General features: G+C 60.1%; 53 protein-coding genes (2 of these 53 only partly in view). 37 read left to right on the forward strand and 16 right to left on the reverse strand.

Features of this window, described 5'->3' with window-relative positions; genetic code table 11:
- The 5 genes from ftsY to Q0931_RS00860 form a co-directional block, all read left to right on the forward strand.
- A protein-coding gene (ftsY, locus tag Q0931_RS00840) for a signal recognition particle-docking protein FtsY (protein WP_299256294.1) crosses the window boundary here: on the forward strand, positions 1-1,101 show its 3' portion. 459 nt of this gene lie to the left of the window's left edge; 1,101 of the gene's 1,560 nt are visible here — the last part of the coding sequence; its start codon lies off the left edge, out of view; the stop codon is at positions 1,099-1,101.
- Between the two features lie 12 nt (positions 1,102-1,113).
- Complete coding sequence (gene ftsE / locus Q0931_RS00845) at positions 1,114-1,782, forward strand: cell division ATP-binding protein FtsE (protein WP_299257228.1); 669 nt, start codon at positions 1,114-1,116, stop codon at positions 1,780-1,782.
- Positions 1,779-2,804, forward strand: coding sequence for a permease-like cell division protein FtsX (gene ftsX / locus Q0931_RS00850; protein WP_299256296.1), 1,026 nt, complete (start codon positions 1,779-1,781; stop codon positions 2,802-2,804). The genes ftsE and ftsX overlap by 4 nt, the downstream gene beginning before the upstream one ends.
- A gap of 112 nt (positions 2,805-2,916) precedes the next feature.
- On the forward strand, positions 2,917-3,789 hold the full coding sequence (gene rpoH, locus Q0931_RS00855) for an RNA polymerase sigma factor RpoH (RefSeq protein WP_299256298.1): 873 nt from the start codon (positions 2,917-2,919) through the stop codon (positions 3,787-3,789).
- Positions 3,790-4,010: 221 nt separating this feature from the next.
- Complete coding sequence (locus Q0931_RS00860) at positions 4,011-5,444, forward strand: EAL domain-containing protein (RefSeq protein WP_299256300.1); 1,434 nt, start codon at positions 4,011-4,013, stop codon at positions 5,442-5,444.
- Here the strand turns inward: Q0931_RS00860 and slmA are convergent.
- From slmA to Q0931_RS00885, 5 genes are all read right to left on the reverse strand, one after another.
- Positions 5,416-6,045 carry a nucleoid occlusion factor SlmA gene (slmA, locus tag Q0931_RS00865; RefSeq protein ID WP_299256302.1) on the reverse strand — a complete coding sequence of 210 codons (630 nt, stop codon included), beginning with the start codon at positions 6,043-6,045 and terminating at the stop codon, positions 5,416-5,418. The genes Q0931_RS00860 and slmA overlap by 29 nt on opposite strands.
- A gap of 85 nt (positions 6,046-6,130) precedes the next feature.
- Positions 6,131-7,045 carry an acetylglutamate kinase gene (gene argB, locus Q0931_RS00870; RefSeq protein WP_299256304.1) on the reverse strand — a complete coding sequence of 305 codons (915 nt, stop codon included), beginning with the start codon at positions 7,043-7,045 and terminating at the stop codon, positions 6,131-6,133.
- Positions 7,046-7,185: 140 nt separating this feature from the next.
- Positions 7,186-8,568 (reverse strand): phosphomannomutase/phosphoglucomutase, encoded by a 1,383-nt coding sequence (locus tag Q0931_RS00875; RefSeq protein WP_299256306.1) that lies wholly within the window; start codon positions 8,566-8,568, stop codon positions 7,186-7,188.
- A gap of 29 nt (positions 8,569-8,597) precedes the next feature.
- Entirely contained in the window at positions 8,598-9,083 is a 486-nt protein-coding gene (dut, locus tag Q0931_RS00880; RefSeq protein WP_299256308.1) for a dUTP diphosphatase, read from the reverse strand.
- Positions 9,080-10,441, reverse strand: coding sequence for a bifunctional phosphopantothenoylcysteine decarboxylase/phosphopantothenate synthase (locus Q0931_RS00885; protein ID WP_299256310.1), 1,362 nt, complete (start codon positions 10,439-10,441; stop codon positions 9,080-9,082). The genes dut and Q0931_RS00885 overlap by 4 nt, the downstream gene beginning before the upstream one ends.
- Before the next feature lie 121 nt (positions 10,442-10,562).
- Between Q0931_RS00885 and Q0931_RS00890 the strand changes: the two genes are divergently transcribed.
- Positions 10,563-11,432: a 5'-nucleotidase, lipoprotein e(P4) family gene (locus Q0931_RS00890; protein WP_299256312.1), complete on the forward strand. Its 870-nt coding sequence runs from the start codon at positions 10,563-10,565 to the stop codon at positions 11,430-11,432.
- 56 nt (positions 11,433-11,488) lie between these two features.
- On the opposite strand, the gene Q0931_RS00895 is transcribed toward Q0931_RS00890, so the two are convergent.
- Positions 11,489-12,502, reverse strand: coding sequence for an NAD(P)-dependent alcohol dehydrogenase (locus Q0931_RS00895; protein WP_299256314.1), 1,014 nt, complete (start codon positions 12,500-12,502; stop codon positions 11,489-11,491).
- Positions 12,503-12,660: 158 nt separating this feature from the next.
- On the opposite strand from Q0931_RS00895, the gene radC reads away from it, so the two are divergent.
- The 7 genes from radC (at position 12,661) to trpS (ending at position 17,734) form a co-directional block, all read left to right on the forward strand.
- Positions 12,661-13,335, forward strand: a complete 675-nt coding sequence (gene radC, locus Q0931_RS00900; protein ID WP_299256316.1) for a DNA repair protein RadC — start codon at positions 12,661-12,663, stop codon at positions 13,333-13,335.
- A gap of 202 nt (positions 13,336-13,537) precedes the next feature.
- Complete coding sequence (gene rpmB, locus Q0931_RS00905) at positions 13,538-13,774, forward strand: 50S ribosomal protein L28 (protein WP_086620665.1); 237 nt, start codon at positions 13,538-13,540, stop codon at positions 13,772-13,774.
- 60 nt (positions 13,775-13,834) lie between these two features.
- Entirely contained in the window at positions 13,835-13,990 is a 156-nt protein-coding gene (rpmG, locus tag Q0931_RS00910) for a 50S ribosomal protein L33 (protein ID WP_086620664.1), read from the forward strand.
- Between the two features lie 158 nt (positions 13,991-14,148).
- A complete protein-coding gene (gene mutM, locus Q0931_RS00915; RefSeq protein WP_299256321.1) occupies positions 14,149-14,964 on the forward strand; it encodes a bifunctional DNA-formamidopyrimidine glycosylase/DNA-(apurinic or apyrimidinic site) lyase in 816 nt (271 codons plus the stop codon).
- A gap of 102 nt (positions 14,965-15,066) precedes the next feature.
- Positions 15,067-16,257, forward strand: coding sequence for a class I SAM-dependent rRNA methyltransferase (locus tag Q0931_RS00920; RefSeq protein ID WP_299256335.1), 1,191 nt, complete (start codon positions 15,067-15,069; stop codon positions 16,255-16,257).
- Between the two features lie 4 nt (positions 16,258-16,261).
- Positions 16,262-16,609, forward strand: a complete 348-nt coding sequence (locus Q0931_RS00925) for a DUF2007 domain-containing protein (RefSeq protein ID WP_299256337.1) — start codon at positions 16,262-16,264, stop codon at positions 16,607-16,609.
- Positions 16,610-16,720: 111 nt separating this feature from the next.
- Positions 16,721-17,734: a tryptophan--tRNA ligase gene (trpS, locus tag Q0931_RS00930; RefSeq protein WP_299256339.1), complete on the forward strand. Its 1,014-nt coding sequence runs from the start codon at positions 16,721-16,723 to the stop codon at positions 17,732-17,734.
- A 143-nt stretch (positions 17,735-17,877) separates the two neighbouring features.
- Here trpS and Q0931_RS00935 read toward each other — a convergent pair whose 3' ends face one another.
- A complete protein-coding gene (locus tag Q0931_RS00935) occupies positions 17,878-19,902 on the reverse strand; it encodes an alpha/beta fold hydrolase (RefSeq protein WP_299256341.1) in 2,025 nt (674 codons plus the stop codon).
- Positions 19,903-20,099: 197 nt separating this feature from the next.
- Here Q0931_RS00935 and Q0931_RS00940 point away from each other — a divergent pair, with 197 nt between their 5' ends.
- Entirely contained in the window at positions 20,100-21,323 is a 1,224-nt protein-coding gene (locus Q0931_RS00940) for a YeeE/YedE family protein (protein WP_299256343.1), read from the forward strand.
- A gap of 164 nt (positions 21,324-21,487) precedes the next feature.
- On the forward strand, positions 21,488-22,132 hold the full coding sequence (locus tag Q0931_RS00945) for a hypothetical protein (RefSeq protein ID WP_299256345.1): 645 nt from the start codon (positions 21,488-21,490) through the stop codon (positions 22,130-22,132).
- Between the two features lie 88 nt (positions 22,133-22,220).
- Here the strand turns inward: Q0931_RS00945 and acnA are convergent, their stop codons facing one another.
- The gene (acnA, locus tag Q0931_RS00950) at positions 22,221-24,959 is read right to left on the reverse strand and encodes an aconitate hydratase AcnA (RefSeq protein WP_299256347.1); all 2,739 of its coding nucleotides are present in this window, start codon (positions 24,957-24,959) and stop codon (positions 22,221-22,223) included.
- A gap of 253 nt (positions 24,960-25,212) precedes the next feature.
- Between acnA and Q0931_RS00955 the strand changes: the two genes are divergently transcribed.
- Positions 25,213-25,419 (forward strand): CPXCG motif-containing cysteine-rich protein, encoded by a 207-nt coding sequence (locus tag Q0931_RS00955; protein ID WP_299256349.1) that lies wholly within the window; start codon positions 25,213-25,215, stop codon positions 25,417-25,419.
- A 167-nt stretch (positions 25,420-25,586) separates the two neighbouring features.
- Complete coding sequence (gene trxB, locus Q0931_RS00960; protein WP_299256351.1) at positions 25,587-26,564, forward strand: thioredoxin-disulfide reductase; 978 nt, start codon at positions 25,587-25,589, stop codon at positions 26,562-26,564.
- Between the two features lie 170 nt (positions 26,565-26,734).
- Here the strand turns inward: trxB and Q0931_RS00965 are convergent, their stop codons facing one another.
- Positions 26,735-26,971 (reverse strand): SlyX family protein, encoded by a 237-nt coding sequence (locus tag Q0931_RS00965; protein WP_299256353.1) that lies wholly within the window; start codon positions 26,969-26,971, stop codon positions 26,735-26,737.
- Between the two features lie 176 nt (positions 26,972-27,147).
- Here Q0931_RS00965 and Q0931_RS00970 point away from each other — a divergent pair, with 176 nt between their 5' ends.
- On the forward strand, positions 27,148-27,603 hold the full coding sequence (locus Q0931_RS00970; protein ID WP_299256355.1) for a cold-shock protein: 456 nt from the start codon (positions 27,148-27,150) through the stop codon (positions 27,601-27,603).
- A gap of 118 nt (positions 27,604-27,721) precedes the next feature.
- On the opposite strand, the gene Q0931_RS00975 is transcribed toward Q0931_RS00970, so the two are convergent.
- From Q0931_RS00975 to map, 6 genes are all read right to left on the reverse strand, one after another.
- Complete coding sequence (locus Q0931_RS00975) at positions 27,722-28,126, reverse strand: hypothetical protein (RefSeq protein ID WP_299257230.1); 405 nt, start codon at positions 28,124-28,126, stop codon at positions 27,722-27,724.
- A 4-nt stretch (positions 28,127-28,130) separates the two neighbouring features.
- Positions 28,131-29,303, reverse strand: a complete 1,173-nt coding sequence (gene dapE / locus Q0931_RS00980) for a succinyl-diaminopimelate desuccinylase (RefSeq protein WP_299256357.1) — start codon at positions 29,301-29,303, stop codon at positions 28,131-28,133.
- Between the two features lie 64 nt (positions 29,304-29,367).
- Positions 29,368-30,393, reverse strand: coding sequence for a 2,3,4,5-tetrahydropyridine-2,6-dicarboxylate N-succinyltransferase (gene dapD, locus Q0931_RS00985; protein WP_299256359.1), 1,026 nt, complete (start codon positions 30,391-30,393; stop codon positions 29,368-29,370).
- 30 nt (positions 30,394-30,423) lie between these two features.
- Complete coding sequence (locus Q0931_RS00990) at positions 30,424-30,768, reverse strand: ArsC/Spx/MgsR family protein (RefSeq protein WP_299256361.1); 345 nt, start codon at positions 30,766-30,768, stop codon at positions 30,424-30,426.
- A gap of 111 nt (positions 30,769-30,879) precedes the next feature.
- Complete coding sequence (locus tag Q0931_RS00995; RefSeq protein ID WP_299256363.1) at positions 30,880-33,579, reverse strand: [protein-PII] uridylyltransferase; 2,700 nt, start codon at positions 33,577-33,579, stop codon at positions 30,880-30,882.
- Between the two features lie 86 nt (positions 33,580-33,665).
- Positions 33,666-34,454, reverse strand: coding sequence for a type I methionyl aminopeptidase (gene map, locus Q0931_RS01000; RefSeq protein ID WP_299256365.1), 789 nt, complete (start codon positions 34,452-34,454; stop codon positions 33,666-33,668).
- 303 nt (positions 34,455-34,757) lie between these two features.
- On the opposite strand from map, the gene rpsB reads away from it, so the two are divergent.
- From rpsB to tilS, 18 genes are all read left to right on the forward strand, one after another.
- Complete coding sequence (gene rpsB / locus Q0931_RS01005) at positions 34,758-35,492, forward strand: 30S ribosomal protein S2 (RefSeq protein WP_086620646.1); 735 nt, start codon at positions 34,758-34,760, stop codon at positions 35,490-35,492.
- 211 nt (positions 35,493-35,703) lie between these two features.
- Positions 35,704-36,573 carry a translation elongation factor Ts gene (gene tsf / locus Q0931_RS01010; protein ID WP_299256367.1) on the forward strand — a complete coding sequence of 290 codons (870 nt, stop codon included), beginning with the start codon at positions 35,704-35,706 and terminating at the stop codon, positions 36,571-36,573.
- Between the two features lie 164 nt (positions 36,574-36,737).
- A complete protein-coding gene (gene pyrH, locus Q0931_RS01015; RefSeq protein WP_108842996.1) occupies positions 36,738-37,490 on the forward strand; it encodes a UMP kinase in 753 nt (250 codons plus the stop codon).
- A gap of 16 nt (positions 37,491-37,506) precedes the next feature.
- Positions 37,507-38,064: a ribosome recycling factor gene (gene frr / locus Q0931_RS01020; protein WP_299256370.1), complete on the forward strand. Its 558-nt coding sequence runs from the start codon at positions 37,507-37,509 to the stop codon at positions 38,062-38,064.
- Positions 38,065-38,127: 63 nt separating this feature from the next.
- Positions 38,128-38,871 carry a polyprenyl diphosphate synthase gene (gene uppS, locus Q0931_RS01025; RefSeq protein ID WP_299256372.1) on the forward strand — a complete coding sequence of 248 codons (744 nt, stop codon included), beginning with the start codon at positions 38,128-38,130 and terminating at the stop codon, positions 38,869-38,871.
- The gene (locus Q0931_RS01030) at positions 38,864-39,661 is read left to right on the forward strand and encodes a phosphatidate cytidylyltransferase (protein WP_299256374.1); all 798 of its coding nucleotides are present in this window, start codon (positions 38,864-38,866) and stop codon (positions 39,659-39,661) included. Before uppS ends, Q0931_RS01030 begins: the two co-directional genes overlap by 8 nt.
- A 108-nt stretch (positions 39,662-39,769) precedes the next feature.
- Positions 39,770-40,960, forward strand: a complete 1,191-nt coding sequence (gene ispC / locus Q0931_RS01035; RefSeq protein ID WP_299256376.1) for a 1-deoxy-D-xylulose-5-phosphate reductoisomerase — start codon at positions 39,770-39,772, stop codon at positions 40,958-40,960.
- Between the two features lie 2 nt (positions 40,961-40,962).
- Positions 40,963-42,312: a sigma E protease regulator RseP gene (gene rseP / locus Q0931_RS01040; protein ID WP_299256378.1), complete on the forward strand. Its 1,350-nt coding sequence runs from the start codon at positions 40,963-40,965 to the stop codon at positions 42,310-42,312.
- A 310-nt stretch (positions 42,313-42,622) separates the two neighbouring features.
- Positions 42,623-44,956 (forward strand): outer membrane protein assembly factor BamA, encoded by a 2,334-nt coding sequence (gene bamA, locus Q0931_RS01045; RefSeq protein WP_299256382.1) that lies wholly within the window; start codon positions 42,623-42,625, stop codon positions 44,954-44,956.
- A gap of 46 nt (positions 44,957-45,002) precedes the next feature.
- Positions 45,003-45,509: an OmpH family outer membrane protein gene (locus tag Q0931_RS01050; RefSeq protein WP_299256384.1), complete on the forward strand. Its 507-nt coding sequence runs from the start codon at positions 45,003-45,005 to the stop codon at positions 45,507-45,509.
- Positions 45,510-45,531: 22 nt separating this feature from the next.
- Entirely contained in the window at positions 45,532-46,572 is a 1,041-nt protein-coding gene (lpxD, locus tag Q0931_RS01055; RefSeq protein ID WP_299256386.1) for a UDP-3-O-(3-hydroxymyristoyl)glucosamine N-acyltransferase, read from the forward strand.
- Between the two features lie 136 nt (positions 46,573-46,708).
- On the forward strand, positions 46,709-47,152 hold the full coding sequence (gene fabZ, locus Q0931_RS01060; protein WP_086623243.1) for a 3-hydroxyacyl-ACP dehydratase FabZ: 444 nt from the start codon (positions 46,709-46,711) through the stop codon (positions 47,150-47,152).
- Positions 47,149-47,919 carry an acyl-ACP--UDP-N-acetylglucosamine O-acyltransferase gene (gene lpxA / locus Q0931_RS01065; RefSeq protein WP_299256391.1) on the forward strand — a complete coding sequence of 257 codons (771 nt, stop codon included), beginning with the start codon at positions 47,149-47,151 and terminating at the stop codon, positions 47,917-47,919. The genes fabZ and lpxA overlap by 4 nt, the downstream gene beginning before the upstream one ends.
- Positions 47,920-47,950: 31 nt before the next feature.
- Entirely contained in the window at positions 47,951-49,096 is a 1,146-nt protein-coding gene (lpxB, locus tag Q0931_RS01070) for a lipid-A-disaccharide synthase (RefSeq protein WP_299256393.1), read from the forward strand.
- Positions 49,097-49,114: 18 nt separating this feature from the next.
- Entirely contained in the window at positions 49,115-49,747 is a 633-nt protein-coding gene (rnhB, locus tag Q0931_RS01075) for a ribonuclease HII (protein WP_299256395.1), read from the forward strand.
- Positions 49,748-49,890: 143 nt separating this feature from the next.
- Positions 49,891-53,400 carry a DNA polymerase III subunit alpha gene (gene dnaE, locus Q0931_RS01080; RefSeq protein ID WP_299256397.1) on the forward strand — a complete coding sequence of 1,170 codons (3,510 nt, stop codon included), beginning with the start codon at positions 49,891-49,893 and terminating at the stop codon, positions 53,398-53,400.
- 199 nt (positions 53,401-53,599) lie between these two features.
- A complete protein-coding gene (gene accA / locus Q0931_RS01085; RefSeq protein ID WP_299257231.1) occupies positions 53,600-54,553 on the forward strand; it encodes an acetyl-CoA carboxylase carboxyl transferase subunit alpha in 954 nt (317 codons plus the stop codon).
- Between the two features lie 91 nt (positions 54,554-54,644).
- Positions 54,645-55,970 (forward strand): tRNA lysidine(34) synthetase TilS, encoded by a 1,326-nt coding sequence (gene tilS, locus Q0931_RS01090; RefSeq protein WP_299256399.1) that lies wholly within the window; start codon positions 54,645-54,647, stop codon positions 55,968-55,970.
- Here tilS and Q0931_RS01095 read toward each other — a convergent pair.
- Entirely contained in the window at positions 55,944-57,467 is a 1,524-nt protein-coding gene (locus Q0931_RS01095) for a Ppx/GppA phosphatase family protein (protein ID WP_299256401.1), read from the reverse strand. The genes tilS and Q0931_RS01095 overlap by 27 nt on opposite strands.
- A 168-nt stretch (positions 57,468-57,635) precedes the next feature.
- Between Q0931_RS01095 and Q0931_RS01100 the strand changes: the two genes are divergently transcribed.
- Positions 57,636-57,671, forward strand: partial view of a thioredoxin domain-containing protein gene (locus tag Q0931_RS01100; protein WP_299256403.1) — the 5' end (the start) only. It continues 288 nt past the right edge of the window; the window shows 36 of its 324 coding nt (coding positions 1-36); the start codon lies at positions 57,636-57,638; its stop codon lies off the right edge, out of view.

The following is a 57,671-nucleotide window of genomic DNA, read 5'->3' on the forward strand; positions in this document are numbered from 1 at the left end:
CCGTCCGAAATCACGGAGACTCCGGAAGAGATAGCGCCCGGCACCGCTTCGGAAGTCACGACGCCTGCACGTAACCGCGGTCGCGACAAGCCGCGCCGGGCCCGATATGACACGGCCATTGAAGTTGGCCCTGAAACCGCTGATGAGCAAAGTGATATCGCCGGCGCCAAAAAGGGCTGGTTTTCACGCATGCGTCAGGGGCTTGGCAAGACACGCTCCAACCTGACCGACGGTCTGGCAACACTGCTGCTGGGTCACAAGGAAATTGACGATGATCTGCTGGAAGAACTCGAAACGCAGCTTCTGATGGCTGACGTGGGCGTTGCGGCGACCAGTGACATCATGGCAAGCCTGGAAGAGCGTATCTCCCGGCGTGAGCTCAAAAATGTCGATGCACTCTACAAGGCGCTGCAGGAAGAGCTGTCCCGGATGCTCGAGCCGGTGGCCAAACCGCTGCGCCTGCCGCCGAAGGGGGAAGGGCCGTTCGTGATTCTGATGGTGGGCGTCAACGGCGTGGGCAAGACCACGACCATCGGCAAGCTGACCCAGCGTTTTCAGCGCCAGGGCCGTAGCGTCATGCTGGCCGCCGGGGATACCTTCCGCGCGGCCGCCGTTGAGCAGCTACAGGTCTGGGGCGAGCGTAACGATGTGCCGGTGATTGCCCAGCACACCGGTGCCGACAGTGCCTCCGTCATTTATGACGCGGTATCGGCGGCGAAGGCGCGCGGGATTGACGTGCTGATTGCCGATACGGCCGGCCGGTTGCACAACAAGGGCCATCTCATGGATGAGCTCAGCAAGGTACAGCGTGTCATGGCCAGGCTGGACGCCCAGGCTCCGCACGAGGTCATGCTGGTCCTCGATGCCGGTACGGGCCAGAACGCGATCTCTCAGGCCGAAACCTTCAATCAGGCGGTGCCCGTCACCGGCATCACCCTGACCAAGCTGGACGGTACGGCCAAGGGCGGCATCATCTTTGCCATTGCCAAGCAGCTGGGAACCCCCATTCGCTACATCGGCGTGGGAGAGACGCTGGATGATTTGCGACCCTTCGAGGCTGAAGACTTCGTGGGGGCTCTCTTTGACCGGGACGGCAGCTGATTTCTCATGGCCATGATCGAGTTTGCGCATGTCGGCAAGCGCTATGGCGGTCGTTTCGAGGCGCTGGCCGATCTCAATTTCACCGTGCAGCGCGGTGAAATGGTGTTTCTTACCGGGCACTCCGGTGCCGGGAAAAGTTCGGTCCTGCGCCTTCTCATGGCGTTGGAGCGGCCTTCCCGGGGCCGCATTGTCGTGGCCGGTCATGACATCACCAGCCTTCATGTCTCGCAGATTCCGTTTTATCGGCGCCAGATCGGGGTGGTCTATCAAAACCACCAGCTGCTTTTTGATCGCAGCGTGTTCGATAACGTGGCCCTGCCGTTGATCATCCAGGGCGCCACGCCTCAGGATGCCCGGCGCCGGGTGCATGCCGCGCTCGACAAGATCGGTCTTTTGCATCGCGAAAAGGCGCTGCCCATCGAGCTTTCCGGCGGTGAACAGCAGCGCGTCGGCATTGCCCGCGCGGTCGTGAACAAGCCGGCCATGCTGCTGGCAGACGAGCCGACCGGTAACCTGGACCCGCAGCTGTCGGCCGATATCATGCGTCTTTTCGAGGACTTCAATCGCATCGGGACAACCGTACTGCTGGCCAGTCACGATCTGGCACTGATCGCCCGGCTCAGGCATCGGGTGCTCAAGCTGCGCGATGGCCGACTGGTCGGTGATGAGGAGGCTGCATGAGCCAGAAACCACGTCGCCGCTCAACCAACGACAAGACGTCCCGTCGCCCTGCACCCGACACCGAGAAGTCCCGTCGCGGAGCACGTTCCCACCAGATCACCTTTGAAAGCCGCTCACGCGCCTGGCGTCGCCATCATGAGCAGATGGCCGTGGACAGCCTTCACCGTCTGCGCTGTCGGCCGCTGTCGAGTCTCATGACCATGATGGCGATTGCCATCGCGATGGTATTGCCGGCAAGCCTCTGGCTGGCGCTGGGCAGTGCTCAGCTTCTGGACAGCAATCTGGATGACAGCGCCCGCATGACGCTCTACCTGAACCCGGCGCTGTCGGAATCCCAAGCCATGGACATTACCGATCAGGTGCGCGGCGAAAGCGACATCGCGTCCACCGAGCTGATCACGGCCGCCGCCGGCCTTGAAAGCTTTCAGCAGCGCCTGGGCATGAATGATGCCCTGGCCATGATGGATGATAATCCTCTGCCGGCGACCATACTGGTACAGCCGCGCTCGCGCGACCCGAAGGCGGCGCAGGAACTGGCCGAACGGCTTGGCAAAATCGATGGCGTGACCGATGCGCGTCTGGACATGGCCTGGCTTGAGCGACTGCGTCAGCTCAGTGAGCTGGGACGTCGTGTCGTGCTGGCCTTTGGCGTGCTGTTCGCTCTTGGCGTACTGCTGGTGGTAGGCAATACCATTCGGCTGGCGGTCGAAAGCCGTCGTCAGGAGATCGAGGTAGTGACCCTGATTGGTGCCACGCATGCTTTCGTACGACGCCCGTTTCTTTACGTTGGCGTCTGGTACGGACTCGGTGGCGGCATTCTGGCGCTGATCCTGCTGACGCTGGGGAGAGAATGGCTCTCGGCCCCCATCGATATGCTGGCCTCCGGATTCGGCAGTCACTTTACCCTGCCGGGTATCGGGCCTGGTGGATCGGTTTTGTTGCTGATCTGTAGTACCATGCTGGGACTTATAGGCGCATGGCTTGCCGTCAGTCGCCATCTGGCAGACATCAGCCCGCGTTGAAATGATGAACACACATGGCCGATAAAGCCGTGACGCGGGAAACAAAGCACCATTACCATGGTCTATAATGGTAGATAATTACCAGCCAGGGACCAGGGGAGACCGTTTAAACATGAGTACCAGTCTTCAGCCTATCGGTCATCTTTCGCCGGGCAATGACCTGAACGGCTATATTCAGGCAGTCAATCGTATTCCCATACTGACCGTGGACGAGGAAAGAGATCTTGCCACGCGTCTGCACACCGACAGTGACATTGAAGCCGCCCGTCGCCTTGTCATGTCGCATCTGAGATTTGTGGTGCATATCGCTCGCAGCTATTCCGGCTACGGCCTGCCACAGGCAGACCTGATCCAAGAAGGCAACGTGGGTCTGATGAAGGCCGTCAAGCGTTTTGATCCAGCTCAGGGCGTGCGTCTTGTCTCCTTTGCCGTGCACTGGATCAAGGCCGAGATTCACGAGTTCGTGCTGCGCAACTGGCGCATCGTCAAGGTGGCCACCACCAAGGCGCAGCGAAAGCTGTTTTTCAATCTGCGTAGTGCCAAGAAGCGCCTGTCCTGGCTGAACAATGACGAAGTGGATGCCATTGCTCACGATCTGGACGTCAAGCCGGAAGCCGTGCGTGAGATGGAAGGGCGTCTGTCGGCATTTGATGCCGGTTTCGATCCGGCGCCCGGCAGTGAGGATGACGAGCAGAGCTATCAGTCGCCGTCGCAGTATCTGGAAGATGGCCGCTCTGACCCGGCGCTGTCGCTGGAAGAGTCCGACTGGCAGGATCGCTCCTCGCAGCAGCTGCGTGAGGCACTGGCAAGGCTGGACGATCGCTCACGCGACATCCTGCAGCGCCGCTGGCTGGCCGAGCAGAAATCCACCCTGCACGAACTGGCGGACACCTATGGGGTTTCTGCCGAGCGCATTCGCCAGCTTGAAAAGAACGCCATGAAAAAACTTAAGCAGGCGATTGGCGAATCTGCTGAAGTGGCCTGATCATGTCGTTGTAGATCTCATACTAAAGATTGTTTTTGGCGCAAAAGTTGACCCCGGGCTCCCAAGGCCCGGGGTTTTGCTTTACGGTCATGCTTCATGAAAAAAAATGATGTTTCATATTCTCAATGACTTGTTGTGATGATCATCAAATGATTTTCTGTTGCTGCCTTGAGCGCTGATTGATGTCTATCCCTGCATTTTCCCGTAAAACAAAAAATACAATGCCGCCGCGAGTGCCTCCGATACTGGTGACGCTCTATCGTTTGCTGTTTGCCCTGTCGCTGGCAGCGATCTGTTGGCTCTGGTGGCAGGGATATATGGACGTCGGCACGCTGGCCATGGGCCTGCTGCTGTGGCTTTACTGTCTCAAGCAGGGGAAGAGGCTCGTATTAAAAGGTTGTCACCAGTTTCGCCTGAAACGGGGTACCCCTGCTGATGTCGATCAAACTGTCAGTGAGCTCCAGGGCGTTGTGTACTGTTATTGCCACGATGAGCAACAGTATCGCTATCTGAATAATGCTGCGACGCCGATGCCGGGGCCATGGCATCAAAGCTGTCTACTGCCCGGCTGCGCCTTTGACGCCTTGGTCCATCCCGATGATCGAGCGTCGCTGAAAAGCGCTCGCCATCTTTCTCTGCGCCGGGGATATTTCGAGCATACCTATCGTCTGATTCATGGCGCGTCCGAGCAACGGGTATTGGATCGAGGCGTTATCCTGCGCCGTGACGGAAGAGTCGAGTGTCACGGTCTTTTGGTGGACATCAGTCAGCTCGAAGAGATCAATGCGCCGCTGGAGGAGGAAGGGAAATACCCCCGGGCCGGGGTTGCCACGCCTTCTCGGAGCGATGCCGGCGCCTGTCTTGCGCTGTCTGCCGCCGAGAAAACGCCAGGTGTGACGCCTGCCTCGCTGCGCCAGGCCATGACGGATGAGCAGCTGCGGCTGGTGTATCAGCCTCAGGTTGATGGTCGCGACCAGCGTGTTGTCGGTTTCGAAGTTCTGCTGAGATGGCATCATCCCGAGCATGGCGATATCCCCCCCTCGATCTTTATTCCCATGGCCGAATCGATGGGCATCATGCCGGCGCTGGGTAACTGGATCATTGACAGGGTATGTCGGCAGATCAGCGGCTGGCGGGCGCAGGGTTATCAGGTACCGGTCGTGGGCATCAACGTATCCGTTTTGCAGCTTGATCGAGCCCTGCTGACCCACGTCGCGCAGGTGCTGGCCGCCCATCAACTGGAGGGCGGCTGTCTGGAGTTCGAGATCACCGAAAGCCGCATGATGCAAAATTTTGACGAGTGCGTGCATGTCATTTCAAAACTGCGACAGCAGGGCATCGGAATTGCACTGGACGATTTCGGGACCGGCTATTCATCACTGGACAAGCTGGCGCTGCTGCCGCTGGATCGTCTCAAACTGGACAAGAGTTTTGTGACGGCGCTCACCGACGCCAGCCACGGATACCACATGATCGAGGCCATCGTGCGGCTGGCGCACTTGTTGCGCCTGACGGTTGTGGCAGAAGGTGTCGAGACGCGCCGTCAGCAGCATCTGCTCAACGAGCTGGGATGCGAGATTCTGCAGGGCTATCTGTTTGGTGCCGGGGTCGAGGCCGACACGGCAATCAGATACCTGAAGAGAGGTCCGGATTGACGGAGTCGGCTTCAGAGGCCAGGTGGGCACTCAAAAGCTGCCACTGCTCCTCCCAGTGGTGCTGTGGTGCCCGCCGAAATCCGCTTCTGACGTACTGATTGATACGCCCTTCGGCAACGGCCATGAGAAGATTGGCCAGCGCCGATACCCCGATGGTCGGGCGATACCCCTGTTCGATTTCACCGGTTCGAAGGACCTGCTTGAGCTGCGTTTCAAGGCGCTCGAAAAGCTGAGCCATGCGTGTCTGCAGGCGCTCGTGTTCACCGCTGAGCGCCTCGCCGGTCATGAGACGACAAAGCCCCGGATTTTTATCGGCAAAAATCAGCAGCAAAGTCACAATACGCTGACAGCGGTCACTGACCTCGCCGGGTTCGCTGACGATCAGCGTGACGCGCTCGAAAAGCGTCTGCTCGATATATTCGATCAGCGCCTCATACATGCGCGTTTTGCTGGGAAAGTGACGATAAAGCGCGGCTTCTGAAACGCCTACCTCGCGTGCCAGCGCCGCGGTCGTGATGCGTTGACCACGCCCCTGTTCCAGCATGCGCGCCAGCGCCTGCAGAATCTGATCGCGTCGTGAAAGTTTTTGTTCCCTGGTCATGGCCATCTTTTTTATCTGCCAGCAAGGGTGCCCGGGACGGCCTCTGGCACCCGTGAATGAGGTCATACCCGTAGTGCGCGCGGCATCAGGGCGATGGCGTGCTCGCCTGATCGGTAATCAGCGTACCCACACCCGAGCGTGTAAAGATCTCCAGAAGGATGGCGTGCTCCACGCGGCCATCCACGATGACCGAGCTGTTGACGCCATTTTTGACGGCCTCAAGCGCGCAGCGAATCTTGGGCAGCATGCCGCCGTAAATGACGCCGTCCTCGATGAGCTGATCGACCTGCTCGGTGGTGAGACCTGTCATGACCTCACCCTGCTGATTCATGAGCCCGGCCACGTTGGTCAAAAGCATGAGTTTCTCGGCGCCCAGCGCTTCGGCCACCCGTCCGGCCACCAGATCGGCGTTGATGTTGTAGGAGTGTCCCTGAGCATCGACGCCGATGGGCGCCAGCACCGGAATATAGTCGGCTTCCGATAGCATCTCGATCAGGTCGGTCGAGATATGCTCGACCTCTCCGACATGGCCGATATCGATGATCTCGGATGCCGTCATGTCGGCGCGCTTGCGCTGCACGGAAAGCTTGCGAGCGCGAATCTGGGCATTGTCCTTGCCGGTCAGGCCGATCGCCTTGCCACCGGCGCCGTTGATCAGGTTGACGATGCTCTTGTTGACGAGCCCGCCCAGCACCATTTCCACCACGTCCATGGTCTCTGAATCGGTCACCCGCATGCCGTCCACAAAGCGGGATTCGATATTGAGACGCTCCAGCAGCTGACCGATCTGCGGGCCGCCGCCGTGCACCACGATCGGGTTGAGCCCCACTTCCTTGAGCAGCACCACGTCACGGGCGAAGGAGTGGATCAGGTTATCCTCGGTCATGGCGTTGCCGCCGTACTTGATCACCACGGTCTTGCCTGAAAAGCGCTGGATATAAGGCAGCGCCTCGGACAGGATCTCAACGACCTGACGCGGATTGTATTCGCTGTCATGCATGTTGCAAAACGCTCCTGTAGAAAGGGATAAAGGGCCGGGGCAGAGTCAGGGCCTCATGCGTCATGAAGGCTGTATCGATGGTTCTGTGCCGATAATGCCGGGCCGGCGATACGTTCACGGGCCCGGACTGACCCGGTACTCTAGAAGGTCGGCGTAATATCGGGGGCAACGGCCAGCAGTGCCTGACGAAAACGGTCCTGAATGCGTTCAAGAGCTTCAATGGACTTGCCTTCAAAGCGAAACACCAGCATGGGCGTAGTGTTGGAGGCACGGCACAGCCCCCAACCGTCCGGGTAGTCCACGCGAATGCCATCCAGCGTGGTTCGGGTCGCCTGCTCGCCAAAATCGGTATCCCTGATAAAGCGCTCGACAATATCGAACTTGTTGTCATCGGTGACGGGCACGTTGATTTCGGCGGTGCTGGCATCCTGAGGGAACCGGTTGAAATACCGGTCGGCATCGTCAGGCTGGCGCGACAGAATCTCCAGCAGGCGGGCGGCCGCGTAAATTCCGTCATCAAAACCGTACCAGCGCTCCTGAAAGAAGATATGGCCGCTCATCTCGCCGGCCAGTGCCGCACCGGTTTCCTTCATGCGCGCCTTGATCAATGAGTGGCCGGTGTACCACATCTCGGGCATGCCACCGGCGTCCTCGATGATCGGGATCAGGTTGCCGGTGCTCTTGATGTCGAAAATGATGCGGGCGCCGGGCTGGCGCTCGAGGAGATCGCAGGCAAAGGCCATCAGGAGTCGGTCGGGGTAGATGATCTCACCAGAGGGGGTGACCACGCCCACCCGGTCGCCATCGCCGTCGAAGGCCAGTCCGATGTCGGCACCGGTTTCCCTGACCTTCGCAATCAGATCCTTGAGGTTTTCAAACTTGCCGGGATCCGGGTGATGGTTGGGGAATCGCCCATCGATCTCTTCGAAAAGCGGGGTCACCCTGGCGCCCAGACGGCGAATCAGCGCCGGTCCCAGCTCGCCGGTCACGCCATTGCCGCAGTCGACCACGGCGTGCAGCGGCCGCTCAAGCGTGATGTCGCCCACAATGCGGGCCAGATAGGTCTCGCGAATATCATGCTCTCGGCAGCGGCCTTCGCCAGTGCTGAGATCATGTTGCTCGATGCGCCGGTACAGAGCGGTGATGTCATCGCGTGACAGGGCATGTCCGCCCAGCACGATCTTGAAACCGTTGTAGTTCGAGGGGTTGTGACTGCCGGTCACGGCCACCCCGGAGGTAATGCCCTCCAGCACATGGGTGGCAAAATAGAGCACCGGCGTGGGCACCATGCCGATGTCGACCACGTCACAGCCGGCGGCACAGAGCCCTTCGATCAGGGCCGTTGCCAGCATCGGGCCTGAAAGCCTGCCATCGCGACCGACGGCCACACCCTTTTCCCCGCGGGCGAGCGCTTCACTGCCGATGGCCTGACCGATCAGGCGCGCGGTATCAAAGGTGAGCTGTTCATCGACCACGCCACGAATGTCGTAGGCTCGAAAAATGGCGGCACTTACCTGTGTCATGAAAGGATTTCCTGTTGTATCAGCCCGCGTCAGTGCCGTCCCGAGTGGCCGAAACCGCCGGCGCCACGAATATCGGTGTGATCGTCATCCACCGTGAAGTCGTCTACCACTTCCAGCTCGGCCTGGATCACCGGCACCAGCACGTACTGTGCGATGCGCTCGAACGGCTCGAGCGTGACGTGTTCCTGCCCCCGGTTCCAGACCGAGATCATCAGCTCGCCCTGATAGTCGGCATCGATCAGGCCGACCAGATTGCCCAGCACGATGCCGCGCTTGTGGCCCAATCCCGAGCGCGGCAGGATCATCCCCGCCCAGGCCGGGTTGGCAATGTGAACGGCCAGCCCCGTGCGGACCAGCTCGCAGTCACCGGGGGCCAGTGTCAGCGGCGCGTCCAGCAGCGCGCGCAGGTCCATGCCGGCGCTGCCGCGGGTGGCGTAATGGGGCAGGGGGTATTCACGTACCCGGTCATCAAGAATTCTGACCTGCAGGCGCGGCCGGTCGGAAAAGGCAGTCATGAGCAGACAGGGCTCCGCGTTGTGTGATGCGCCCAATACAGGGGCAGCATGTAATCAAGAATGGCGTGCGCCAGATCCTGCTTGGCACGCGGTGACAGCGTATGCGACGTGACCGGGCTCTCCGGCTGGTCAGGTTCGAGATGATACAGCACGGCGGCATTGTCATCGGCACCAAATCCCAGTCCCGGTGCGGCCACATCATTGGCCACGATCAGATCCAGGCGCTTGCGCACAAGCTTGTCATGGGCATGGCGCGCCAGCTCCCGGGTTTCGGCAGCAAAGCCGACGCTAAAGGGCGGGCATTCCCGGTCGGTGACGCTGGCGATGATATCCGGGTTTTCGATCAGGTTCAGCGTCAGGGCGGCGCTGCCGGAAACCTTCTTGAGCTTGTGCTCGGCAATGTCGGCCAGCCGGTAATCGGCGACGGCCGCACAGCCAATGAAAATATCGCAGTCCGGCAGAGCGTCGTTCACGGCCTCCAGCATCTCGACGGCGCTGATGACATTGATGCGGGTCATGCGTTCAGGGGTGGCAAGTGATACCGGCCCGGCAATCAGGGTCACGCGGGCGCCCATGTCACGTGCGGCGACGGCCAGCGCAAACCCCATCTTTCCCGAGCTGTGATTGGAGAGATAGCGCACCGGGTCAATCGCCTCACGGGTGGGACCGGCGGTGATCACGACATGGCGTCCGGCGAAGGCGCCGCTATCGGCGTCATTGTCGGCCAGCCTAAAGGCATCAGCTTTTGGGGCCTGATCATCATGCTCGGGGGAGGCATCCAGCGGCAGTGCACCCGGCGAAGACGCCGTGCCGGACAGCGCCTCTTCCAGTGCGGCGACAATGGCTTCCGGCTCCAGCATGCGCCCGCCGCCGACATCGCCGCAGGCCTGCTCGCCGGCATCGGGGCCAAGCTGCTGCCAGCCCACCTCTACGAGCGTAGCGGCATTGCGCTGGCTGGCAGGGTGCGACCACATGGCCTGATTCATGGCGGGTGCCAGCAGACAGCGTGCCCGGGTGGCCAGACATACGGTGGTCAGCAGGTCATCGGCCATGCCGGCGGCCAGTCGGGCCATCAGATCGGCCGTGGCGGGAGCAATCAGAACGATATCGGCCCATTTGGCCAGCTCGATATGACCCATGCCCGCTTCGGCCCGAGGATCGAGCAATGAGGTGCGCACCTCTTCGCCGGTCAGGGCCTGCAGGGTCAACGGCGTAATAAAGGCCTGGGCGCCTTCGGTCATGACCACACGGACCTCGGCGCCGGCCTTTTTCAAAAGCCGCGCCAGTACCGCGCTCTTGTAGGCCGCGATGCCGGCACTAATGCCTAAAACGATGCGTTGACCAGCCAGTCGTGACATGCAGGGCTCCATGGGCATAACGGTCATCAATGGGATGCTACCTTACCACTGCGTGTCTGACGTGCGTAGCATCATGCCGGTCAGAAACAACCACAACGATATGACGCAAAAGGATACCGCCATGCTTCCGGAAACCCCGCACGCGCTGTCTTTCCTGTCCCGGCCCCGGCTGGCCCCGGCGTTCTCTGCGCTGATCATCGGCATCGCCCTGAACGGCTGTGCCGGTCAACAACCGCCGACGTCTGCAACCTACAGCAATGCCGACCTCAACGAACAGCTGGTCATGGCCACGGCCTGGATGCAGAGCGCGGCCGAATACCGCGCGCTCTCCTTTCAGGCGTTCAACGTGGCCCGTCTGCGCCTGGATCAGGCACTGGAGGCTCAAAAACCGGAGGATCGACCGCTGGCGGTCATCGTTGACTGTGATGAGGCGGTCATTGATAACACGCCTTTCGAGGCCTGGCTGATCGGGCGCAATGAGCAGTACTCCAGCGCGAACTGGAATGCCTGGGTCGAAGACGCTCAGGCGCGCGCGTTGCCCGGCGCACAGGCGTTTCTGAATTACGCCCGCTCACGCGGAGTCGAGGTGTTTTATGTCACCAACCGCGATGAGCGCAGTCTGGCCGCTACCATGAAAAACCTGAAGCAGCTCGACTTTCCGTGGGTCGATGAGCAGCACATGATGCTGCGCACCGATGCCAGCGACAAGCAGCCGCGCCGGGAGGCGGTCATGGCCACCCACGACGTGGCACTGCTGGTGGGTGATAATCTGGCCGATTTTGACAGCCGCTACGACGCCGACGACGTGGCCACGCGCAATGCACGGGTCATTCAGGATTGGGCGCAGTTTGGCGAGCGCTATATCGTGTTGCCCAACCCGACCTACGGGAGCTGGGAGGCCGCACTCTATAAGGGAGATTTCTCGCTGTCACCACAGGAAAAAAATCAAAGGCGTCGGGAAGCGCTGCGCGTCTGGTCAGGGCCGGAATGACCGGCTTCACAAGGAGGAAGAGCCGGGCGATGACGCCCGGCATGGCACCTGTCGTCTTAATCGATGGTGATCACGACCTTGCCCAGATGCTGCTGGCTTTCGAGGTGTTCAAAGGCGGCACGGGTATCGTCAAAGGTAAAGGTGCGATCGATGACCGGCTTGATTTGGTGCTGGGTAATGGCGCGGTTCATCTGCTCGAACATCTCGCGTGAACCCACGAATATCCCTCGCATCAATACACTTTTGCGCATGATATCGGTCGGGTTGATCTCGCCACCGGTCAGCACGCCAATCAGGTTGACCTGCCCGCCAAGGCGGGCAGATTCAATCGAGCGCGGCAGGGTGCCGGCACCGCCGACCTCCACCACGTGATCCACGCCACGTCCATCGGTCAGTCGTTGAACTTCCTGCTGCCATTCAGGCGTCTGGCGATAGTTGATGGTGGCGTCAGCGCCGAGTTCGTGCGCGCGGGCGAGCTTGTCGTCGCTGGAGGACGTCTGAATGGCCCGGGCGCCGGCGGCGCGGGCGAACTGAAGCCCAAACATGGAGACGCCGCCGGTACCCAGCAGCAGCACGCTGTCGCCGGTTTTGAGCGGCGACTTGCCGGCATAGAGCGCATTCCAGGCCGTGACGGCGGCGCAGGGCAGGGTGGCACCTTCCTCAAAAGAGAGATGCTCGGGCAAATTGACCAGTCCCTGCTGATCGAACAGGACATATTCACTGAGGACGCCATCCACGGCGCCGCCCAGCGCCGAGCCCGGATGGCTGTCATTGACCTCGCCCCCCAGCCAGCTCTGCATGAAGATGCCGGCGACGCGGTCACCGACGCCAAAACGGGTCACGTCCTCGCCGATCTCGACCACCTCACCGGCCCCGTCGGAGAGTGGTACGCGATCGGTCGCAACGCCACCGCGGCCATACTTGCCCGTCACGATCATCAGGTCACGATAGTTCAGGGATGCGGCGCGCATCCGCACCAGCACCTGACCACGCGCCGGGCGGGGCGTGTCGCGCTCGGTAAGGGTCAGGTCGCTGATGGCACCGGTCTGGGGCAGGGTATAAAGACGCATCGTAATTCTCCTGTGGTTACCTGCATGTCATGGGAAGCGTAGTAGCCACGGCAGCTGGCGTGTATCGAAAATGACCTGGCAACGGCCTACCTGACTGACTTCAGTTTGATGAGAAGGTGCCGTTAACCCTTCATCAGACAATGCTGTTGGAGAGTGGTGTGGGTATCAGTCACTGGCCGGAAGGAGAACGGCCGCGGGAAAAACTGATCAATCTGGGGGCTCAGGCGCTATCGGATGCCGAGCTGCTGGCGATCTTTTTGCGGGTGGGCGTCAAGGGACGCTCGGCGGTGGATCTGGCGCGCGATCTTTTAAGCGAATTCGACGGGCTGCGTCCGCTGCTGGATGCCAGTCGTGAAACGTTTTGCCGGGCCCATGGGCTGGGAGATGCCAAGTACGTGCAGCTGCAGGCGGCGCTTGAACTGTCGCGTCGTCATCTGGAAACCCTGTTGATGCGTGGGGATGCGCTCAATTCGCCGCATATGGTGCGCCGCTTTTTGAGCGCGCATCTGCGCGATCTGGGTCATGAAGTGTTTGCCGCGCTTTTTCTGGACAGTCAGCACCGGGTGCTGCGTTTTGAAAAGCTCTTTACCGGCACGCTGGACGCCGCCGCTGTCTATCCGCGTGAGGTGGCGCGGCGGGCGCTGGCGCTCAATGCCGGGGCCGTGATTTTTGCCCACAATCACCCCTCCGGTGTGGCCGAGCCCAGTGATGCCGATCGTCGCATCACCACGCGGCTGGTCGAGGCGCTGGGGCTTTTTGATATTCGGGTGCTGGATCATTTCGTGGTCGGTGACGGTGAGGTCACCTCCTTTGCCGAACGAGGCTTGCTTTAAGGCTAATACCGGCGCACAGGCAATTATATCAAGGCGTACTTGCCGAGCAGGGGGCGCTCTGGTATAAAGTACGCCCTTTGACTTTCTGCGGGTTATGAACAGGGGGCAGGGAGGCGTATCGCCCGCCACTTCTCACCGGTTTGCCCGAATACTTAATAGACACTCATGTGCGGCCCGTTCGGGCTCACGGCTGGAGGCTTCCATGTCACAAGTCTGTCAGGTTACCGGCAAGCGTCCGGTGACTGGTAACAACGTTTCCCACTCTCAGCGCAAGACGCGTCGTCGTTTCGTCCCCAACCTGCATACGCATCGTTTCTGGGTCGAGTCCGAAAAGCGCTTTGTCCGTCTGCGTCTGTCCTCCAAGGGCATGCGCATCATCGACAAGAAAGGCATCGAAGTGGTCCTCAAGGATCTGCGTGCCAATGGTCTGAGCGTCTGAGACGACGGTTCGTGATTACACCTCAAGCGCCCGGCGCGCTTGACTGCGGAGAGCAATAACATGCGTGACAAGATCAAGCTGGTTTCAAGCGCGGGTACCGGTCATTTCTATACGACCGACAAGAACAAGCGCAATACGCCTGACAAGCTGGAATTCAAGAAGTACGACCCGGTCGTACGCAAGCATGTCATGTATCGTGAAGCCAAGATCAAATAATTGATGGCGCTTTGCGTGCCGCCCGTCAGGGTGGCCTGAAAGGACCCGGTCATGGCCGGGTCTTTTCGTATCTGGTCCTTTTGTATCTGATGCTCGGCCGGCAGGCCCTCATCCGCTGCGCTGCCGTCCTTCCTTCAACGCTGTCACATTAGAACCTCATGCCCGAGCTGCCTGAAGTCGAAACGACCCGTCGCGGTATTGCGCCGTGGGTGGCGGGTTTCGAGATCAATGAAGTCATCGTTCGTCACCATCGTCTGCGCATTCCCGTGCCGGAAGGGCTGGCCGAGCGTCTGACCGGTGAGCGTATCGGTGAGATCACCAGGCGCGCCAAGTATCTGCTGCTGCCGGTCGCTGGTGGGCATCTGCTCTGGCATCTGGGCATGTCCGGCAGTCTGCGTCTGGTCGAGATCGGTACCGAGCCGCGCAAGCATGACCACATTGATCTGGTCATGAGCTCAAATCTGGTGCTGCGCTATCACGACCCGCGTCGCTTCGGGCTGGTGGATTTCATCGAGGGCGACCCCATGAGCGATCGGCGACTGGTGGCCCTTGGGCCCGAGCCGCTGGGTGATGACTTTAACGGCGGACATCTCCATCAGCGCTCGCGTGGCAAGCGCCTTGCGGTCAAGAACTTCATCATGGACAGCGCCGTGGTCGTCGGCGTGGGCAACATTTACGCGGCCGAGGCGCTGTTCATGGCGGGTATTGATCCGCGCATCGAAGCGGGCAAGGTGTCGCGCGCGCGCTATCAGCGGCTGGCGGAGGCCATCAGGGCCGTGCTGGCCGCGTCAATCGAACAGGGCGGCACCACGCTGCGTGACTTTGTCAGCGGGCGCGGCGAACCGGGTTATTTCGTACAGCGCCTGAACGTCTACGGTCGTGGTGGCGAGCCGTGCCGCGTCTGCGGTAGCGAGCTTCGCTCGATGACCATCGGCCAGCGCGCCAGCGTGTTCTGCCCGCACTGTCAGCGTTAGGCGCCGTCATGACCATACGACACACTGCCGTGGCGGTGCCCAGCTGATAGAATGGCGGGTAATACGCTTGTGCCCCTTTTATTACCAATTCCGGAAGCTGTCGTGACCCAACGTCTTCGTCTCAAGAAAAACGCCGATCGTCGGCTCAAGGCGGGCCACCTGTGGCTCTACTCCAACGAGATCGACATCGCTGAAACGCCGCTCAAGGGCTTTGAGCCTGGCGCTCAGGCCATCGTCGAGGCGGCCAACGGGCGCGCCATGGCCGTGGCCTATGTCAATCCCAATGCACTGCTGTGCGCCCGCATCGTCTCGCGGGATACCGAGGTGATGCTCAGCCGCTCCCTGCTGGTGCACCGCTTCAAGCAGGCGCTGGCGCTGCGCGAGCGTCTCTTTGCGCGCCCGTTCTATCGTCTGGTGCACGGTGAGGGTGATCTTTTGCCCGGGCTGGTGGTGGACCGCTTTGATGATGTGGTGGTGGTTCAGCTTAATACGCTCGGCATGGAGAAGGTGCGTGACGAGATTATCGATGCGCTCAACAAGGTGCTGTCGCCACGCGTGATCGTGCTGCGCGGCGACACCGCCGGACGGCGTCTGGAGCAGCTCGACGAACATGTCGAGATCGTCCAGGGAGAGCTGGATGGCCCCGTGGCGCTGGAAGAAAACGGCGTGCGTTTTGAAACCGATGTCGTGGGTGGGCAGAAGACCGGCTGGTTCTTTGATCACCGCGATAACCGTGCCTGGCTCAACACTCAGGTGGCCGGCAAGCGGGTGCTGGACGTGTTCAGCTATATCGGCGGATGGGGTGTACAGGCGGCGGTCTCCGGTGCCTCGGAAGTGGTCTGTGTCGATGCCTCCGCCCCGGCGCTTGAGCGCGTCACGAGCAATGCTGCGCTTAACGGGGTAGAAGATCGCGTCTCCACGCTCCAGGGCGATGCCTTTGAAGTGTTGGCCCAGCTCAAGGCAGCCGATGAGCAGTTTGACGTGATCGTGCTCGACCCGCCGGCGTTCATTCGCAAGCGCAAGGACATCAATGTCGGCGAGCGGGCCTATGGCAAGCTCAATCGGGAAGCGATCCGTCTGCTGGGCCGCGATGGGCTTTTGATGTCGGCCTCCTGCTCGATGCATCTGGCCAGCGACCGACTCATTGACGTCGTGCGCGGTTCGGCCCGTCATCAGGACCGTCATGCCCAGCTGATCTATCAGGGTCATCAGGGCGGTGATCATCCCATCCATCCGTCCATTCCGGAAACGGCCTATCTCAAGGCGATGGGTGTGCGTATCTTCCGCGACTGAGCCCATGATACCGCGCCGGGTTCGCGTCTTTTCGCACCCCAACAGCCTGATGGTGGGGCATGTGCGCAACCTGCTCGAAGGGGCCGGTATCCCGTGCGATCTGCGCAACTGGATGCTGGCCGGCGGCATGGGGGATCTGGCCCCCATCGACTGCGAGCCCGAGCTCTGGGTCACGCCGGAAGACGAGCCGCGCGCCCGGGAAGTGATCGAGCAGTGGCGTCAGAGCGCTGATGCGAGGTCTTCGCCCGGTGCGCGGCTATTGCGGGGCTGGCGCTGTCAGCACTGTGGCGAGTGGCATGATGCGCACTTCGATACCTGCTGGCAGTGCGGGTTTGAACGGCCTGATCCATAGCGCCCGCGGGCGCGCCTGTCGCCCGGCCGTTCCGTGCGCGTTACACTGTGGGTACTTTCACGCGATGACTTCATCCGCGCCGTTTTCCATCACCGAGCAGACGTTGCGTTCATGACCAGCACACGAGTACTGACCGGCATTACCACGACCGGTACCCCCCATCTGGGCAATTACGTCGGTGCCATTCGCCCCGCCATTGCCGCAAGTCAGGACGAGAGCGTTCAGTCCTACTATTTTCTGGCCGATCTGCACGCGCTGATCAAGGCCAGTGATCCCAAACGGGTGCAGCAGTCGCGCCTGGAGATTGCGGCCACCTGGCTGGCGCTGGGCCTGGATACAGACAACGCGATCTTTTATCGCCAGTCGGACATCCGCGAGACGACCGAGCTTGCCTGGATGCTCTCCTGCGTCTGTGCCAAGGGGCTGATGAATCGCGCGCACGCCTACAAGGCTGCCGTGACGGATAACGAAGAGAACGGCAGTCCCGACCCGGACCGTGGCATTACCATGGGGCTTTTCAGCTATCCGGTGCTGATGGCCGCCGACATTCTGCTGTTCAATGCCAATCGCGTGCCGGTCGGTCGCGATCAGGTCCAGCACATCGAGATGGCACGCGACATGGCCGGGCGTTTCAATCATGTCTACAAGGGCAACTACTTCACGTTGCCCGAAGCGGTGGTGGATGAGCGGGTACAGACGCTTAATGGTCTGGACGGGCGCAAGATGTCCAAGAGCTATGACAACACCATCCCGCTGTTCTCTTCCGAGAAAAAGCTTCTGAAACTGATTCGCAAGATCAAGACCAACTCGCTGGAACCGGGTGAGCCCAAGGATCCCGAGACCTGCACGCTCTTTCAGATCTACTCGGCCTTTGCCACCGAGAGCGAAGAGCAGGCCATGCGGACACGCTACGCTGAAGGGATCGGCTGGGGCGATGCCAAAAATGCCGTATTTGAACATCTCAATGCCCAGCTTGAAGGCCCGCGGGGAGAGTATGAGCGGCTTCTGCAGGATCCGGCACATATTGAATCGGTACTGCAAAAGGGCGCCGAGCGCGCCCGCGGCGAGGCCAATACGCTGCTGGAGCGTCTGCGCCCGGTCGTGGGTCTGGGTCGATTCGTCTGATCCACCCCTGTTGCTGCTGATACGCTGACCGCCAATGATGCTCCATTGGCAGAGACAAAAAAGGGCCGCCTTCTCATGAAGGCGGCCCTTTTTCATTCCAGACGTGTTCATTCCAGACGTGTTCATTCCAGACGTGAGATGAATCAGTCCTTCGTATTGAGTGCAGCCTCAAGCCCGGGCGTGTACTCGGCGCCATGTGGCACGGTCACGGTAGAGGGTTCGAGAGCATCATTGATCGGCTCGAACCGCCCCCCCAGGGCTTCGGCCAGAAAGGCCTCGGTGATGGCGTTGAAGGCAATGTTGTTGGCCGGACGGGCAAAGCCGTGGCCCTCATCGGGGAAGAGCACGTAAGTCACCGGAATCGACTTCTCGCGCATGGCGTCGACGATCTGATCACTTTCGGCCTGCTTGACGCGCGGGTCGTTGGCGCCCTGACCGATCAGCAGCGGGCGCTGAATTCGATCGGCGTGGGTCAGCGGCGAGCGCGCCTTCAGCCATTCACGGCCTTCCTCGGTATTGGGGTCGGCCATGCGGCGATACATCTGCTGGCGTCCGGCTTCCCAGTAGGGCGGAATGCTTTCCAGCAGGGTGGTCAGGTTCGACGGCCCGACAATGTCGACACCACAGGCGAAGACCTCGGGGGTCATGGTCAGCCCGGCAAGCGTGGCATAGCCGCCGTAGGAACCGCCCATGATCGCGACCCTGTCCCGATCGGCAATGCCCTGATCCACTGCCCAGTTCACGGCATCGATCAGGTCATCATGCATGGTGGTGCCCCACTCGCCGTCACCGGCCGCAGTGAAGGACTTGCCAAACCCGGTCGAGCCGCGATAGTTGACGGAGAGTACCGCGTAGCCGCGGTTGGCCAGCCACTGGTGGTAGCTGTTGCTACCGTAGCTGTCACGCGCCCAGGGGCCGCCATGCACCAGCAGCACCATCGGTAGCGGGGCATCCGGCGTTTTGAAGCCATCGGCGTCGCTGCCGGCAGGCAGGGTCAGATAGGACACCAGCGTCAGACCATCGCGTGAGGTGAGCGCCAGCGGCGTCATGCCGGCCAGCGGGGCGCCTTCCAGCTCCGGGCGGCTGACAAACAGCGAGGTCAGTGTGCCGGCGTCGCGATCAAAGAGCCAGGTCTCGGCCGGGGCCGTCACCGGATCATTCACCACGATCCAGCGCCGGTCATCATCGGTGCGCGAGGTGACGTTGACGTCGCCCTTGAGCCGTTCATCGAGAAAGGCCAGCGCCTCGCCGATGGCCGGATCGATGGCCGTCCACTCGGTACGAAGGTAGTCCACCGCCCAGGCCTGGATCTCATGGTTGTCCCGATCGGCCATGACGCCGGTAATGTCGGCTTTCGGCGATTGGGCGATGACGCGCGTCTCACCGCTTTCCCAGTCCTGTGCGGTGAGCGCGGCCGTATCGCGTCCGCGGCTGTCGATCCAGTACATGGTGCGACCGTCACGGGTAAAGCCGGCCGGTCCGGTGTTGGCGCTGTCTTCAAAGCTGATGGAGGTGAACGGATCGCTCTCGACCGTCAGGTCGTTAACGCGGAAATAGTCTTCTCCGCCGTCGGCGCGGGGCTTCCCGGCCAGGCGAATCTCGAGATTCTCATCGAGCAGAAAACCGCCGTAGCCCTCGTTTTGCAGCACCAGCGACAGCTCACCGCTGTCGAGATCGAGCTTGTAGACGTCATGCCAGCGCGGGTCACGGTCGTTGATCCCGACCATGATGGCGTCCCTGATATGGCGGCTCACGCCCAGCACCTGCACCCGTACGCCTTCCTGCGGCGTGAGAGTGCGCTGCTCGCCACTGGCCACGCTTACGCCATAAAGGCGAAAGTTTTCATCGCCGCCCTGGTCGTTGACGTACAAAAGCTGCCGGCTGTCCGGTGACCAGAAGTAGCTGCGAATCGGACGGGTGTCTTCCTGTGTCAGAGCGCGCGCCTCACCGGGCCGGTCGGCAGGGGACACCCACAGGTTCAGCACGTCATTGTGAGGGGCGATCCAGGACAGCCACTGTCCGTCGGGGCTCAGGCGTGCCTGGACACGACTGGGATTGCCAAACAGGCGTTGACGTTCGATAAGCGCCACATTTTCCAAGGGGCCGGTGCCTGCCGAGGGGGTCTGGCTGGCCGGCACGGCCGCCAGCGCTACATTGATCCAGCGCATCATGAACTCCTTTGCCGATAGCCGGTGACCGTATCTGGATACGGTGTCATTTTGATTTCGACAGCATAACGCACGTGGGTCTCCCGGACCTGATCAATCCGTTAGCCAGCTTTTATTTCAGCCGCTGTTCTTATGACGATAGAATATGGATAACGGTTTTTTTATTTCTGGAGAAAAGGTATGGCGGGGGTCACGTTATGGCGCAGGTAACGACAGCAGCGTACGCTCAACAGAAGCCGCTGCATCAATCCCCGATCGTCTGGGGCTCGGCAGCACTTTTACTGATCGCGACACTGGTGGTGGGCAGTAGCATCAGCGCAACGCAAGGGGCGCTGATGCTGGTAGGGGGGGCGCTGGGGCTGGTGCTCTATCACGCTGCCTTTGGTTTTACCTCGGCCTGGCGCGTGTTCATCATTGATCGTCGGGGGCGTGGACTGCGGGCGCAGATGGTACTGCTGGCGGTGGCGGTGGTGCTGTTCTTTCCGGCCCTGTCGGCCGGTACGCTGTTTGACCATCCTGTGCGGGGCTTTGTCTCCCCCATCGGGGTGTCGGTGATGGTGGGCGCCTTCATGTTTGGCATCGGCATGCAGCTGGGTGGCGGCTGCGCTTCGGGGACGCTGTTCACGGCCGGCGGTGGTAATGCCCGCATGGTCGTGACGCTGCTCTTTTTTATTGTCGGCTCGGTGCTGGCCACCATCAACTTTGACTGGTGGGCGTCGCTGCCGGCATTTCAGCCGACCTCGCTGGTCGAGCTGGGAGCGGGGCCCGGTATTGCCATTAGTCTGGTGCTCTTTGCGATCATTGCCGCCCTGACCGTGCTGCTGGAGCGGCGTCGGCACGGCGGCCTGGAAGCGGCTGCCGTGCCGGCCGAGCGCCGCGGTACATCGCGCTGGCTACGCGGGCCCTGGCCGCTGCTGTTTGGTGCCGTCGCGCTGGCCCTGCTCAATTTTGCAACGCTGGCGCTGGCCGGGCGTCCATGGGGGATCACGTCGGCCTTTGCGCTCTGGGGGGCCAAGGGTCTGCAGATACTGGGCGGTGATCCCGGGCAGTGGGCCTACTGGCAGCAGCCCGGTAATGCTCAGGCGCTGAGCCAGAGCATCTGGCATGACGTGACCAGCGTCATGAACATCGGCATTATCCTGGGCGCCATGCTGGCGGCGGCGCTGGCCGGCAGGTTTCGGCCCAGCCTCAGGATTCCGGCGCGCTCGCTAGCGGCCTGCGTCATCGGTGGTGTGCTGTTGGGTTATGGCGCGCGCATCGCCTTTGGCTGCAACATCGGCGCCTATTTCAGCGGCATCGCCTCGGGGAGCCTGCACGGCTGGGTATGGATGGTCTTTGCCTTTGCCGGCAACCTGGTCGGCGTGAAGCTGCGGCCCTTCTTTTTCAGCCAGCCTGCGCGTCCGGCCGTCAGCGGCTGCTGATACGGCTTTATCCATCTGAGGAAGATAGCGGCGGTGCCCGACGGCATCTCCGCTATCCTTCGGTAACCTGTTGGCTCATGCCACATTGGCGTAAAATTTTAATTCTTTGTTAACGATAAAAGGTATAATGATTCGTTAACACGCTCATGATTTACGGAAATGGCATGTCAGGCTCAATCTCTTCGACGCCCGCTGAGCGGCGTCAGGCTCTCAACAGCATCTATCGCTATGTTGCCTACCTCTTCTTTATTGCCTTGATCTGTCAGTGCATGTATTGGGATGCACTGCCCAGAGACCTTGAGAACCAGTTTACCGAATCCTCCTTTGCCGAAATTTCCCAGACCTTCATGCTGCTGGCCAGTCTGATATTTCTGTGGAAGATTCGTGCGATGGGCGTTTATCGCCACGGTGTGGTGTTGATGTTCGCCTTTTTGCTGGCCTCACTGATCCGTGAGCAGGATTTCATGCTGAACCGCGTATTTGATGATCTCTGGCAGTGGCTGGTAGCGCTGGTTCTGGTGCCCGCGGTCGTGTTTCTGGTGCGTTATCGCCTGCGGGTACTGGATGAGTGCTGCCGCTACATGCAGCAGATGTCCTTTGGTCTTTTCCTGAGCGGTTTTATCACGGTCTATGTTTTTTCCCGCCTGATGGGACGAGGCGTTTTCTGGGAAGCCGTTTTGAAGATGCAGTACATCTACGAGATCAAGTCCACGGTGGAAGAGGGCATCGAGACGCTGGGCTATGCCCTGATGCTGCTGGCCATTGTGGAGCTGTGGCTCTGGGCGCGTCGACAGATTCAAGCGGCCTGACGGGTCATCAAGAAAAGGCAGTCTGACAGATCAGCGATCAAAAAAAGGCCCCATCCATGGATGGGGCCTTTTGTATGGCAGGTACTGCTTATTTCGGCAGCATGCTGCGCAGCACGTAGTGGAGGATGCCGCCGTGACGGTAGTACTCCAGCTCGTTGATGGTATCGATGCGGCAAAGCGCGTCCAGCTCTTTGGTATTGCCATCGGCGAAGGTGATGGAAACCTTCACGCTGGCACCCGGGTTCAGATCGCCAAGACCGGAAATGCTGATGGTTTCGTCACCGGTCATGCCCAGAGAGTTGCGATCTTCACCTTCCGGGAACTGCAACGGCAAAACGCCCATGCCGATCAGATTGGAGCGGTGAATACGCTCGTAGGATTCGGCGATGACGGCGCGAACGCCCAGCAGGCGTGTGCCCTTGGCGGCCCAGTCACGCGACGAGCCGGTGCCGTATTCCTTGCCGGCAATCACGACCAGCGGCGTGCCTTCTTCGGCGTACTTCATGGCGGCATCATAGATGGCCATCTGTTCGCCGGTGGGCACATAGCGGGTGAAGCCACCCTCAACGCCGTCGAGCATCTCGTTGCGGATACGCACGTTGGCAAAGGTACCGCGCATCATGACTTCGTGGTTGCCACGACGCGAACCGTAGGAGTTGAAGTCCTTGACCTCGACACCGTGCTCCTGAAGATAGCGACCTGCCGGGCTATCGGGCTTGATGGAACCGGCCGGAGAGATATGGTCGGTCGTGACCGAGTCACCCAGCTTGGCCAGAACGCTGGCGTTCCTGACGTCCTGAATCGGTTCCGGCTCGCGGCCCATGCCTTCAAAAAACGGCGGATGCTGGATGTAGGTGGAGTCCTTCGACCATTCGTAGACTTCACCCGGGGTGATGTCGATGGACTGCCAGGCTTCATCGCCGTCAAAGACCTCGGCGTATTCCTTGCGATACATGTCGCTGCGAACACGCTCGACGGCCTCGGCGATCTCCTTCTGGGACGGCCAGATATCCTTGAGGTAGACCGGATTGCCGTCGCGGTCGTTGCCCAGCGACTCCTTCGAAATATCCAGGCGCACATTGCCGGCCAGCGCGTAGGCCACGACCAGGGGCGGTGACGCCAGCCAGTTGGTCTTGACCAGCGGGTGAATGCGGCCTTCGAAGTTACGGTTACCGGAGAGGACCGAGGCGACCGTCAGATTGTCATCCTGGATGGCCTGGTCGATCTGCTCGGGCAGCGGGCCGGAGTTGCCAATGCAGGTGGTGCAGCCATAGCCAACCAGGTTGAAGCCCAGCGCATTGAGCGGCTCCTGGAAGCCGGCGGTGGCGAGATAGTCAGTGACGACCTTGGAACCGGGGGCCAGCGAGGTCTTGACCCAGGGCTTGCTGGTCAACCCCTTCTCGACGGCCTTCTTGGCGACCAGACCGGCGGCCATCAACACGCTCGGATTGGAGGTGTTGGTGCATGATGTGATGGCAGCAATGACGACCGCGCCATCCTGCAGGCGGAAATTATGCCCGCGATGTTCGATGTTGGGATCTTCGCTGAAGCTATTGTCGACAAAGGGTGCGGTGTTACCACCTTCGCTCTGCCAGCGACCTTTTTCCTGAGCCGGCGCATCCTTTGACTGATCGGCCAGCAGCTTCTCGAAGGTAGCGCTCATGTCGGTCAGGGCAACGCGATCCTGCGGACGCTTGGGGCCGGCCAGACTTGCCTCGACGGTATCCATGTCCAGTGACAGAGTGTCAGTGAAGATCGGCTCGTGGCCGGGCTCGCGCCACATGCCCTGTTCCTGGGCATAGGCCTTGACCAGCTCGATCTGCTCCTGACTGCGCCCGGTGAGCTTCATGTAGTTCAGGGTTTCATCATCGATCGGGAAGAAACCACAGGTCGCACCGTATTCAGGCGCCATGTTGGCAATGGTGGCGCGATCAGCCAGCGGCAGATCCTTGAGGCCATCACCATAGAACTCGACAAACTTGCCGACCACACCCATCTTGCGCAGCATCTGGGTGACGGTCAGGACCAGATCGGTCGCCGTGATACCTTCCCTGAGCTTGCCTTCCAGCTTGAAGCCAATGACTTCGGGAATCAGCATGGATACCGGCTGACCCAGCATGGCCGCTTCGGCTTCAATACCGCCAACGCCCCAGCCCAGCACGCCCAGACCGTTGATCATGGTGGTGTGGGAATCGGTGCCCACCAGGGTATCGGGGAAGGCGAAGGTCTTGCCGTCTTCTTCCTTGGTCCAGACCGACTTGCCCAGGTACTCGAGGTTGACCTGATGGCAGATGCCGGTGCCCGGCGGAACCACACTGAAGTTATCAAAGGCCTGTTGACCCCAGCGCAGAAATTCATAGCGCTCGTGGTTACGCTGCATCTCGATCTTGACGTTGTCTTCAAACGCTTCCGGGTTACCGTAATCGTCCACCATGACCGAGTGGTCGATGACCAGATCCACCGGCGAGAGAGGATTGATGCGAGAAGGCTTTTCACCCAGCTTGGCGACTGCGTCGCGCATGGCGGCAAGGTCGACCACGCCGGGAACACCGGTGAAGTCCTGCATCAGAACGCGAGCGGGGCGATAGCCGATCTCACGCGTGGAGCGACCTTCCTTCTGCCAGTCTACCAGGGCCTGAATGTCGTCTTCAGTGGCGGTTACGCCGTCCTGAAAGCGCAACTGATTTTCAAGCAGCACCTTTAGGGTAAAGGGCAAACGCGTAAAATCACCGTACTGCTCGGCCGCCTTTTTGAGACTATAGTAGTGGTAGGTGGTGTTACCGACCTTCAGCTCGCTAAGCGTGCCTTTGGTGTTATCAGGGCTCATGAGGCCTCCTCATCATCGGATTCCGGACCCGCACCATGCGGCTTGATAACCTCCGTCAGGAGAGGCGATAACGCATGGCCGGTACGCCGCATCAGGGAACATTTTTCAGTGTGAGTTGTTTCCTGATGAGTATAGTAAGCATACCCGCAATATGACCTTGTGTCGGTCTGCCTACATTGTCGACAAACTTCGTGGCGCTAGCATAACAGTTTACCGCCTGTTTCGTTCAAGTATTTCAAGGCGAAAGCCCCCTATGCACGACCAAAGGCTAATATCATGGCAGGCGCATTGTCCCTACTGCGACGCCATGAACGATATCGATATTGACACCAGTCAGGGCTCCCACGTGACCTGGGTTGACTGTCAGTGGTGCTGTGCCCCGATTGTCGTTACGGTAACAATATCCCTTTTCGATGACAGCCTGGAGTCGGTCACGCTCGGGCGTGACGACGATGCCTGAGCCGGTGGCAGGCAATGAGTGTCATGGCCATCGCTGATTGGCTGCAGGCTGCACGCCCTCTCACAATAAGACATGTCCATCATGTCTGCCCGGACACTGAAGCAGGCCGTGTGCAGTGTTACACTGGGCGCCATCCAATTTCCGTCGATTTCTGTTGAGGTTATGTCATGAGTGATGCCAGCCATCATCCGCTGATTATTCTGGGCTCGGGCCCGGCCGGCTATTCCGCCGCGGTCTATGCAGCTCGCGCCAATCTGTCTCCGATGCTGCTGACCGGCATGGAAATGGGCGGTCAGTTGACCACGACCACGGATGTCGACAATTGGCCGGGTGATGACAGCGGCGTACAGGGTCCCGAGCTCATGGAGCGCATGCGTCGTCATGCCGAGCGTTTTGACACCGATATTCGCATCGATCACATCAATGAGGTCACGCTGACCGAGCGTCCCTTTCGACTCAAGGGAGATCAGGGCAGCTATACCTGTGACGCGCTGATTGTGGCCACTGGCGCCACCGCCCTCTATCTCGGTCTTGAATCCGAGGAGCGGTTCAAGGGGCAGGGTGTTTCTGCCTGCGCCACCTGCGACGGCTTTTTCTATCGCAACAAGGATGTGGTCGTTGTAGGCGGTGGCAACACGGCCGTGGAGGAGGCGCTTTATCTTTCCAACATCGCCTCGAAAGTAACGCTGGTCCATCGTCGCGACAGTCTGCGCGCCGAGAAAATCCTGCAGCAGAAACTGTTCGACAAGGTCGACAATGGCAACATGGCGATCGAATGGAACACCATGGTCGATGAGGTGCTTGGTGATGGCTCCGGGGTCACGGGGGTCAGGCTCAAATCCATGACGGATGGCAGCACGCGCGAGCTTGAGGCGCCGGGCCTGTTCGTGGCCATCGGTCATCGCCCCAACACTGATCTGTTCAAGGGCCAGCTGGACATGAAGGATGGCTACATCACCGTCAAGTCAGGCCTTGAGGGCAACGCCACGGCCACCAGCATTCCAGGCGTCTTTGCCGCGGGTGATGTGGCCGATCAGATCTATCGTCAGGCGATCACCTCGGCCGGCAGTGGCTGCATGGCAGCGCTTGATGCCGAACGTTATCTGGATGGTCTGGATCCGAGTGTGCCGCATTCGGGCTGGTAAAAAGGATGGTTTTTGATCGTTGGCGATCATGATGCAAAAAGAGGGAAGGCCCTGAGCCTTCCCTCTTTTTTGTCGCCGGCACCGTAATCGCTTTTCACCGTCGAGCCCTGCTCGATAGAGCCGCACCAGGGTTCGACTCAAAGCGTCCGGGTTCACCTGGAATCTGAGCTTCAATAGTGCGGCGGTCGCTCCTGGGCGCTGTCGGACTGTATGGATTCAAGGCTTTCACGCTGCTCTCCCAGACGCTGGGCCATGAGATTGCAAAGACGTTCCAGCCTTTCAATAGTGGCATTTTGCTTGATCAGCGCCTCATCCAGGCGCTCCAGCCAGTCCTCCTGCCAGGCCAGACGGCTCTCCATATCGTTAGCGCGCTCTATCACCTGCTTAAGCGTAGTGTCAATGTGCATGTTAGAATCAGCTTGTTGCGGAGGTGTGTTCATGTCGTTGATCTCCGTACGTTAAACATCCGGCCGAATGGCCGGTGGCTGGGTTTCCATCCCGTGGGCAAGGGCGTCATGGGGATAGGCGGGATGGGAGCAGTCCGAGTAAACAATCCGATAAACGTTTGAAGCAGAGTATCGTCATGAGTTCAAAAACCATCTGGCGCTGTACCGTTATCAGCCTGCTGCTGGCGCTTTTAACGCCGGTTCTCGCAGGTTTTCTTGTCTATCTTGCAAGCCCTGTCGTTATCGACAACATGGCCGTTGACCCCGGTCTTGTCGTCGTCTGGGCGCTGTCTGCCGTGGCATCGTTTGTGGCGCTCGAGATCGCAACGCTTGCCATGCATGTGCTGACGCCAACTTTGTCCAATGTGGTGGAAGTCGAGAAGGATGATCGCGAGATCGGAGTGGTGAAGTGGTTCAATGTCAACAAGGGCTACGGCTTTATCACCCGTGACGGGGGCGAGGATGTCTTCGTCCATTTTCGTGCCATTCGTGGCAAGGGACACCGTACGCTCGCCGAGGGCCAACGGGTACGTTATTACTCCATCCAGAATGAGCGTGGTCTGCAGGCCGAGGATGTGACGGTCATTACCTGACGGATCGTCTTTTCAAACATCCTTGTGTGGTGTGCCAAAAAACATGGTGTACCACGAAAACGCCCCGCCACGCGGGGCGTTTTTGATGAGGTCAGAGACGGATCATGTCATGGCCGTCCTATTTTCTGCCCTCCTGGGCACCGGCATCAGGCCAGTGGATCACGCCTTCGCTGCCATCGGCGAGTACCTGAAAAAAGCGGTCAGGGTCATCGCCGGGCTGCCATCCACCCAGCGAGCAGCGCACTTCACACGCCAGCGCCTGACTCGCGGCGCGAGCGCAGTCGGCATCCCTGGGCCAGGGGGTGATTTCGCTGTCAAACCAGAGGCTGGCCAGTCGGTCGGCGGCATGCTCGACGAGCAGGACAGGCAGGCGCTGGCCCTTGTAAATCGGCGCTGCCCGCCACTGCTGTTTGCCGGCGCGCTCAAGGGTGACGCTGGTCTCCAGCGCCGTGGAAAGCCATTGCGAGATACGCCCGGCATCATTGCAGGCAAGGTAAACCTCGATGTCTGGATAGTGCTCCATGGGATTATCGCAGCAGCCGGTCAAGGGTGGATTCAAGGGCCTGACTCATCAGATCAAGGTCCGTGGCAAGGATGCGTTCATCGCGCTGATGAATGGTGGCGTTGCGCGGACCGAACTCGATGGTTTGTGGCCCCAGTGTCGCAATAAAACGGGCATCAGAGGTGCCTCCGCCGGTAGAAAGCCGGGGAGACGATCCGGTAATGTCAAAAAGAGCAGCGCTGACGGCTTCGGTCAGTGCTCCCGGCACCGTCATGAAGGGCTCTCCGGAGAGCTGCCAGTCAATATGCCAGTCAAGCTCGTAGGTATCGAGCAGTGCCTCGATGCGTGTCTTGAGTGCCGGTGCCGTGACCTCGGTGGAAAAGCGCAGATTAAAGGTCACCTCCAGCTCGCCGGGGATGACATTGTTGGCACCGGTGCCGCCATGAATATTGGAAATCTGAAAGCTTGTCGGCGGGAAAAATTCATTGCCGCTGTCCCAGTGCTGCGCCACCAGGGCATCCAGCGCCGGCATGGCCTGATGGATGGGATTGCGTGCCAGCTGTGGATAGGCGACGTGGCCCTGAACGCCGTGAATGCGCAGCACCCCGTTGAGCGAACCACGCCGTCCGTTTTTGATCACATCGCCAAAGTGCGCCTCGGAGGAGGGCTCCCCGACGATGCAGTAATCAATGCGCTCGTGGCGCGCGCGCAGAATGTCCACCACGGCGCGGGTGCCGTCCCTGGCCGGGCCTTCTTCATCGCTGGTCAGCAAAAAGGCAATCCGCCCGCGGTGATCGGGGTGGGCGGTCACAAAGCGCTCGACGGCGGTCACCATCGCGGCCAGCGATCCTTTCATATCGGCCGCACCGCGTCCGCGAAGATAGCCGTGCTCATCGATGCAGGGGGAAAAGGGCGGTGTCTGCCACAGATGTTCAGGGCCTGTCGGGACGACATCGGTGTGGCCTGCCAGCACCAGCGTGGGTCCGGTTTGACCGCGCACGGCCCAGAGATTGCGCACCTCGCCCTGATCCATCCACTCCAGATGAAAGCCCAGCTGTGCCAGACGCTCACCGATCAGTGGCTGGCAGCCGGCGTCTTCGGGCGTGACCGAGGCTCTTGAGAGCAGCTCAAGCGCCAGTGACAGTGTCTCGCTTGGCGCCTGACGGGTCGCTGCAGTGTTGTCGAAAACCTTGTGCATGACTCTCTTCATTCAACGGGCGCCAGCGTAGGCGCCCGGATGTGTGGACAGCGCTGGCATCGCTTTAGTTATGCGCGTGCAGTGCGTCGTTGAGCGCGATGGCGCTCTTGTTGGTACGACACTCGAGTCGGCCTGTCTGAGAGTTGCGCAGAAACAGCAGATCGTTCTGTCCGGCCAGATGGCGTGCCGCGACAGTGTCTACCAGTTCTCCCTGGTCGTCGAGAACCGCTACCTTGGCGCCGGCAGTGATGTAGAGGCCGGCTTCAACGGTGCAGCGATCGCCCAGCGGAATGCCAATGCCGGCATTGGCACCGATCAGGCAGTTCTCTCCGGTGCCGATGACAATGTTGCCACCGCCGGACAGGGTGCCCATCGTCGAGGCACCACCGCCCAGATCAGAGCCACTGCCCAGCATGACGCCGGCCGAAATGCGACCTTCCACCATGCCCGGGCCTTCGGTGCCGGCATTGAAGTTGCAAAAGCCTTCATGCATGACGGTGGTGCCTTCGCCCAGATAGGCGCCCAGACGTACACGTGCCGTGTCGGCGATGCGCACGCCCTTTGGTACCACGTAGTCGGTCATTTTCGGGAACTTGTCGACACAATCGACGGACAGGGCGCGGCCTTCAAGACGCGCCTTCAGGCGGCGGTCACTGAGTTCCTCGATGTCGATGGCGCCTTCGCTGCTCCAGGCGATGTTCTTCAAAAGACCGAACATGCCATCCAGTTTGAGACCGTGAGGCTTCACCAGTCGGTGCGACAGCAGGTGCAGCTTGAGATACACCTCGGGCACGCTTTCCGGCGCGCGATCCTCTTCAAGAAACACGGCCACCAGCGGGCGCTGGCTGTCCGCCATGGCGCGGGCGATGTCGGCCTGTTCGTCATTGCCGGCATGCGTCAGGGCCTCGGCCAGACTTTCACAGTGCTCGGGCAGAAAGCTTACAACCACGTTGCCTTCGGGAGCACCGAGCGTGCTGCGCACGGTGTCGATGAGCTTGCGTTCGGGGGCATGAAGCGGGGCGGGGTAATAGACTTCGAGCCAGTCGCCCTGACGGTTCTGGGTGCCGATACCCAGTGCAAAACTCAGCATGAAAAACTCCTTGAATCAAAAGGGAATGGGTCAGGCGGGCCAGTCGTCGACGGCCTTGCCCACCAGCACCTCGGTTCCGGTGTCGAGCACCGGCCGCTGTATCAGACTCGGGTGGGCCTTGATCAGTGCCATGGCGCGCGCCTGATCCAGATCGCTGCGCTCGGCATCCTCCAGGCCACGCCAGGTGGTGCTGCGCCGGTTAAGCAGCGTGGACCAGTCAACAAAGGCCAGAAAATGCTGAAGGGTTTCCTCCAGCCCGCCCTGGTCGGCCAGACGACGCAGGTCAATCATCTCGACGTCCTGATCACCTGCCTCGAGCCGGCGGCGGACGCGACGGCAACGGTCGCAGTTGGAAAGGCCGTAAAGCTTCAGCATGGGGTGTCTCTCGTGACGCATTGGGCGGCGATTATAGGCGCCCTGCATGGCGAGGCTCAAATCGGGAAAGACGCTGTGACCGGCAGGCCGGGACTATCCGACAGACAGGGACTATCCCTTTGTGGCAATGCCGGCCTCGGCGTCGAGCACGCGGCGAAGACAATCGCTCAGCGCTTTTTGCTGCGCCGGGTCGGTCAGCGGTGCGCCGTTCGTATCGGTAATAAAGAACACGTCCTCGACCCGCTCGCCCAGGGTGGCGATCTTGGCCCCGGACAGGACGATGTCAAAACTCATGAAAATCTGCCCGACATGGGCCAGAAGTCCCGGTCGATCGGCGGCGATCAGCTCCAGCACCGTGCGCTGATTGGCCTCATCCTGCTCAATGAGTACTCGGGTGGGGACGCGAAAATGCTTGAGCTGGCGCGAGGTGTGACGCTTGACGATGCGCGGATAGTCGTCCGGGTCGTCGAGCTCCTCGATCAGGTGCACCTGAATTTCCCGAAGCCGAACGGGATCGCGAATCGCCTGGCCGTCACCGTCAAGCAGGATGAAGGTGTTGAGCGTCCAGCCATTGCTTGAGGTAGCAATGCGCGCATCATGGATGGACAGGCCCAGCTGATCGATGGCCGCGGCGGTGGCGGCAAACAGGTTGTTGACCGAGCGGGTGTGAATAAAGACCTTGGTGCCGCCATCGGTCATGTCTTCGGTCGGCGCGCTGATCAAAATCAGCGGCATGACCTCCACGCCGGCCTGCAGGATGCCCTGGGTATGCCAGACGATCTCGCTGGCACTGTATTGCAGGAAGTAATCATCACCCAGCGTCTCCCACAGGGCGTCGACGGCCTGGCACTCGCCGCCCATACACTGGGTCAGGGCGCGGGCTTCTTCGCGTGTCTCCTCGATCCATTCCTGACGGTCCAGCGGGTTTTCAAGCCCACGACGCAGTACGCGACGCGTTTCGCCATGCAGCTGTCTGAGCAGTGCCGCGCGCCAGCTGTTCCAGAGCGTAGGGTTGGTGGCGTTGATGTCAGCCACGGTCAGCAGGTAGAGGTAGTCGAGATGCACCTCATCGTGAACGATGGCGGCAAATTCACGGATGACTTCCGGGTCGCTGATATCGCGCTTCTGCGCGGTCGTGGACATCAGAAGGTGGTGCTCGATCAACCAGCTGACCAGATGCGTGTCGCGCCGGGGCACACCGTGGCGGCTGCAAAACCCCTGCACGTCCCGGGCGCCCAGTCGGGAGTGATCACCGCCGCGGCCCTTGGCAATGTCGTGGTAAAGCCCCGCGATCCACAAAAGCTCAAGCTTGGGCACGCGCGCCACGAGCGCGGCACACAGCGGGTAGTCCTCGCGTCCTTCGGGCGTTCGAAAGCGCTGAATGACGTCCAGTACGCGCAGGGTATGGGCATCCACCGTGTAGATATGGAAAAGGTCATGCTGCATCAGGCCGATGATGTGGCCAAAGCGGGGCAGATACTTGCCCAGAATGCCATAGCGCGCCATGCGACCCAGCTCGCGGGCCACCATGCCGCCACCGCGTAACAGTTCCAGAAACAGGCTGCGATTGCGCAGGTCGGCCCGAAAACCGTTGTCGATCAGGTGGCGATGATCCCGAATGGCGCGAATGGTGGCAGCACGCACGCCTTCAATATCGGGGTGCTGTGCCAGCAGTACGAACATTTCGATCAGGGCGGAAGGGCGACGCTTGAACACATGCGGCCCGCGAATGCGCAGATGCCGTCCGTCCAGTTCGAAGCGGTTATTGAGAGGAACGACCTCCGGCTGCTGATCGTGCTGAAGGGTATTTTCCTCGAAGTTCTGAATCAGCATGTCGTTGAGCTCGACCAGCGCGGTCACCACGCGATAGTAACGGCGCATGAACTCTTCTACCCCCAGCCGCTCCGGTGTGTCCTGGTAACCGAACAGGGTGGCGATGGTGCGCTGATGATCGAACAGGAGCCGATCCTCGGCGCGTTCGCTGATCATGTGCAGGGCGTAGCGCACCTGCCATAAAAAGGCCCGGCTCTGACTGGCAATGCGCATGTCGGCATCTGTCATGAAGCCGCGCTGCATCAACACTTCGATGATGTTGGTGCCGAAATGACGTTTGGCGATCCAGGTCACCGTCTGAATGTCGCGAAGACCGCCCGGCGAGCTTTTGATATTGGGCTCGAGATGATGCTCGGAGTTGTTGAAGCGCTGATGACGCGCCTTTTGTTCGACAAGCTTGGCCTGAAAAAAGGCTTCGCTGTTCCATGTATCCAGCTGGTCCAGGCGCTTGCGCATCTGCGCCAGAAGCGCCTCGGCGCCGGCCACTCGCCGTGTTTCCAGCAGATTGGTAATGACGGTAACGTCGTCGCGTGCCTCGCGCTCGCAGTCCGTGAGAGAGCGCACGCTATGGCCGATATCAAGACCGATGTCCCAGAGCATCGTGATAAAGCGGGTCAGGGATTCCCGATAAGGCGTGTCGTCATCGCCTTCCAGCAGGATCATCAGGTCAATGTCGGAGTGCGGATGCAGCTCCCCGCGGCCGTAGCCGCCCACGGCAATCAGGGCGATGCCGTCATCACACCAGTCAAGGCGCGACCATAAAAGCGCCAGCAGTTGATCGATGCACCAGGCCCTGCCAAACACCAGGTCACGAATGTCTGCCCCATTTTTGAACCGCTCGTCCAGACGACTGCGGATTTCGGCCAGTACTTCCCGAATGGCGCCAATGGGGGAGGCGTCCCGGTCAAGACGCGCTTTCAGGGCGTCAATGTCGATCAGGGTGGTGTCCGGCGTGAACCGGTAATGGTGCAGCAGCATGGGCGGTTACCGTAGTAGGCAGTGAGCGGCAGCGTCCGCCACGGGCCTGCCACCGGCAGGCCGAAGAGGGCATGAGGGGGATCGGATCAGTCTGTCAGAAACCCGAGGTCCTCGTCATGGCGTGCCGTGGTGGCTTCCACGCCATCTGCTGTGATGATCAGGGTATGCTCCCACTGGGCGGAGAGGCTCTTGTCGCGGGTAACAGCGGTCCAGCCATCCCTGAGCACCCGGGTCTGCCAGTCGCCGGCATTGATCATTGGCTCGACGGTCAGGCACATGCCTTCCTTGAGCTCGGCGTCATTATGTTCGTTATAGCCGTCGTAGTGCAGCACCTGCGGGTCTTCATGAAAGCTGCGTCCGATGCCGTGACCGCAGAAGTCGCGAACCACGCTATAGCCGTTTTCCGTGGCGTGCGCCTCGATGACGCGTCCGATGTCGGACAGCCAGACACCCGGGCGCATGATCTTCATGGCCTCATAAAGGCACTCCTGCGCCACGCGGGACAGTCGTTCACCCTTGATGTTGTCACCGACGACAAACATGCGGCTGGTGTCGCCGTAATAGCCATCCTTGATGATGGTGACATCAATATTGAAGATGTCGCCCTTTTTAAGCTTCTTGCCGAAGTCGGGGATGCCGTGGCACACCACATGATTGAGCGAGATGCAGGTGGCGTGCTGGTAGCCGTGGTACCCGATGGTGGCCGAGATCGAGTCGATCTCGTTTTCAATGTAGTGATGGCACAGGCGGTCGATTTCGCCGGTGGAGATGCCCGGACGAATGTGGGCCTCGATCATCTCCAGCACGCTGGCGGCCAGTCGGCCTGCGATGCGCAGCTTGTCGATATCTTCGGCATTATGGATGGGGATGTTCATGGCGACTCGTGGTAAACGAAATGGGAAGCCGTGCGAGGACGCAGGGTCGATATTCCCCCCGAAAGCGGGGCAGTGACAGTAAGGTTCGGCTTCATCCTGGCAGCATTATATGGTATAAAGCCGCGCGTTTTCCTGCAATCCATGTCCGGGTATGACAAACTTGTATCGTGGACGGGCGATCATGGAAAGCGTCTGAACCATTACCACAGAGACCACACATGTACCGACACATGGTCCCGGGTGCCGTGAAAACGGTCGGACCCATGGGGTGCGTGGAGGCTTAACCCGATACTCAGGAGAGTCATCATGTCAGTCAATATGCGTGACCTGCTCAAGGCAGGTGCCCACTTCGGTCACCAGACCCGTTACTGGAACCCGAAGATGAGCAAGTACATCTTCGGCGCTCGTAACAAGATTCACATCATCAACCTCGAACATACGCTGCCGGCGCTGAATGAAGCCGTCTCCGTGGTTGAGCGTCTGTCTGCCAACAACAACAAGATCATGTTTGTTGGTACCAAGCGCGCTGCGGCCAAGATCATCGCCGAGGAAGCGACTCGCGTAGGCCAGCCCTTCGTGAACCATCGCTGGCTGGGCGGGATGCTGACGAACTTCAAGACCATTCGTCAGTCCATCAAGCGCCTGCGCGAACTCGAAGCCATGCATGAAGACGGCACCTTCGAGAAGCTGACCAAGAAGGAAGTCCTGATGGCCACGCGCGAGCAGGAAAAGCTCGAGCGCTCCATTGGTGGTATCAAGGACATGGGCGGCCTGCCGGACGTCATGTTCGTGGTTGACGTCGATCACGAGCGTATCGCGATCAACGAAGCCAACAAGCTGGGCATTCCGGTCATCGGCGTTGTGGATTCCAACTCTGATCCGGACGGTGTTGACTACATCATCCCCGGCAACGACGACTCCATCCGTGCCATCCAGATCTACGTTCAGGCGATTGCCAATGCCTGTGCCAAGTCGAAGGAAGGCAGCGGCGACGAGTTTGTTGAAGTCGACGAAGCCGCTGAAGCAGCTTCCGAGTAATGTCACCCGCATCGGCGCGAGTCTGCTGCCGGTGTCTGTGAATGACAGTGTACAAAGGGGGCTTACGGGCCCCTTTTTTTGAGACGGTAAACCGCGTCGACCGCAGTGTCCGACCCTTTGTCTCGAGACTGTCCTTTCGTAATGCTACCGATTTTTCTTCCTGTTCCGGTGTCTCCGGAACCGAATACATGATTCAACAGAGGTTCATGACATGGCAGCTATCAGCGCATCTCTGGTCAAGGAACTACGCGAGCGCACCGGGCTTGGCATGATGGAGTGCAAAAAGGCACTCTCTGAAGCCGATGGCAATATCGAAACCGCCATTGAAAACCTGCGCAAGAATGCAGGTCTGAAGTCCGCCAAGAAGGCCGGCCGTGTGGCCGCCGAAGGCGCCGTGCTGACCCGCGTCGCCGAGACTGGCACTACCGCCGTGATGCTCGAAGTCAACTCCGAGACCGACTTCGTATCGCGTGATGACAACTTCAAGAACTTTGCCAATGAAGTGGTCAACAAGGTGCTGGATACTCGCAGCGAGGACATCGCGGTCGTGATGGAAGGCGAGCTTGAAGATGCCCGCGCCCAGCTGGTTCAGAAAATCGGCGAAAACATCACGGTGCGTCGTGCAGCCGTCATCGATGCGCCCGAAGGCGGCAGCGTTGGCGCCTACGTGCACGGTGATCGTATCGGTGCTGTTGTGGTGCTCAAGGGCGGCAATCAGGACGTCGCACGCGATATCGCCATGCACGTGGCTGCGATCAATCCGTCGGTTTCGCATCCCGAGAACATGCCCCAGGCAGAGCTCGACAGCGAGAAGGCGATTATCCTTGCGCAGCCCGACATGGCAGGCAAGCCTGCCGAAATCGCCGAGAAAATGGTTCAGGGCCGTCTGAAGAAGTATCTTGCCGAGAACAGTCTGATCAATCAGCCTTTCGTCAAGGATCAGAATGTGACCGTGGCCGAATACGCCAAGCAGTCGGGCGCTGAAGTTGTTAGCTTTGTGCGCTTTGAAGTTGGCGAAGGCATCGAGAAGGAAGAAGTCGACTTCGCCAGGGAAGTCATGGAGCAGGCACGCCGCAGCTGATCGGGCATGTCGCTTTTTGTCTGCGGCCGTTGTTATCGGTCGCAGGTGTTTTGAAGGCGTGCGTTCGCGCACGCCTTCGCGTATCTGCTCAGGCATGGCATCTTCTGCCATGACCGGCAATACACATCACGTTTTCTCCCCTCGGGCCATCAGGAGGATGTCACATGCCCCCAAATACTGAACGTAGCGCCAAGTACAAGCGTATTCTGCTCAAGCTCTCGGGTGAGGCGCTGACGGGCGAACAGGACTTCGGTATTGATCCAAAGGTACTGGATCGAATGGCGCTGGAAATCGGCCAACTGGTGGGCATTGGTGTCCAGGTGGGTATCGTGGTCGGCGGTGGTAACCTGTTTCGTGGCGCGGCGCTTCATGCCGCCGGCATGGACAGGGTCACCGGTGATCACATGGGCATGCTGGCCACGGTCATGAATGCCCTGGCCATGCGTGATGCGCTGGAGCGCGCCAACATCCGCTCGCGCGTCATGTCTGCCATTCCCATGAGCGGTGTGGTCGAACACTATGATCGCCGCACGGCCATACGCTACCTGACCTCCGGTGATGTCGTGATTTTCTCGGCAGGCACCGGCAACCCCTTCTTCACCACCGATAGTGCTGCCTGCCTGCGCGGTATCGAGATCGATGCCAACGTGGTCATCAAGGCCACGAAGGTTGATGGTGTCTACGACAAGGACCCCGTCAAGCATCCCGATGCCGCCAAATATGATCGACTCAGCTACGATGATGTACTCGACCAGAAACTCGGCGTCATGGATTTGACCGCCATCTGTCTGGTACGTGACCATGACATGCCGGTTCGCGTCTTCGACATGACGCGCCACGGCGCGTTGTTGAATCTTGTCATGGGTGGTCGTGAAGGCACTATCGTCGATAACGGCCCGGTGGAACAAAAAGGCTGAGTAGAGGATTTATAAAGTGATCAACGAGATCCAGAAAGACGCCGAAAGCCGTATGCAGAAAAGTGTTGAATCGCTGCAGTCGGCCTTTGGCAAGATCCGCACCGGTCGTGCACACCCCAGTATTCTCGATGCCGTGCGTGTCGAGTATTACGGTGCTGAAATGCCGCTGTCTCAGGTGGCCAATGTCAACGTCGAAGATGCTCGGACACTGTCAGTGGTCCCCTGGGAACGAACCATGGTGCCCAAGGTGGAAAAGGCCATCATGACGGCGGATCTTGGTCTGAACCCATCCACGGCAGGGACGGTCATTCGTGTGCCGATGCCCGCGCTGACGGAAGAAACCCGCAAGGGGTATACGAAGCAGGCACGGACTGAAGCCGAGCATGCGCGTGTTGCCGTGCGCAATATTCGTCGTGACGCCAATGGTGATCTGAAATCCCTTCTCAAGCAGAAGGAGATTTCGGAAGATGAAGAGCGTCAGGGACAGGACGGTATTCAGAAGCTGACCGATCGTTTTATTGCCGAGATCGACAAGTCGCTTGAGCAAAAGGAAAGCGATCTGATGCAGGTCTGAGGTTCTGGCCCGAAACCATCCGATTCAGGGCACGGCGTGCTGCCGTGCCTGCAGTGAGAAGTCATGACGCCTGACAAGTTTTCAAACATGCCCCGGCATGTGGCTATCATCATGGACGGCAACAACCGCTGGGCCAAGTCTCGTGGGCTGTCTGGCGTGCGCGGTCACCATGCCGGAGTAGAGTCGGTCAGGGCCGTGATCAAGCGCGCGGCCGAACATCACCTTGAAGCCATTACCCTGTTTGCCTTTTCCAGTGAGAACTGGAAGCGTCCGGCGCAGGAGGTCAGTGCCCTGATGGAGCTTTTCATCATGGCGCTCAAGCGTGAGGTCTCCCGACTGCATAAAAACGGTATCCGCCTATGCATCGTCGGTGACCGCTCGAAGCTATCTTCCTCCCTGAATCGTGCCATTGATCGAGCCGAGCATCTGACCCGCCATAACCAGGGACTGAAACTGATCGTGGCCGTCAACTATGGTGGTCGCTGGGATATCGCCAGTGCCGCACAGCGTCTCGCGCGCCAGGTTGAGGATGGTCAGTTGTCGGCCAATGACATTGACGAAGCGCTTTTTGAGCGTGAAATGTCAGCGACAGGGATCCCGGAAGTGGATCTTTGCATTCGTACCAGTGGCGAGCAGCGCATCAGTAACTTTATTCTCTGGCAAATGGCCTACGCAGAATTCTACTTTTCACCACTATACTGGCCTGACTTCGATGGCGATGCCTTCGATGAAGCATTGAGTGTTTATTCTGGTCGCAAGCGCCGTTTTGGCATGACCGACGAACAAATCGAGGTTCAGGGTGCTTAAGCAACGGGTGTTGACAGCGCTGGCCATCGGGCCCGCGTCACTGATACTGCTGTTTGTACTGGGAGGCGGCTGGTTTGCCACGTTCGTGGGCCTACTGGTCGCCGCTTCTGCATGGGAGTGGTCCAATCTTTCCGGCGGCGAGAGCCTCAAGGATCGCGCCCTGTTTACAGTGACACTGATTGCTCTGATGGCGCTGGGCTGGTCCTCCGGTGCTGCCTTGCAGACCTGGCCACTGTGGATCGCGCTGGCCGGCTGGCTGCTCTGTCTCTACTGGGTCATCAGCTATCCCGACAATACTGACCAGTGGCGCAGCCGTGGGATGCGCTATGCCATGGGCCTATGGGCGTTACTACCCTGCTGGGTAGGTCTGCTTTTGTTGCGCGAATCACCGATATGGCTTCTGTACGTGCTGTTTCTGGTCTGGGGCGCCGATATCGCGGCCTATTTTGCCGGCCGTGCCTATGGCAATCGGAAGCTGGCTCCCAGGGTCAGCCCTGGCAAGTCCTGGGCCGGTGTTTACGGCGCGCTGGGCGGCACAGCTGTTCTTGCGCTGATCATGGCACTCTTTCAGGGCATGGGTATTGGCCAGACGCTGGTACTGGTCATCATCAGCGCCATTGTTACTGGTGCCTCGGTGCTGGGCGATCTCAATGAGAGCATGCTCAAGCGCTATCGTGGCATCAAGGACTCCGGCAATCTGTTGCCGGGACACGGCGGAGTGCTGGACAGAATCGACAGCCTGACCGCTGCCATTCCCATTTTTGCCCTGCTGGCACCCTGGATCGGTTAATCGTTGTCAGCATGCGGTTTTGTGGCCTGCAGCCGATGATCATGATTGAATCGGCTCGGGTCGCGCGTTTTGTGCCTCCCATCCGTTTCAGTTTTCAGGATCTCTTTCATGCAGACCGTCACCCTGCTGGGGGCTACCGGTTCCATCGGTACCAGTGCCCTTGATGTTATCGAACGCCATCCTGACCGTTATCGTCTGCACGCACTGACTGCCCATTCGAGCGTTGAAAAATTGTTGGCGCTGTGTCTAAAACATCAGCCCGAGCATGCGGTGCTGGGCAGTGAGGAGGAGGCTGGTCAGCTTGGCGCAGCGCTGGAAGCACATCAGGTGGCCACCCGGGTCAGCTGGGGAGAGCGGGCGCTGTGTGAGGTGGCGGGTGCGGCAGAAGTGGTGGTTGCCGGCATTGTAGGCGCTGCCGGACTGATTCCGACGCTGGCCGCCGTTCGTGCCGGGCGGCGGGTTCTACTGGCCAACAAGGAAGCACTGGTCATGAGCGGTGCGCTGTTCATGCGCGAAGTGGCCCGCTCCGGCGCCACACTGCTGCCGCTGGATTCCGAACACAACGCCATTTTTCAGTGTCTGCCGCGGAAGCATCGCGGTGGGCTCGAGCGTCACGGGATTACCCGATTGCTGTTGACGGCATCGGGCGGTCCCTTCCGCGATTACGACCGGGAGGCATTGGCCCATGTGACGCCCGATCAGGCCTGCGCGCACCCCAACTGGTCCATGGGACGAAAGATTTCGGTCGATAGCGCCACGCTGATGAACAAGGGGCTTGAGCTGATCGAAGCCTGCTGGCTGTTCGATGCCACGCCGGACCAGATTGATGTGGTTGTTCATCCACAAAGCGTGATTCACTCCATGGCCGCTTACAGCGACGGCTCGGTATTGGCCCAGCTGGGCAATCCGGACATGCGTACCCCCATCGCGCATGCGCTTGCCTGGCCCGAGCGTATTGATGCCGGTGTCAGACCGCTGGACCTCTTTGCCGTGGCACGCCTTGATTTTCAAACGCCTGACCTTGAAAGCTTCCCCTGCCTCAGACTGGCACGAGAAGCCATGATGGCAGGTGGCACGACGCCTGCCGTACTCAACGCCGCCAACGAGATTGCCGTGGATGCCTTTCTGACCGGCAGTATCGGCTTTACCGATATTCCTTTCGTGGTTGAAACCGTCATGGGACGTATCGAACGTCGCAGTGCCGATGAGCTTGACGTGATCCTGGCGCAGGATCGTCTGGCGCGGCACGAGGCGCAGGTGGTTATTGATGAGCTGGCCATGACTGCTGCCGGAGGATAGCCATGGGAATCCTGCAAAATATCATCGCGGTCATTGTCGTACTTGGACTATTGATCACGATTCATGAGTTCGGCCATTTCTGGGTGGCAAGGCGCTGTGGCATTCGTGTCCTGCGATTTTCGGTGGGCTTTGGCAAGCCGCTGATCTCCCGAGTGGACCGTCACGGCACCGAGTTTGCCCTGGCGGCCATCCCGCTGGGCGGCTACGTCAAGATGCTGGATGAGCGCGAAGGGCCGGTAGCGTCTGATGAGCAGCATCTGGCCTTTAATCGTCAGCATGTGCTCAAGCGGATCGCTGTGGTGATCGCAGGGCCGCTGGCCAACTTTATTCTGGCCGTGGTGGCCTACTGGGTCATGTTCATGGCCGGTACCACGGCCATCGTGCCCATGGTCGGCGAGGTCGCGCCGGACTCACCAGCTGCGCACGGCGGGCTGCAAAACGGTCAGGAGATTGTCTCCGTTCAGGGTCGGCAGACGCCGGACTGGAACGGCGTCAACCTGGCGCTGGTGGCCGAAATCGGTACCAGTGGCCATCTCGAGGTCTCCACAAAAGACAGGCAGGGACGCCTTGAAACGCATCAGCTACCGGTTGAGCGTTTCATGGCGCGTCAGGACCCGCCCGAGCCGTTGGGAACGCTCGGGTTTACACCCTGGCGCCCTGCAGTTGCTCCGGTCATTGGGCAGGTTCTTGACGACAGCCCGGCGGCGCAGGGCGGTCTTCAGCCGGGGGATCGCATCAGGTCGGTGGAGGGTCAGCCCATATCGACATGGGAGGATCTGGTGTCGCGCGTGCAGGCCGCCGCCGATACGCCGCTTGCAATGCGTATAGAGCGCGACGGTCGTGACATGGCGATCACGGTCACGCCCGAGGGGCGTGAGCAGGATGGCGCCACCACCGGGTTCATGGGGGCCGGCGTCGGCAGTGTCAGCTGGCCTGAGGAGTATCAACGCACCCTGTCCTGGGGGCCGCTGGGCGCCATGGGGCAGGCACTGTCGCGTACCGGGGAAATGACGTCCCTGACCGTTGGGTCCATCGGCAAGATGATCACGGGGCTGATTTCACCTTCCAACCTGTCCGGGCCAATTACGATCGCGCGGGTGGCAGGAGATTCGGCGCGGTCGGGTCTTGAAACCTTTATCAGTTTTCTGGCCTATCTCTCCATCAGCCTGGGGGTGTTGAACCTTTTGCCGGTGCCTGTACTGGATGGTGGGCATCTGGTGTATTACGTCATTGAGCTGGTGCGAGGTCGGCCGGTTTCTGAGCGCGTGCAGGCATTCGGACTTCGTATTGGCATGGCGCTGATCGCCTCGCTGATGCTGATGGCCTTTTATTTTGACATCATGCGTCTTTGATAGCTTCGATGGCTTTGAGCATGACAACCGGGGCCGTTGTCGCCGCGATTATTACAAATTCTGTACCGAGCCCATGACGTCCGCGCTTGTCAGGGTGGTGGGGTTGTGTATAAGGTGCCTGTTCCCGTCAGGGTGGTTGATGGTTACTGCTGGCGTCTCTGGAGTGTCATACTGGCCTTCCCGCTCGGAGCATCGATGTCGATAAGCGAAATGGTTTCCTTTTTGTTGGACCCTGTCAGGGCATTGGCATGAACCTTGAGCAAAAGCGGGCCCCGAGTGGGCGGAATTCTGTAACAAGCGAAATGACGGCATGAAGATTAGAGCTACAGGTTGGGCGGTGTTGTTAATGGGCGCCTCCCAGGCGGCATTTGCCGTGTCCTTCGAGGTTTCCGATATTCGCGTGGAAGGGTTGCAGCGTGTTTCTGCGGGGACCGTGTTCAACGCGTTACCCATTTCCGCCCATGATACGGTCAGTGATGAGTCGATCTCCAATGCCGGCAAGGCGCTGTTTCGTACCGGCCTTTTTGATGATGTGCAGCTGGGTCGGGATGGCGATGTTCTGGTGATCGATGTCGATGAACGTCCCTCTATTGCCAGCATCAATATCAAGGGCAACTCCAAGATTCCCGAGGATCAGCTCAAAAAGGGGCTGAGCGATGCAGGTCTGTCCGAAGGGCAGGTGCTTCAGCGCTCGACACTTGAAGAGATGCAGCGCGAGCTGGAGCGGGTTTACCAGGGGCAGGGGCGTTACAGCGCCCGCATTTCGACCTCGGTCCATGAGCTTGATCAAAACCGCGTGCAGGTTGATATCGATATCAACGAAGGCAACGTGGCGCGCATCAAGCAGATCAATATCGTGGGCAACCAGGATTTTGACGATGACACCCTGCGGCAGCAGTTCGAGCTTGAAGACCGTCCGGGCTGGTTCCTTGGCTGGTTCTCGTCCGATCAGTACTCCCGCGAGCAGCTTCAGGGCGATCTCGATCGTCTGCGTTCCTGGTATCTTGACCGCGGCTACGTCAATTTCGCCATCGACTCGACCCAGGTCTCGATCAGCCCTGACAAGTCCTCGATCTATGTCACGGTCAATATCGATGAGGGCAAGCGCTATCGCTTTGGCGATATCAACTTCGCCGGCAACATCGAAATGCCTGATGACAAGGCGCGTAGTCTGGTCCAGGCCAAAAGCGGCGAGATCTTTTCCCAGTCGGATCTGACCGCCTCTTCCGAGGCGCTTCGCAAGGCGCTGGGTGCCCAGGGCTTTGCCTTCGCCCGTATCGAGGCCGTGCCCAATATTCATGACAACGACGACCGGGTCGATGTGACCTTCAACGTTGAGCCAGGTCGTCGTGCCTATGTTCGCCGCGTCAACTTCCGCGGCAATACCACCACCGCCGATGAAGTGCTGCGTCGTGAAATGACCCAGCTTGAAGGCGCGCCGGCCTCTACCGATGCCATCAGCGACTCTCAGGCACGCCTTGAGCGGCTGGGCTTTTTCCGTCAGGTCGAGGTCAATACCCAGCCGGTGGCCGATACGCCCGACCAGCTGGATGTCACCTACAACGTCGAAGAGCAGCCCTCGGGCAGCATTTCGGCCAGTCTTGGTTTTGCCCAGTCCGAAGGCATCATTTACGGTGCCTCACTGTCCCAGCGCAACTTTCTGGGGACGGGCAATCGTGTGGATATAGGTGCGCAGACCAGCAAGTACTACCAGAACCTGCGGTTCAGCTATACCGATCCCTACTGGACGCTGGATGGCATCTCGCGCGGTTATAACCTCTATTATCGGTCTACCGATTATGAGGATTCCGATATTTCGACCTATTCCACCGACGCCTTTGGCGGTGGGGTGAATTTCGGTTATCCCATCAGTGATTTGTCGCGCTTGAACTTCGGTGTCAATCTTGAAAGCCTGCATGTCGATGACTACGACGATTCCCCCTCGGAAATCGTTCAGTTTATCGACGACGAAGGCAAGGATTTCAATACCTACAGCCTGACCGCCGGCTGGACCCGTAATAACCTCAACCGTGGCATCCTGCCCACGGCGGGCAGCTATCAGAATGCTTCCGTGGAAACGGCCGGTGGCGATGCCCAGTTCTACAAGCTGCGCTATCAGGGCCAGAAGCTTTTCCCGATCAAGACCGAGGAGTGGGCGCTCAAGTTCCGCTCGGAGCTTGGCTACGCCGACAGCTTTGGCGGCACCGATAACATGCCGTTTTACGAGAACTTCTATTCAGGTGGTCTGGGCTCCGTGCGCGGTTTCCGAAGCAATACGCTGGGTCAGCGCACCACAGAGCGCAATGATGGCGACGACGATACACTGGGCGGTAACATCTTGGTGGAAGGGTCCGCTGAGCTGATCTTTCCGACGCCCTTTATAGAGGACCATCGCCAGGTTCAGACGTCCTTTTTCATTGATGCCGGTAACACCTTCCTGAGTGATTGCTACCCCGTCGAGTCGGGACGTACTTCCGAGTGCAGCTCCGGTATTGATCTGGGTGACCTTCGCTATAGCGCTGGCCTGGGGCTTTCCTGGCTGACGCCGGTGGGGCCGCTGACCTTCTCGGTAGCACGTCCCATCAATAAAAAGGATGACGACGATACCCAGTTCTTCCAGTTTTCGCTGGGCCAGACCTTCTGATCATTGGCCATTGCGTTACAATGATACGAATTTCAGGAGTTGAGTAATGCGTAAGTGGATGCTGGCTCTGGCGGTGACCGGAGCGCTTGGAACGACGGTAGGGGCTGCACAGGCCAATGAAGTAGCGGTGCTTGACTGGCAGCAGGCGCTGCTGGAAACCGTTTCGGCGCAGCAGTCGATGAACCAGCTCAAGAATCAGTTGGGCAGTCAGCAGCAGCAGGTCAAGGCGCTGGGCGAGGAAGTTCAAAAGCTCCAGCAGCGTCTGCAAAGCAATGGTGACGTGATGTCCGACAGCGAGCGACAAAACGTCATGCAACAACTGCGTCAGAAGGGCGGCCAGTTTCAGCAACAGCGTGGTCAGCTTGAACAGAAGCGGGCTCAGCAGGAGCAGGCCTTCCTGAAGCAGGCACGTCCCAAGCTCGATCGTGCCATCGAGCAGGTAGTCAAGCGTCACAACGTGGACGTGCTGGTTGATCGCAACAGCGTGATCTATGCAGGTGATACGCTGGATCTGACTCAGGAAGTGACCAAAACCTTCAACTCGCTCAACTGAAGGCGCGCGTCGCTCCACCAAGATGACAAGATATTCAAGTCAAGGTTACACACTCGCCGAGCTCGCTCAGCGCCTTGGGGCCACTCTTCACGGGGACGGCGCCGTGCGTGTTGACGGGCTGTCGACCCTTCATGATGCCGGCACGACCGACATTGCCTTTCTGGCCAACCGTGCCTATCTGAAGGATCTGGCGGGTACGAAGGCCGCTGCGGTCATGCTGCACCCGGATATGGTCGATCAGTGCCCCGTGCCGGCGCTGGCCATCGACAATCCCTATCTGGGCTATGCGCATCTGTCTCGCTGCTTTGCTCCGATTCTGCCCAGCCAGCAGGGGGGCATTCACCCGACTGCGGTGATCGATGACTCCGCGCAGCTGGGCAGTGATGTCACCGTAGCCGCTCATGCAGTCATTGGTGCTGGCGTCACTCTGGGGGATCGGGTCACTGTCAGTGCAAACAGCGTGGTCGGAGAGTACTGCACGGTGGGCGAGGACAGTTTGATCCATCCGGGAGTGACCCTGTATCACGGGGTCATCATCGGTGCCCGGGCCATCATCCACGGTGGTGCCGTGATCGGTGGTGACGGGTTCGGCTTTGCCCATGATGGCAGCCGCTGGCACAAGATTGAACAGCTTGGCGGCGTGATCCTCGGCGACGATGTGGAAGTTGGCAGCTGCACCAGCATTGATCGTGGGGCGCTTGATGACACTGTCATCGGTGACAACGTCAAGATCGACTCCCAGGTGCAGATTGCGCACAACGTTCACATTGGTGATCACAGTGCGCTAGCCGGCTGTGTTGGTATTGCCGGTTCTACCCATGTCGGACGCCACTGTCAGTTGGGGGGCGGGGTAGGCCTTGCAGGCCATCTGACCCTGTGTGACGGCGTCAACGTGACCGGCATGAGTCTTGTCACAAACTCTATCAATGAGCCCGGTATCTACTCCTCCGGGACTGGCTCGATGCCCAGCGCGCTGTGGCGCAAGAATGCCGTGCGCTTCAAACAGCTGGACCAGATGGCCAGAAGAATTACCCGTCTTGAACGCCACAACGAGGGTGAATAAGCGCCCTCGGGTTGCTGGTGCAATCGGTTTTCCATTGCTGCTGCGGCAGCAAATATCATAATGGTTGGCCATGCGGCCGCCAGTCACATGCCTGCCGGCTCGGCAGGCATTTCGTTATGTCAGAGGTTGTGAGCCCATGGTCATGGATATCAACGAGATCCAGGAATATCTCCCCCATCGTTACCCGTTTTTGCTCGTGGACCGTGTTAACGCACTGGAACTGGGCGAATGCATTACGGCCTGCAAGAACGTCAGCTACAACGAGCCCTTCTTTCAGGGCCACTTCCCGGGTCATCCCATCATGCCGGGTGTTCTGATCATTGAAGCGCTGGCACAGGCGGCCGGAATCCTCGGTTTCAAGACCGTCGACAAGCGCCCCGCCGATGGCTACATCTATTACTATGTCGGCAGTGACAATGTTCGCCTCAAGCGTCCGGTCTTTCCTGGCGATCAGCTGACGCTGGAAGCGCGCATGCTCAAGGCACGTCGCGGCATCTGGAAATTTTCCTGCCGTGCGCACGTCGAAGGTGAGGTGGTCTGTGAAGCCGACATCATCTGTGCCGAGAGGAAAGTCTCTTGATACATCCATCTGCCATCATCGATCCTGCTGCGCGTCTGGCGGATGATGTCGAGGTTGGCCCGTTCAGCGTGATCGGTGCCGATGTCGAGATTGGCGCCGGAAGCGTTATCGGGCCGCATGTGGTGGTCAGAGGGCCCACCACGATGGGGCGCAACAATCGCGTCTATCAGTTTGCGACCATCGGTGAAGACTGTCAGGACAAGAAGTATCGGGGGGAAGCCACCCGCCTCGAGATTGGTGATAACAATGTCTTCCGCGAAGGCGTCACCGTTCATCGCGGCACGGTCCAGGATCAGGGCGTGACACGCATCGGCAGCGGTGGGCTTTTCATGGCCTACGCTCATGTGGCTCACGACTGCGTGCTGGGCGACAACGTGATTCTCGCCAATCAGGCCACGCTCGGCGGTCATGTCCATATCGGCGATAACGTGATTCTCGGTGGTCTCTCCGCCGTGCATCAGTTTTGCCATGTGGGGACCTATGCCATGTGCGGTGGTGGTTCCATCATCACCAAGGACATCGCAGCGTTTGTGATGGTGACCGGCAATCCGGCCGCCACGCATGGGCTCAATGCCGAGGGGATCAAGCGTCGTGGCTTTGAAAGCGATGTGATCAGCGAGCTGCGCCGTGCCTACAAACTGGTATTTCGCAGCCAGCGCACGCTGGCGCAGGCCCTTGAAGAGCTGGATCAGCAGGCAAATCGCAGTGCCTGGCTTGATGTCTTCATCGCTTCGCTGAGAAGCTCATCGCGTGGCTTGACACGCTGATGATGCAGGCCGCTGGCCGGAGAGAACCTCGATGCGTGTTTTTCTGGTAGCCGGTGAGCTCTCGGGAGATATCCTGGGGGCGACCCTGATGCGTGAACTCAAGCGCCAGCATGGTGACGTGAGCTTTCGTGGCATCGGCGGCCCGCGCATGATCGAAGAGGGGCTCGAGAGCCTCTATCCGCTGGAAACGCTCTCCATCATGGGGCTTGTCGAGGTACTCAGACATCTTCCCCGCCTGGTAGGCGTACGCCGTCATCTGCGGCGCGAGGCGCAGGCCTGGCCTGCCGACATCATGATCGGCATCGATGCGCCGGATTTCAATCTGGGACTGGAAGCCCAGCTCAGATCAAACGGCATGACCACGGCCCATTACGTCAGCCCGTCGGTCTGGGCCTGGCGTCAGGGACGAGTCAAAAAGATTCGGCGCGCCGTCGACATGATGCTGACGTTTCTGCCCTTTGAAGCCGAATTCTATGAACGCCACGACGTGCCGGTACAGTTTGTTGGTCATCCGCTGGCCGAAGAACTGCCGCTGGACAACGACCGTCATCAGGCAAGGCACGCGCTGGGTATGAGCGATAGCCCCCGCGTGCTGGCCGTATTGCCGGGTTCGCGCAGCAGCGAGATCGGCTTCATGACGCCGGTGTTCCTTGAAGCGATTCGGCTTTTGAGACAGCGCCTGCCCGAGCTCGAGGTCGCCATGCCGGCAGCTTCTCCTGCAAGGCGTGAGGAACTGGTGGCTCATGGCGTTCTTGATGAAGGCATCACCCTCGTGGACGGCCGGGCGTGGGAGGTCATGACGGCATCCGATGCGGTGCTTTTGACCTCGGGAACTTCGGCGCTTGAAGCCATGCTCTGCCATCGCCCCATGGTGGTGGCCTATCGCATGGCGCCCATGACCTGGCAAATAGCCCGTCGTCTGGTCAAAACACACTGGATTTCCCTGCCCAATCTGATCGCTCAGGAGACGCTGGTCCCCGAGCTGATTCAGGATGATGCAACAGGCGAGGCCATTGCCTTGGCGCTGGCACCAATGCTTGAAAATGAACTCGAGTCCCGTGCGCTGAGTGCGCGTTTTGTCGACATGCACCGAACGCTACAGCGCGGTGCCAGTGCGCGGGCCGCCCAGGCCATCCTGGATCTGATGGCCCGGCCACGCCGATCCGATCACTTCTGAACAACAGCGCAACAAGACATGAATTTTATCCCTGAAATCATGACGCCGAATGCCGAGCATCCGCCGCTGGTCGTCCCCTATCAGGGCTGGCGTCTGGCGGGTGTTGATGAGGTCGGTCGTGGACCCTTGATCGGTACCGTGGTGGCCTGCGCCGTCATTCTTGATCCCGAGCGTCCCATCGAGGGGCTGATGGATTCCAAGAAGATGACGCCCAAACGCCGTGAGGTGCTGGATCGCCTGATTCGCGAGCGGGCGCTGGCCGTGTCGCTGGGGGAGGCCACTTCCGGTGAGATTGACACCCTCAATATTCATCACGCCACGCATCTGGCCATGCGCCGGGCCATCGATGGGCTATCGATCACGCCTGAATATCTGCTTGTCGATGGTAACCGCCTGCCCGGCCACCGTCTGCCGGGTCAGGCGGTCGTCAAGGGCGATGGCCGGGTAGCCGCCATTGCCGCGGCCTCGATCGTGGCCAAGGTGGCACGGGATGCCCAGATGCACGCACTCGATGCGCGCCATCCCGAATATGGTTTTGCTGCCCACAAGGGCTATCCGACCCGCGCCCACTTGGAAGCGCTGGCACGACTGGGGCCATTGCCCGAACACCGGCGCTCCTTTCGCCCTGTCAGAGCTCTGTTGCCGGACTGACACCGGCTGTAAAAACATCCCTCTTCTCGCCGGGTCGCTGGCCCGGCAGCGGTGATCATCGGTACCATGGCATGGCCTCTCCGATGTTCCCCGATCTTCTTCGTTGACTGATGCCATTCGTTGACCATAGCGAGCCTGCACCCATGACCACGCCCTTTGTACATTTGCGACTGCACAGTGAATATTCGCTGACTGACGGGCTGATTCGACTCAAGGCGCTGACGCAGAAGGCCGTCGAGGTCGGTCAGCCGGCGCTGGCCGTCACTGACGAAACGAACCTGTTCGGACTGGTCAAGATTTATAAACAGGCGCAGGGCGCTGGACTCAAGGCGATCGTGGGCAGTGATGTCTGGCTCTACAACGCTCAGGATCCGGCCCATCCCTATCGCCTGACCCTGCTGGCCATGAATCAGACCGGTTATCTCAATCTGACCAAATTGATCTCCCGGGCCTGGCAGCATGGTCAGCAGCAGGGGCGCGCCTATCTCCACAAGGAGTGGATCTTCGAACAAAGTGACGGGCTGATCGCGCTCTCCGGAGCGCGGGAAGGCGAGATTGGCCGCTATTTGCTGCACGGCCATGCCGAGACGGCCCGTGAGCTGCTCACCGAATGGCAGCGCTTTTTCCCCGACCGCTTCTATCTGGAGCTGCAGCGTACCTCGCGTGAGAACGATGAAGAGTGCCTGCATTTGAGCGTGCAGCTTGCCATGGAGACCGGAACACCGGTCGTGGCGACCAACGACGTGCGCTTCTTGTCCCGCGAGGACTACTGGGCGCACGAGACCCGGGTGTCGATTGCCGAGGGCAAGGCGCTGGATGACCCGCGCCGGGAAACGCGCTACACCGAGGAGCAGTATTTCAAGACACCCGAGGAGATGGCCGAGCTTTTCGTCGACATTCCCGAGGCGCTGGAAAACAGTGTCCATATCGCCGCACGCTGCAGTGTCGAGATGCGACTGGGCGAAATTTTTCTGCCGGAGTACCCGGTGCCGGAAGGTCAGACCATGGAGGCGTTTTTCTGCGAGCTCTCCCATGACGGTCTGACCCGGCGTCTGGACCTGCTTTTTGGCGGCGAGCGTCCCATTTATCCCGGACGTTCGCGCCAAGAGCACGAGCCCGAGTATCGCAAACGGCTGGATTTCGAGCTCAATATCATCAATCAGATGGGTTTTCCCGGCTACTTCCTGATCGTGATGGACTTCATTCGCTGGGCCAAGCAAAACGATGTGCCGGTGGGACCGGGGCGTGGCTCCGGCGCTGGCTCGCTGGTGGCCTATGCGCTCGAGATCACCGATCTCGACCCACTGGAATATGACCTGCTATTCGAGCGATTCCTGAACCCGGAGCGTGTCTCCATGCCCGACTTTGACGTCGATTTCTGCATGGAAAAGCGCGACCGGGTCATTGACTACGTGGCCGACCGCTACGGGCGCAATGCCGTCTCCCAGATCGTCACCTTCGGCACCATGGCCGCCAAGGCCGTGGTGCGTGACGTGGCACGTGCCCAGGGCAAGCCGTATTCGCTGGGCGACAAGCTCTCCAAGCTCATCCCCTTTGAAGTCGGCATGACACTGGGCAAGGCGCACGAGCAGGAGAGCGCACTGCGCGAATTTCTGGACGTCGACGAGGATGCCCAGGAAATCTGGGACATGGCGCGCCGGCTGGAGGGCATTACCCGCGGGACGGGCAAGCACGCCGGGGGCGTCGTGATTGCGCCTACCAGCCTGACCGACTTCTCGCCGCTGCTGTGCGATGAGGACGGCAGTGGCCTGATGGTGCAGTACGACAAGAACGACATCGAGGAGGCCGGACTGGTCAAGTTCGACTTCCTGGGGCTTCGTACGCTGACCATCATCGACTGGGCGCTCGAGATGGTCGATACGGTGCGGGCGCGAGAAGGAAAGGGGGCGCTGGACATTGCCACCATCCCGCTGGATGACAAGCCGACCTTCGACATGCTGAAAAAGGCCGAGACCACGGCGGTGTTCCAGCTGGAATCGCGCGGCATGAAGGAGCTGATCAAGCGCCTGCAGCCGGATTCACTGGAGGACATGATCGCCCTGGTGGCGCTTTTTCGCCCGGGCCCGCTGCAGTCGGGCATGGTGGATGACTTCATCAACCGCAAGCATGGGCGCGCCGAGCTTGCCTATCCGCATCCGGACTATCAGCATGAATGGCTCAAGAGCGTGCTGGAACCTACCTACGGCATCATCCTCTATCAGGAGCAGGTGATGCAGATCGCCCAGGTGCTGGCGGGTTACAGCCTGGGTCAGGCCGACATGCTGCGTCGTGCCATGGGCAAGAAAAAGCCCGAGGAGATGGCCAAGCAGCGCGCCGGCTTTATGGAAGGGTGTGCTGGCAACGGCATCGATGCCGATCTGGCCGGCAATCTCTTTGACCTGGTCGAGAAGTTTGCCGGTTACGGCTTTAACAAGTCGCACTCGGCAGCCTACGGTCTGGTCTCCTATCAGACCGCCTGGCTCAAGGCGCACTATCCGGGGCCCTTCATGGCGGCGGTGCTCTCGACCGAAATGGACAACCTGGACAAGGTGGTGCCGTTGATCGAGGAGTGCCGGCGCATGGGGCTGACCGTGACCCCACCGGACGTCAACATCGGCAGCTACCGCTTCAGCGTCAACGAGCAGGGGCAGGTGGTCTACGGACTGGGCGCCATTCGCGGCGTGGGTGAAGGCCCGATCGGCGCTATTGTCGAAGCGCGTGAGGCGGGTGGGCCGTTTCGTGATCTCTTTGATTTCTGCCGCCGCATAGATGGCAAACGCATGAACAAGCGCACGCTGGAGGCGCTGATCCGCTCGGGGGCACTGGATCATCTGGGTCCCTCGCGCGCGGTGCTGTTTTCGGCGCTGGAAGATGCCCTGCGGGCGGCGTCGCAGAGCCAGAACAATGCCAGCATCGGCATGGTGGACATGTTTGGTGAGGCGTTTGTCTGTGAGGATGAAGAGACGCTGGATGTCTACAGCGATCATCGCGGCGTGCGCCACTGGAGTGACCGTGACCGGCTGGCCGGCGAGAAGGATACGCTGGGGCTTTACCTGACCGGTCATCCCATCGATGAATATGAAAACGAACTCAAGCGCTTTGTCTCGACCCGCATTGTCGATTTAAAGCCCTCGCGAGAGCCTCAGCGTGTGGCCGGCCTGATCGTGGCCATGCGCACCATGAAGTCAAAGCGGGGCGATACCATCGCCTTTGTGACCCTGGATGACCGTACCAGCCGTATCGAGGCGTCCCTGTTTGGCGAGCTCTATGATCAGGTGCGCCAGCATCTGGCGGCCGACCGGGTCGTGATTCTGGAAGGCGAGGTCAGCCTGGATGACTATTCCGGCGGGCTGCGCCTGCGGGCAAAGGAGGTCACGCCCATGGTCGAGGCCCGCGCCCGCTTTGGTGAGGCGATTGAAATCAGTATCGATGCCGAGCGCATCAATGGACGCTTCAGCCGCACGCTGATGGATCGGTTGACGCCACATCTGGACCAGGAAGGGCTGCCCATTCGGCTTCAATATCGCAACAGCCACGCCGGTGGCTGTCTCGAGTTTGATCCGCAGTGGCGGGTCTCGCCCTGTGACGAGCTGATCACCGGGTTGCAGGAGGGCGTGGAAGGCCATCCAGAGGTCAGACTCTGCTACCGCTGACATCCTGGGCACACCATGAGATGACATCACCGTACAATGGATGTTGTCTCAAGGTTGCACCCAACGCCCACAATGGGATAATGGCCCACCGATTCACCGACGCCGTGCGCTGCCTTTCTGTGCTGCGACGGTCCAGGCCGATACTGTCGTGCATGCCCTGCGCTGCTCGCGTTGATGAAAGAGCTCTGTGACGACCCCTATGAATCCGAATTATCTCGAGTTTGAACAGCCGATTGCCGAGCTGCAGGCCAAGATCGAAGAACTGCGGCTGGTGGGCAACGACAGCAAGATCAACATCAGTGACGAGATTGCCAAGCTTGAGGACAAGAGCCGCAAGCTGACCGAGCAGATCTTTCGCGATCTGACCTCGTGGCAGGTCTCTCAGCTGTCCCGTCATCCCCAGCGTCCCTATACGCTGGACTATCTTGCTGAAATCTTTACCGAATTCGATGAGCTGCACGGCGATCGCAGCTTTGCCGATGATGCCGCTCTGGTCGGTGGCGTGGCGCGTCTTGATGATCGCCCGGTCATGGTCATCGGCCATCAGAAGGGCCGCACGGTCAAGGACAAGGTGCGCCGCAACTTCGGCATGCCGCGTCCGGAAGGCTATCGCAAGGCCTGCCGCCTGATGGAGATGGCCGAGCGCTTTCACATGCCCATTCTGACGTTCATCGACACGCCCGGCGCCTATCCGGGCATCGATGCCGAAGAACGCGGTCAGAGTGAGGCGATCGCGCGCAATCTGGCGGTCATGTCCCGCCTGAAAACGCCCATTATCTCGACCGTGATCGGCGAAGGCGGTTCCGGTGGGGCACTGGCGATCGGGGTATGTGATTCGCTGTCCATGCTGCAGTTTTCCACCTATTCGGTCATCTCGCCGGAAGGCTGTGCCTCGATTCTGTGGAAAAGTGCCGATCGCGCCTCGGATGCGGCCCAGGCCATGGGCATCACGGCGACCCGACTCAAGGAGCTGGGTTTTGTCGATACGCTGATCGAGGAGCCGCTGGGTGGCGCGCATCGTCATATGCCTGAAATGGGCCGTCGCCTCAAGGCTTCCCTGCTGCATCAGCTGGATGTGCTCCAGGCCATGGACACCCAGTCGCTGCTGGAGCGTCGCTACGAGCGCCTGATGAGCTACGGTGCCCTCGACTGATCGAGACGTCATCAGGATGGGCTATAAAACGGGAAGGCTCTGGCCTTCCCGTTTTTGATGGTGAAAACCTCCGGGCAGGGAGCGTTGGGTCATGAGTTCGTCACTTGAAGCGCGCATTGAGGCTGCCATGGCGGCGCTGCACTCGAGTGCTGCGACATCCACGCTCTGGGTGGCGCTGTCGGGCGGGCGGGACAGTACCTGCCTTTTGCTGCTGGCGGCCCGCGCGGTACAGCGCTATCCCGGCGTCACCCTGCGCGCTGTCCATGTCCATCACGGGCTGCAGCCGGCGGCCGATACCTTCCTTGCTACGGCGCAGCATGCCTGTGACCGGCTGGGGGTGGCGCTCCATATTGAACGGGTAACATTAAAGGCACGTGACGGGCTGGAAGCCGATGCCCGTCGCGCGCGTTACGCCGTGTTCGAAGCGCTGCTGGCGCCCGGTGATACCCTGTGGATGGCCCATCATCAGGCTGATCAGGCTGAAACGCTGCTGTATCGCCTGATGCGCGGCAGCGGCGTGCGCGGACTGGCCGGCATGCCGAAGCATCGAGCACTGGGGGCAGGCCGGCTCGAGCGCCCGCTGCTGGCAGCGAGTCGTGAAGACATTGATGCCTGTCTGGCCGATGAGGCCATTGGCTGGTGCGATGATCCCACCAACGGTGACGACCTTCAGGACCGTAACTATCTGCGCCATCACGTCATGACGCCTCTGGCGGAACGCTGGCCGGCGGCGGCCGAGCAGATGGCGCGCAGCGCTGACTATCTGCGTGAAGCCGATGAGCTTTTGCAGGCGCTGGCAGAGATGGATCTGGCGGCGCTGGGCAAGCATCCTCAGTGCCTGCCGCGCGCCGCGCTTTGCGAGCTGAGCCGGCCGAGGCAGCGACTGGTGGTGGATATGGCCCTGCAGCGTCTTGGGCTGGCCTCACCTCCGCGTGGTCGGCTGGAGGCCTTGCTGGATCAGCTGGCCTGGGCCGGCCCGGACCGTCAGGTGTGCGTTGTCTGGCCCGGTGTCCAGGCACGGCTCTGGCGCGAAACGCTTTTTCTGCTGTCTGAAAGCGAAACGGATGGCCCTGACGATTCGTCGTGGTCACTCAGGTGGGACGGCATCACGCCGATCAGCACCCCGCTGGGCGTTGTCCGGGATCAGATGCAGCCGCTGGCAGGCGAACATGCCGCGCTGATACTGACACCCCGTGCCGGCGGAGAGAAACTCCGGCTGCACGGGCAGCGACGCCCGCTTAAAAAGCTGTTGCAGGAGCATGCCGTGCCGCCATGGCAACGTGACCGCATCATGGTCGTGTGGCATGACGAGACGCCGGCCGGCGTGTTGGGGCCTTTAAGCCTGGCCGCCGATGGCTGGAGACTGACAGGGCACGCTGACCCTGATGGCTCAGGGCGTATTGATCAAAAGCGGTAGCCCCGCCCGCTGCTGCCACTGCTGCTCCAGTGCCAGATCCTGACGCAGCAGTTCGGGTACGGACTCCGAAAAGGTCAGCACCAGACCTTTCTCATCATTTTCATCAGTGTGCAACGCCGGCTGCCAGTCATTGGACGGATCACGCGCGCGACAGAGCACCACGGCCAGTCGCAGCAGGCGGGCCAGATGTACGAGCACGCCTGAAGGCAGCGCCGCACGATGCTGCGGTGGGGGGTCGGGGAGCTGGCGACGATGCGCCTGAACCAGCCAGGCCAGCGCCAGCTGATCGGGCAGTGAAAAGCCCGGCATATCGCTGTTGGCGAGCAGATAGCTGCCGTGCTGATGGTAGCGGTTATGGGCCACGCCCAGCCCGATTTCATGGACCATGGTGGCCTGTTCCAGTAGTTGCCGGCAGGCATCGTCCAGTCCCCGCGACGCTTCAGGCTGATCAAACAGCCTCAGGGCCGTGGCGGCTACGTACTCGGCATGCTGAACATCGACCTGATACTGGCGCTGCATGTCGCCCAGAGTGGTATGACGCACGTCATGGCGAGTATCGCGCGCGAGCAGATCCAGCAGTACGCCATCACGCAGGGCGCCATTGGTATGCTGCATGTGCTCCAGATTCAGTGCCTGAAAGATGGCGCTTAAAATGGCAACACCGGCCGGGAAGACACGAGCGCGATTGCTTTTGAGTCCGGCCATGCTGACATGGTCAAGATGGCCCAGATCGATCAGCTTCTGACGCAGCTCTGCAAGCCCTTCGCGGGTGATCTCGCCCTTTTTGAGATGCGGCTGCATCGCTCTGAGCGTGGCCGCCGCGGCCTTGATGGTGCCGGAAGTACCAATGGCACGCTGCCAGCCCAGTCGGCGATAGTGCGTGGTGATGTTGGCCAGTTCCAGCAGGGCAGCCTGCTCGGCGCTTGCCATGGTAGCCTCGGTGATCTCGCCGCTTTCAAAAAAGCGCCGCGTGTAGGCTACGCAACCCATTTCCAGGCTTTCCAGCGCCAGTGGCCGGGTACCGGTACCCACGATCAGCTCGGTCGAGCCGCCGCCGATATCGGCGACCAGGCAATGGGTGGTGTCTTCCTGCCAGGCGGTCGAGGCCCCCTGATAAATCAGGCGGGCTTCTTCACGGCCTGAAATGGTTTCGATGCGCTGGCCTAGGCACTGTTCGGCGCGTATCACGAAGTCGATGCTGTTGGCGGCCGTGCGCAGAGCATTGGTGCCGACCACCCTTAGCCGATCGACCCGATGTTCATCGATGATGGTGCCGAACTCTTCCAGGCACTTTAGCGCGCGCGCCATGACGCCTTCATCAAGCTGACCATGGTCATCAAGTCCAGCGGCGAGCTGTACCTTTTTGCTGCACTTTTCCAGTTCGGTAAAGTGGCCGTTATCTGCCTCCACGATCAGGAGGTGGAAGCTGTTGGACCCCAGATCCACCGCCGCCAGGCGAAGAGGGCCGGAAGAGGGTATTGTCTGAACATGCGTCATGAGCCGATTCCATGGCGTTGCTGACCCGGCAGCCCTCGCGCATCAGGCCCCTTCGGTCAGGTAATGGTTCGCCAAAGAGTGATGTCAGGCTGATATCATGTCAATTGCTTAAACGAGCCGCTCGCCCTGTCGGGGGCAGGCGAGGAGACGACGTCAATGGGGAAGGGCATGAGTATCATCACTGATCTGGATGAGCACCGTTTC

It is taken from the genome of uncultured Kushneria sp., assembly GCF_947497025.1.
GTDB lineage: Bacteria > Pseudomonadota > Gammaproteobacteria > Pseudomonadales > Halomonadaceae > Kushneria.

What these genes read in the sequence shown, in the direction of transcription:
- ftsE (WP_299257228.1), top strand. Translation starts at nt 1,114, where the DNA reads ATGATCGAGTTTGCGCATGTCGGCAAGCGCTATGGCGGTCGTTTCGAG.
- ftsX (WP_299256296.1), top strand. Translation starts at nt 1,779, where the DNA reads ATGAGCCAGAAACCACGTCGCCGCTCAACCAACGACAAGACGTCCCGT.
- rpoH (WP_299256298.1), top strand. Translation starts at nt 2,917, where the DNA reads ATGAGTACCAGTCTTCAGCCTATCGGTCATCTTTCGCCGGGCAATGAC.
- Q0931_RS00860 (WP_299256300.1), top strand. Translation starts at nt 4,011, where the DNA reads ATGCCGCCGCGAGTGCCTCCGATACTGGTGACGCTCTATCGTTTGCTG.
- slmA (WP_299256302.1), bottom strand. Translation starts at nt 6,045, where the DNA reads ATGACCAGGGAACAAAAACTTTCACGACGCGATCAGATTCTGCAGGCG.
- argB (WP_299256304.1), bottom strand. Translation starts at nt 7,045, where the DNA reads ATGCATGACAGCGAATACAATCCGCGTCAGGTCGTTGAGATCCTGTCC.
- Q0931_RS00875 (WP_299256306.1), bottom strand. Translation starts at nt 8,568, where the DNA reads ATGACACAGGTAAGTGCCGCCATTTTTCGAGCCTACGACATTCGTGGC.
- dut (WP_299256308.1), bottom strand. Translation starts at nt 9,083, where the DNA reads ATGACTGCCTTTTCCGACCGGCCGCGCCTGCAGGTCAGAATTCTTGAT.
- Q0931_RS00885 (WP_299256310.1), bottom strand. Translation starts at nt 10,441, where the DNA reads ATGTCACGACTGGCTGGTCAACGCATCGTTTTAGGCATTAGTGCCGGC.
- Q0931_RS00890 (WP_299256312.1), top strand. Translation starts at nt 10,563, where the DNA reads ATGCTTCCGGAAACCCCGCACGCGCTGTCTTTCCTGTCCCGGCCCCGG.
- Q0931_RS00895 (WP_299256314.1), bottom strand. Translation starts at nt 12,502, where the DNA reads ATGCGTCTTTATACCCTGCCCCAGACCGGTGCCATCAGCGACCTGACC.
- rpmB (WP_086620665.1), top strand. Translation starts at nt 13,538, where the DNA reads ATGTCACAAGTCTGTCAGGTTACCGGCAAGCGTCCGGTGACTGGTAAC.
- rpmG (WP_086620664.1), top strand. Translation starts at nt 13,835, where the DNA reads ATGCGTGACAAGATCAAGCTGGTTTCAAGCGCGGGTACCGGTCATTTC.
- mutM (WP_299256321.1), top strand. Translation starts at nt 14,149, where the DNA reads ATGCCCGAGCTGCCTGAAGTCGAAACGACCCGTCGCGGTATTGCGCCG.
- Q0931_RS00925 (WP_299256337.1), top strand. Translation starts at nt 16,262, where the DNA reads ATGATACCGCGCCGGGTTCGCGTCTTTTCGCACCCCAACAGCCTGATG.
- trpS (WP_299256339.1), top strand. Translation starts at nt 16,721, where the DNA reads ATGACCAGCACACGAGTACTGACCGGCATTACCACGACCGGTACCCCC.
- Q0931_RS00935 (WP_299256341.1), bottom strand. Translation starts at nt 19,902, where the DNA reads ATGCGCTGGATCAATGTAGCGCTGGCGGCCGTGCCGGCCAGCCAGACC.
- Q0931_RS00940 (WP_299256343.1), top strand. Translation starts at nt 20,100, where the DNA reads ATGGCGCAGGTAACGACAGCAGCGTACGCTCAACAGAAGCCGCTGCAT.
- Q0931_RS00945 (WP_299256345.1), top strand. Translation starts at nt 21,488, where the DNA reads ATGTCAGGCTCAATCTCTTCGACGCCCGCTGAGCGGCGTCAGGCTCTC.
- acnA (WP_299256347.1), bottom strand. Translation starts at nt 24,959, where the DNA reads ATGAGCCCTGATAACACCAAAGGCACGCTTAGCGAGCTGAAGGTCGGT.
- Q0931_RS00955 (WP_299256349.1), top strand. Translation starts at nt 25,213, where the DNA reads ATGCACGACCAAAGGCTAATATCATGGCAGGCGCATTGTCCCTACTGC.
- trxB (WP_299256351.1), top strand. Translation starts at nt 25,587, where the DNA reads ATGAGTGATGCCAGCCATCATCCGCTGATTATTCTGGGCTCGGGCCCG.
- Q0931_RS00965 (WP_299256353.1), bottom strand. Translation starts at nt 26,971, where the DNA reads ATGCACATTGACACTACGCTTAAGCAGGTGATAGAGCGCGCTAACGAT.
- Q0931_RS00970 (WP_299256355.1), top strand. Translation starts at nt 27,148, where the DNA reads ATGAGTTCAAAAACCATCTGGCGCTGTACCGTTATCAGCCTGCTGCTG.
- Q0931_RS00975 (WP_299257230.1), bottom strand. Translation starts at nt 28,126, where the DNA reads ATGGAGCACTATCCAGACATCGAGGTTTACCTTGCCTGCAATGATGCC.
- dapE (WP_299256357.1), bottom strand. Translation starts at nt 29,303, where the DNA reads ATGCACAAGGTTTTCGACAACACTGCAGCGACCCGTCAGGCGCCAAGC.
- dapD (WP_299256359.1), bottom strand. Translation starts at nt 30,393, where the DNA reads ATGCTGAGTTTTGCACTGGGTATCGGCACCCAGAACCGTCAGGGCGAC.
- Q0931_RS00990 (WP_299256361.1), bottom strand. Translation starts at nt 30,768, where the DNA reads ATGCTGAAGCTTTACGGCCTTTCCAACTGCGACCGTTGCCGTCGCGTC.
- Q0931_RS00995 (WP_299256363.1), bottom strand. Translation starts at nt 33,579, where the DNA reads ATGCTGCTGCACCATTACCGGTTCACGCCGGACACCACCCTGATCGAC.
- map (WP_299256365.1), bottom strand. Translation starts at nt 34,454, where the DNA reads ATGAACATCCCCATCCATAATGCCGAAGATATCGACAAGCTGCGCATC.
- tsf (WP_299256367.1), top strand. Translation starts at nt 35,704, where the DNA reads ATGGCAGCTATCAGCGCATCTCTGGTCAAGGAACTACGCGAGCGCACC.
- pyrH (WP_108842996.1), top strand. Translation starts at nt 36,738, where the DNA reads ATGCCCCCAAATACTGAACGTAGCGCCAAGTACAAGCGTATTCTGCTC.
- uppS (WP_299256372.1), top strand. Translation starts at nt 38,128, where the DNA reads ATGACGCCTGACAAGTTTTCAAACATGCCCCGGCATGTGGCTATCATC.
- ispC (WP_299256376.1), top strand. Translation starts at nt 39,770, where the DNA reads ATGCAGACCGTCACCCTGCTGGGGGCTACCGGTTCCATCGGTACCAGT.
- rseP (WP_299256378.1), top strand. Translation starts at nt 40,963, where the DNA reads ATGGGAATCCTGCAAAATATCATCGCGGTCATTGTCGTACTTGGACTA.
- bamA (WP_299256382.1), top strand. Translation starts at nt 42,623, where the DNA reads ATGAAGATTAGAGCTACAGGTTGGGCGGTGTTGTTAATGGGCGCCTCC.
- Q0931_RS01050 (WP_299256384.1), top strand. Translation starts at nt 45,003, where the DNA reads ATGCGTAAGTGGATGCTGGCTCTGGCGGTGACCGGAGCGCTTGGAACG.
- lpxD (WP_299256386.1), top strand. Translation starts at nt 45,532, where the DNA reads ATGACAAGATATTCAAGTCAAGGTTACACACTCGCCGAGCTCGCTCAG.
- fabZ (WP_086623243.1), top strand. Translation starts at nt 46,709, where the DNA reads ATGGTCATGGATATCAACGAGATCCAGGAATATCTCCCCCATCGTTAC.
- lpxB (WP_299256393.1), top strand. Translation starts at nt 47,951, where the DNA reads ATGCGTGTTTTTCTGGTAGCCGGTGAGCTCTCGGGAGATATCCTGGGG.
- rnhB (WP_299256395.1), top strand. Translation starts at nt 49,115, where the DNA reads ATGAATTTTATCCCTGAAATCATGACGCCGAATGCCGAGCATCCGCCG.
- dnaE (WP_299256397.1), top strand. Translation starts at nt 49,891, where the DNA reads ATGACCACGCCCTTTGTACATTTGCGACTGCACAGTGAATATTCGCTG.
- accA (WP_299257231.1), top strand. Translation starts at nt 53,600, where the DNA reads ATGAATCCGAATTATCTCGAGTTTGAACAGCCGATTGCCGAGCTGCAG.
- tilS (WP_299256399.1), top strand. Translation starts at nt 54,645, where the DNA reads ATGAGTTCGTCACTTGAAGCGCGCATTGAGGCTGCCATGGCGGCGCTG.
- Q0931_RS01095 (WP_299256401.1), bottom strand. Translation starts at nt 57,467, where the DNA reads ATGACGCATGTTCAGACAATACCCTCTTCCGGCCCTCTTCGCCTGGCG.